Raw genomic sequence first — 56,397 nt, 5'->3', positions numbered from 1 at the left:
CCGAATCGGCCAGCACCGCCGCGACCGCCCTCAGCGCACTGATCGACTCGGTCTGCAAGCTGGCCTGCCCCAGGGCGAAGAGAATGCTGTCGTTGATTTCTATGGTCACGCCGCGACTGGTTTCGAGCACCCGAACCTTGCCTTGGGCAACCAGCGGCTGCAAGGCCTGCAGGATGTCCCCCGCGACGTTACGCATCTGTTCCCGTTGCACGCCTCTGACTTCATCGGCCTTGCTCGGCGCCTGCCGGTCCGGCTTGGTGACCGGCTTGGGCGGCATGATCGGCGCCCCCTGAATGATGGTCATGGGCTGACCGCCCACCTCTCCCGTCGTGTTCTTGAAGGCGTTGACCAGGGAATTGGACAGGACCTTGTACTTCCCTTCGTTCACCGAGGAAATCGCGTACATGACGACAAAAAAGGCGAACAGCAGGGTGATGAAATCGGCGTAGGAAACGAGCCAGCGTTCGTGGTTCTCGTGCTCTTCCTCGCGGCGACGACGACGGCCCATCAGCGCAGATAGCCCTTCAGGCGGCTTTCGATGATGCGCGGGTTATCACCGACAGCAATCCCGACCAGACCATCGATCATCATCTCGCGTGCCGCCACCATCCGCGAAATATAGTATTTCAGCTTGCCGGCGATCGGCAGGTAGATCAGGTTGGCCAGGCCGACGCCGTAGATCGTGGCGACGAAGGCCACCGCGATGCCGGGCCCGAGCTTGGTCGGATCGGAGAGGTTCTCCATGACATGGATCAGTCCCATCACCGCCCCCAGGATGCCTATGGTCGGCGAATAGCCGCCGGCCGACTCCCATACCTTCGCCGACTGGCGTAACTCTTCCTCGTAAGTATCGACTTCAACCTCAAGCAATTCGCGGATACGCTCGGGCTCGGCACCATCGACCAGCAGTTGCAAACCCTTGCGCGTGAAATCGTCCTTGATCCCCGGCAGGTAGTTTTCCAGAACCAGCAAACCCTCGCGCCGCGACAACTGACTCCATTGCAGGATCTGGTCTATGGTCCGTTTCTGCTCGATGACCGGCGGCACCCATACCCACTTGGCCATCTGCATGCCGCGTTTGAAAACGTGGAAAGGGCATTGCAGCAACACCGCCCCCATCGTCCCGCCGAGCACGATCAGCAAGGCCGTCGGCTGGACCAGCGAGCTGACATGCCCTCCCTCGAGTATCTGGCCGCCGATGATCGCGACCAGACCCAGCATCAATCCAGCAAAGCTCAGTTTATCCAAGCGCCTTCCCCTTGCGCTGCTTGCTGGCGACGGTCTTGACCTCGCCGACCAGCTGCCCGCGCAAACGCGCGATGGCCTGACTGTGCAACTGGCAGACCCGGGACTCGGTCACGCCCATGACTTCACCGATTTCCCGCAGGTTGAGATCCTGTTCGTAATACAGGGCCATCATCAGCTTCTCGCGCTCCGGCAAACGCCCAATGGCCTTTACCAGGTTTTCGCGCAGATCCTTGTCTTCCAGGATGCTGGCCGGGTTGCTGTCGTCGTCGGTGAAGTGCCGGTCGAGAAAGTCCGCATCGTCGTCACCGGCAAAATCCTCGTAATAAACGAGTTGGTGGCCGCGCGCATCCTGGAGCACCTTCTGGTATTCGGCCAGCGGCATCCCAAGCGCATCCGCCAGTTCCTGTTCGGACGGCGCCCGACCGTGAGCATGTTCGAGCTGATTGATGGTCTGTTCGATACGCCGGAGTTCCTTGCGCATGTTGCGCGGCAACCAGTCGTTGGCACGCAGGCCGTCGAGCATGGCCCCGCGCACCCGCTGCGTGGCATAAGTTTCGAACTGGGCGCCAAAGCCCTCCTGGAAACGATCAATGGCATCGAGCAAGCCGAGCATGCCGTTCTGCACCAGGTCTTCGAACTGCACGTTGGCCGGCAAACGGGCCAGCAGATGATAGGCGACACGCTTCACCAGCGGCACGAAGCGCTGAACCAACTCATTCCGGTCTGGCTGCCCCGCTGCGGTGTACATCAGGCTCTAAGGACGTTCGGTGTTATGCGTTGGCTCAAGTGTAACAGTTGCTGAAGGAAATGTTGGACCCCGCCCTGCTCGCCCTGCGCCTGTTGCCAGTACTGGATATCGGCGGCCAGGTCGCGGAAGGCGGTTGCCGACGGCGAATCAGGCGCCTGGAACAACACCGGCCGGCACAACTGGCTGGCCAGCTTCAGCGACTCGTCGAGCGGCACGGCGCCGGCGTAATCGAGCACTGCGACACCGCGCTGCGTCGCCACCTGGGCAATGTTCTCGTAAATCGAACGGGCGTCGGCCTGGCTGCGCACCTTGTTGACCAGGATGCGGAAATGACGACGCGAAAACGCCTGGCTGACCTTCTTGATCAAGGCGTAGGCTTCGGTGATCGATGCACTGCTACCCGACAGCACCACCACGGTTTCCTGGGAGACCAGACCGAACGGCGAGAAGCCCGACGGATGAGCCATGCTGGCGTCGACCAGAATGACGTCGATGGCGCGCTCCAGGCCCGACATCGCATCGACCAGCGTCTGCTGCTGATGCAGGGAGAGCCGTCCCAGCTTGCGCGCCGCCTTGGCGGCCGGCAGGATGGACAGGCCGTTCATCGGCCGCAACAGGACCTGGGTCAGCGGCAACTCGCGCTGGACGACATTGAGCAGGTCGTAGGTTGACTGCATGCCGAAGGAAGCGGCGATATCGTCGCCGGGGGCATGCTCGTCGATCAGCAAGACTTCCTTGCCCAGGCGTGCCAGCGCCACGCCCAGGTTGGCCACGGTCACGCTGCGGCCGACGCCTTCGCAACCGGCAACAAAAGTGATCACCTGCAGACCGCTGCCGCCGAGCATACGGCGCAAACCGGCTGCCTGATCGACGCGGAAATCAGCCACGACGGCCTCCCATGGCCTGCATGCCGGCATTGGCCATCATCAGGCCCGGTTCGACGCCGCTGTATTTGTGCGGCGAATTTTCCGGCACATCCTTGAAGGCACGATGCAACAGGTAACCACGATTGGGCAGGTGCAGGTCTTCCGGGACGCGCTGGCCGTTGGACACGTAATACAGCGGCAGGCCGTGCCGCATGATCACGTCGAGCGGCGTCGCCAGGCTGGCTGCCTCGTCGATCTTGGTCAGGATGCAGCCGGAGAGGCTGTCGCCGGCGTAAGCACGAACCACGTCGTCGAGCGTGTCACCCCGCGAGGTGGACGACAGCAGCAACAGTCGCTGCACGTCGCAACCGGCGAGCATGTCGGTCATTTCGGGAACCAGCTTGTCCTTCTGGCTCATCCCCATCGTATCGACCAGCACCATATGCTTGTGCTGCAGTTCGGCCAGGGTCTGACGCAGTTCCAGCGCATCCTTCACCAGATAGACCGCGACGCCGAGAATGCGTCCGTAGATGCGCAACTGTTCATGGGCGCCAATCCGGTAGCCGTCGGTGGTCACCAGCGCCACCTTGCTGGGGCCGTGGCGCAGGACACAGCGCGCAGCCAGCTTGGCGGTCGTGGTCGTCTTGCCGACGCCGGTCGGACCGACCAGGGCATAAACACCGCCGCGATCGACGATGTCGTTCTCACTGCCGACCGTCATCAACGAGCGGTCGGCGGCCCCCTTGACCCAGGCCATGGCCTGCACCGCATCCATTTCCGGCGGCAGGTCACCGATCAGATCACGCGACAGTTGCGGCGAGAAGCCCGCGTCGAGCATCTGCCGCAGCACTTCGGTCTTCACCGGCTCCGAACGTGCGGTCTCGCCCCAGGCAAATCCTGCCAGATGTTGTTCAACAATCTTGCGCAGCGAACGGATTTCATCCATCACGGCCTGCGGCACCACCTCAGCTTCGGCTCGGCGGGCTGCGCTGGCCTGGGTCTGCGCAGCGGCCGGCTTGGCGGCGGTGGCCTGCGGATTGGCAGCAGGGCGCGGCAGATCGGCATTACGCAAGGCGCCGGTCCGGGGAATGCCGGCATTGACCTGCATCGGCGCCTTCTGCACCGGCGCGGCGGCGCGCGGCGTCGGCTGCGGGGCGGCCGCCGGCTGGCGCGGCGGCACCATGCTGGCCGGTGAGGCGCCACTGATCCTCGCCCGCGCTGAACTCAGCAGGACACGATAGTCTTCATCGACCGGCACTTGCGGCGCCCGTTCGACCGGTGGCGGCGGTGCCATGTCACCGGCCGGAGTCGGCACGATCATCGCCATGTCCCGGGCGGCAACCGCCATGATCTCGACGCCACCAGGGACGCCGCGGTTGGACAGGATGATCGCATCATTGCCCAGGGTTTCCTTGACTTTGCGCAAGGCATCCCTGGCGTTGACGGCGATGAATTTTCTGACGTTCATGTTCTACCTCCGATGATCGAGGTCACCTTGATGATTCGATTTTCTGGAACTTCGTTGTGCGACAGCACCTTCAATTGCGGCACGGTGCGGCGCAGGAATCTGGATAGCAGCAAGCGTAGGCTGGCTGGCACCAGCAGCACGGCGGGCAGACCGAGGCCCTCCTGGCGCTGGCTGGCGGCGGCGGTTTCACGGACCAGGGTATCGGCCAGGCCCGGTTCGAAGCTGGTATTTTCCGAGCCGCCGGCGACGGCCTGGGACAACAGGCGCTCCAGCGTCGGATCGAGCGACATCACCTGCATTTCGCCGGTTCCCGGGAACATCTGCTGGACGATTGCGCGGCCCAGCGCGATGCGCACCTGAGTAACAAGTTCGTCGGCGTTCTGGGTGCGCGTTGCATGATCGGCGACCGTTTCGATGATGGTGCGCATGTCGCGGATATGCACCCCTTCTTCGAGCAGGTTCTGGAGTATCTTCTGCAGGATACCCAGCGGCAGGATCTTGGGCACCAGATCCTCGACCAGCTTGGGCATTTCCTTGGCCAGGTGGTCGAGCAGTTGCTGCACTTCCTGGCGGCCGAGCAACTCCCCGGCATGGGTCAGGATCAGGTGATTCAGATGGGTGGCGACGACGGTCGAAGCATCGACCACGGTGTAGCCGTAGGCCTGGGCCTGGTCGCGCTGGGTGATGTCGATCCACACGGCCGGCAGGCCGAAGGCCGGATCGGTGGTCACCGTGCCGTTCAGCGTTCCGGCAACGCGGCCCGGATTGATGGCCAGGAACTGGCCGGCGAAGGCTTCGCCAGCGCCGACTTCGACACCCTTCAACTGGATGCGGTAAGCGTTCGGCTTCAACTCCAGGTTGTCGCGGATGTGTACCGGCGACACCAGGAAACCGACTTCCTGAGCAAATTTCTTGCGGATACCGCGAATACGGCGCAGCAGTTCGCCGTCCTGCGTCTTGTCCACCAGGGGGATCAAACGATAGCCAACTTCCAGGCCGAGCACGTCGAGCGGCGCCACGTCGTTCCAGCTCGCATCGACGGCTTCCGGAATCGGCGGCGGCGCCACCTTGACCGGCGTTTCGACGATACGCCGCTGCTTGTTACTGAGTGTCCACGTGAACCAGGCCAGGGAGCCGGCAATCAGCAGGAAGACGAGGTTGGGCATCCCCGGGATCAGACCAATCAGGCCGACGATACCCGCCGTGATCGCCAGCACCTTGGTGCTGCTGAACACCTGGGTCACAAATTGCTGCCCCATGTCGCGGTCGTCGGAAACGCGGGTGACCACCAGACCGGCGGCAATCGAAATGACCAGCCCAGGAATCTGTGCCACCAGGCCGTCACCGATGGCCAGCAGGGTATAGATGCGGGCCGCGTCACCGAGCGCCAGATCGTGCTGCCCCATGCCAACGACCAGACCGCCAACAATGTTGAGCAGCATGATGATGATGCCGGCGATCGCATCACCGCGAACGAATTTCGAGGCACCGTCCATCGAGCCGTAGAACTCGGACTCACGGGCAATATCCGAACGACGCTGACGGGCCTCGTCCTCACCGATCAGGCCGGCATTGAGGTCGGCGTCGATGGCCATCTGCTTGCCCGGCATCGCATCCAGCGTGAACCGTGCGGAAACTTCCGCGACCCGCCCGGCACCCTTGGTGATGACCATGAAGTTGATCACCACGAGGATCATGAAGACGATGATGCCGACCGCGAAATTACCGCCAACCAGGAAATGACCGAACGCTTCGATTACCTTGCCCGCGGCATCCGGACCGTTGTGCCCCTCGAGCAGGACCACTCGGGTCGAGGCCACGTTCAGCGACAGGCGCATCAGCGTCGTCACCAGCAGCACGGTCGGGAACACCGAAAAATCCAGCGTTTTCTGGGTATTCACCGCAACCATCAGGATCAGGATGGCAATCGCGATATTGAAGGTGAAGAACAGGTCCAGCACGAACGGCGGCAGCGGCAGGACCATCATGGATAGAATCATGAGGATCAGGACCGGCGACGCAATCTGAATGACGTTCAGACGGCCGAACAGATTTTGCAGGCTCAACGAACCGGTGGCCATTTACGCTGCCTCCGGAACAAGTTCGGGCGGCACCGGCAGATCTCTCGGCGGGACCGGATAGGCTCCACCCGCCTGCCGCCACTGCGCCAGTTGATAGATATATGCAAGCACTTCGGCCACCGCGTTGTACAGGGTGGCCGGAATTTCCTTGTCGAGATCAGCGTGCTTGAACAGCGCCCGCGCCAACGGCGGCGCTTCCAAGGTTGGCACTGCATGTTCCGCCGCCACCTCCCGGATTTTCAGCGCTACCGCACCGGTGCCCTTGGCGACCACCTTCGGCGCCACCATCCCGGCCTTGTAGGCCAGCGCCACCGCGAAGTGGGTCGGGTTGGTGACGATCACGTCGGCCTGGGGCACTGCCTGCATCATCCGGCGACGTGCCGCCTGCATCTGCAGACTGCGAATCCGTCCCTTGACGTGCGGATCGCCCATCATTTCCTTCATTTCCTGCTTGACCTCATCCTTGGTCATCTTCAGCTTGTGGTAGTAATGCCACAGTTGGAAGGGCACATCGGCCGCGACGACGATCAGCAGCGTCAGCACCAGCATCAGGAAAGCAAAGAGGATCATCCGGCCGGCGTGCGCCAGACCCGTTTCCAGCGGCTCGGCCAGCAGGCCGAAGATTTCTTCAAGCTGCTGCGAGATCAACAGAAAGGCCACCACACCGACCAGCGACGCCTTGAGGATGGCCTTGGTCAGTTCCATCAGACTGTTCCAGGAGAACATCCGACCAAGACCGCTCAGGGGATTCATGCGCTTGAGATCGGGAACCAGCGCCTTCGGCGCGAACACCCAGGCATTCAGGAAAAACGGCGGCAGCAAAGCGGCAACGATCAACACGGCGAACAAGGGCGCGAAGACGATAAATGCGTCGGCGAACATCTCGGCCAGACGCGACACCATCATGGCCGGCTCTTGCATGTGCTTCAGATCGGGCATGAAGGCATCGCGAGTCAGGGCCAGCGTGCGGTCCATGAACCAGCCACTCATCATCCACAAGGTCATGGCAGCGACGATGAGCACGGTAAACGTACCAAGCTCCCGGGACTGGGGAATCTGCCCCTTTTCCCGGGCTTGCTCGATTCGCCTACCGGTAGGCTCTTCGGTTTTCTCCAGATCGCTCTCTTCAGCCATGGCCATTATCTAAACAGGTTGAGCCTATTATAGAAAAAAACCAAGAAAATTAAATAGGTAGCGTGCTTTTTTTATTCCGTTTCGAGGTAGACCGCTTAAGTCAATGACAGACAGGTAAACTCCAAAAAGAAAGAGGGGGCAAAGCCCCCTCGTTAACTCGTTGACCGGTAAGGATTTCGTGCGTCAGGAAAACTCGAAGTTACGGATAGCCATGCCAGCATCGCCATGCTGACTAAAATCAGCCAGCAACTCCTTCATGTCCAGAATCAGCACGATCTGACCGTTCGACAGCGTGGTGACGCCCGCCACCCCCTTCGGACGGAAGTCTTCCAGCGACTTGATGACCGCATCGTCGCGACCGGCGAAACTATCCACCCCAAGGATGAAACTTCGCTCGGCGGTCTGCATGAACACCCCGTATTCGGGCGAACGATCCGCCGGCCAGCCAAGCAGCTTGGCCAGGGAAATGACCGGCAGCACCTCGCCGCGAACCACCAGCGTCTCCTTGCCACCAACCTCCTGGACACGCTGCTGGTCGATCGGCAGGATCTCCCGAACCAGGGACAGAGGCAGTGCAAAAGGTTGATCGCCAAGCAAAACCAGCAAGACCGGCAGGATGGCCAGGGTCAGCGGCAGGGAAATCAGGAATACCGAGCCCTTGCCGGGTTCGGAACGGATTTCGACCGAGCCGTTGAGCTTCTGGATATTGGTTTTGACCACATCCATGCCGACGCCTCGACCGGAAACGTCGGAAATCTGCGTCTTGGTCGAGAACCCGGGCAGGAAAATCAGGTTCAGGCTCTGCCGCTCGTCGAGCGTATTGGCCTCCTCTTCGGAGATCAGCCCCTTGTCCACGGCCTTGGCGCGGATACGCTCGGCACTCATGCCCTTGCCGTCATCGGCAATGATCAGGACGATGTGATCGCCTTCCTGACGCGCCTCCAGACGCACCAGGCTCTTTGCCGGTTTGCCGGCCGCCGCGCGCTCGTCCGGCATTTCGACGCCATGATCGACAGCATTGCGGATCAGGTGGATCAGTGGATCGGCCAGATCCTCGATCATCGTCTTGTCAACTTCGGTTTCTTCCCCGGCCAGCACCAGTTCGACATCCTTGCCCAATTGACGAGCCAGGTCGCGGGCAATACGCGGATATTTCTGGAACAACCGACCGATGGGCTGCATCCGGGTCTTCATCACCGAATTCTGCAGATCGGAAACCAGCAGATCGAGCTGGCTGACCGCCTGGTCGAGCGCATGCAGCGTTTCCGAATCGCTCTTGCCGGCGAGAATGTCGGCGCGCAGGCTGGTCAAGCGGTTCTTGGTCAAGCCGATTTCGCCGGACAGATTGAGCACCTGGTCCAGACGCGAGGTGTCGACACGAATCGTGTTCTCACGCCCACGCTCTTCGGCACGACGCGAATTGCTGGCAGTGGACGCCGGCCGGTCGCTGGCACGACGCCCGAACGGCGACGGTGCCGCATCCTTGCCAGCGGCAACAACCGGTGCAGCAGCCGCAGACGGCTTGGCCGGCTCGGCTTCGGCCCGGGTAATCAATTCACCCTGAGCTGCCTTTACCGGCTCACCAGTGATCGCCTCTTGCAAACTGGCCCAATCCGGCTCACCTTCAGGCACGCTGCTTGATGGCGACATCTGTACCGCCGGAGGCTCGACAGCGGGCGGCGCCACACTGGCAGTCGGCAATTCACCGTTCAGCGCCCCCTGCAAAGCAGCGATAACGCGTGCATCGGCCGGCTGGGGCTGAACCCCCTGACCCAGTTCGCCAAACATCTCACGCACGCCCTTGGTGGCATCCATGATGACGTCCATCAATTCGGCAGTCAGTTCGAGCTCAGCGTTGCGCAGGCGGTCGAACAGGTTCTCGGTCAGGTGGCACAAAGTCACCAGTTCGGTGGCATTGAGAAACCCGGCCCCGCCCTTGACCGTGTGGAAACCACGGAAAATATCGTTGAGCAGCCCCTTGTCATCCGGTGTTTTTTCCAGATCAACCAGTTTGTTGTCCACATCGGACAAGAGGTCGTGGGCCTCCTGCAGGAAATCCTGCAGCAGATCCTCCATTCCCGAGAAATCACTCATTTTTCACCCTCCTCAGAAGCCGAGGCTTTCGAGCAGGTCATCGACCTGCTCCTGATTGACCACGACGTCGGTACGACCTTCAGCATTAACAACCGGCCCATTCATCAGGTTGGTCACTTCTTCGGTTTTCTTGGCTTCCGGCAAGACTTCGATCAACAAGCCCATCAAACCGTTCTCCAGTTCCTGGGCGAGCATGACGATCTTCTTGATCACCTGCCCGGTCAGATCCTGGAAATCCTGAGCCATCATGATTTCCGTCAATTGCGCATGGGTTGCCTTCGTTTGCCTAGGCAAGTCCTGCTTCAGGAACTGCCGGGTTTCCACAGCCAGTGCCCTGAACTCTTCCGGACTCATCTGATTGGCGAAGACCTTGTCCCAGGCAACCCCCAGATCGCGCGAACGACTTTCCATGCCATCAACCAGCGGACCGGCAATATCGGTGGCGTTGAGCACACGACAGGCCGCCTGTTCGGTCAGGTTGGCGACATAAGCCAGCCTGTCCTTGGCATCAGGCAAGGCGGAGACTGTTTTCTCGATCAGCTTGTCGTAACCCAGTTGCCCCAAGGTGTCGTGCAGAATTCGCGCCATCTGGCCTATGCGGTTGAACACGGCCTCCTGTTGCGGCCAGTTGTCCGGATGATCAGCCTGACTCTCCCCGGCAGCAGCGGGTGGTGGAGCGACATTTTCGGAGGCAACGCTGTCAAACAGCGCCTGCAGTTCGTCGTTGTCTCCCGTAGCAGCCGGCACAGGTGCGGGTTGCGGTGCGGGTTGCGGTGCGACTGGCTGATAGTCGGTTGCGATCGAATCGAACAGGGCTTCGAGATCGGCGGAATCGTTACTTGCAGACATACAACTCCCCTCAGGCCTGACCGTATTTTTCGAAAATCTTGTTCAGCTTTTCAGACAAGGTTCCCGCCGTGAAAGGCTTGACAATGTAACCGCTGGCACCGGCTTGGGCTGCCGCGATGATGTTTTCCTTCTTCGCTTCGGCGGTAATCATCAGCACCGGCAGATGCTTTAGCGTCGGCGTCGCCCGGATGGTCTGCAGCAAGGTCAGACCGTCCATGTTCGGCATGTTCCAGTCGGTGACGACAAACTCGAAGCCGCCTCCCTGCAGTTTCTGCAAAGCAATAGCTCCATCCTCAGCCTCGTCGACATTGGTGAAACCCAGCTCCTTCAGCAAGTTGCGGACGATACGACGCATGGTCGAAAAATCGTCCACGACCAGAAACCTCGTTTTGGGATCAGCAGCCATGCAACACTCCAATAGTCATTCTTGTTAACGCTCAATCAACGGGCGCAGGGTATCGGCCAGCGCCTCGGCATCAAACTTGGCAACGTAGGCATCAACGCCGACGGACTTGCCCATGGCCCGGTTGGCCTCCGACGAGAGGGACGAATGCATGACCACCGGCACGCCTTCGAAGCGCGGATCGGACTTGATGTTCTTGGTCAGCACGTAGCCATCCATCTCGGGCATTTCCGCGTCGACGAGGATCAAGCGGATTTCGTCGCGGATATTCGTCCCGACCTGATGCGCATGGGCCGCGATGGCCTGCAGACGGGTCCACGCCTCCATACCGTTGGTGGCATGCTTGTGGCGCACCCCGAGCTTGTCGAGCACTTCCGAAATCTTGCGCCGGGCGACAATGGAATCATCAACGAAGAAAACGCTGGTGTCCGGATCGACGCGCGCCGGCATGATGTCGATGATCATCGCTTCACCGAAGGCGTTGGCAAGAATCTGCTCGACGTCGAGAATGGAGACCAGACCACCGCCCTCCAGTTCGATCACGGCTGTAATCAGGCCATGATTGGCCGTCAGTACGCTCTCCGGGGCTTTCACCCGCTCCCAATCGACACGGATGATGCGATCGACTTCATGCACCAGGAAGCCCAGAGTCCGCTTCGAGTACTCGGCCACCATCATGGTCTTGCCCAACCCCGGCGGCACCCCCTCAAGCTGCATGAACGGCGCCAGCGACAGCACCGGAATGACGTTACCGCGCAGGGAAATCAGCCCCTCGACGCCACGCGGCATGTTGGGCGTCTTGGTAATGTGGGGCGTGCGCCCCACTTCGCGCACCTTGAACACGTTGATGCCGAAGATCTCGCGCGTCCCCAGCGAGAACAGCAAAATCTCCATCTTGTTCGACCCGGCCAGGCGGGTACGTGCATCAACGCTATCGAGCAGATTCTTGCTTTCGACCAGATTCATCTTTGCCTCCTGCCTCAGCCCTGAGTCATTTCATCGAAACCCAGCCGACGGGCCAGCGTTTCCGACAAACGCTGCGGCTCGAACTTGGGTACGTACTCGTCTACGCCGACCGACTGACCGAGCTTCTGGTTGGACATTCCAGACAACGATGAATGCATGATCACCGGAATATTGGCGAAGCGCGGATCGGACTTGAGCTTCTTGGTCAGGATGTAGCCATCCATCTCGGGCATCTCGATATCGGTCAGCAGCAGATTGATGATCGAGGAAACCGGTTTGCCGACGGACTTGGCGTACGACGCAACTTTTTCCATCTCGTCCCACATCTGTCGCCCATTGACTGCAGCCACTCCTTTGACACCCATTGCTTCAAGGGTACGTTCAATCTGCTTGCGTGCCACGCTGGAGTCATCACAGTAAAACACGGTGACATCGGGGCGATCCACATTGACCACGCTGCGGAACATGATCTCGTTATCGATGCTGGTGGTCTCGGCCAGGACTTTTTCCACGTCCATCATCATGACCAGACGATTGTCTTCCAGTTCGGTAACCGCGGTCACCAGACCGCCGGTCTGGGCGGTCAGCATCTCCGGCGGCACCCGCATCTTGCTCCAGTCAAGGCGCAGAATGGTGTCCACGCCCTCGACCAGGAAGCCCTGGGTATGGCCGTTGTATTCGGTAACAATCATGATTTCGCGCGGCGTTTCGGCGGAGATGCCGGAATACTTCGCCAGATCGATCACCGGCACCAGCGCGCCACGCAGGCTGACCATCCCTTCGACTGACGCCGGCATGTCCGGAGCTGCCGTGATCATCGGCGTGCGCATCACCTCGCGCACCTTGAACACGTTGATGCCATAGGTTTCGCGCCGACCGGTCCGTTGATCGACGCCGAGGAAGAAAAGCAGGATCTCAAGCTTGTTCGTTCCAGCCAGCTTGGTCCGTGCATCAATATTTTTAAGTAATTCCGACATTCCCATCCCCTCGCCTGATGCGCCAAACAGCGCTCATATCGGGCAAAACTACCACGCCACGGGCACTTAAGCCAGTGGCGTCACCGGCTCATGCGCCACAAGCGCTGACAAAATCTCAGCAACCGCTCAGACGATGCGGAACAGCTTGCTGAAATTGGCGATTTCCAGAACCTGACGCACGTTCCCCTGCACGCCACTGAGAACGACATCCTTGCCACAGCCACCCATTTTGTCGCGCAGCATCAACAGCATGCCGAGTGCAGAGCTGTCCAGATAATCCACACCCGAAAAATCCACGGTCACCGCCTGGCAGGCAACATCAGCAATCAGCGGCTCGTAAGCGGCGCGGAAGTCTCGATGCGTATTGAAATCAAAACGACCAACCAGCGCGATCGTGGCAATTCCTGCTTCCTGCTTGACACTAGTCTGCATTGTCATTCCTAAAAAAATACCAAATCGTGATCTAGTTTAATACTTTCGTTGATTCCAGCAAGCCCTGCCCGGAAATATTACCGTACCACCGCCATCACCCTGCGCGCCATGTCGTCGAGCGCGCATTGCTCCTCGACGGCACCGATCAGAAAGGCCTCTCTCGGCATGCCATAAACCACGCAACTGGCTTCATCCTGACCGAAGGTGCGGGCGCCGGCCTGGCGCATGCGCAACAAACCCTGGGCACCATCCTTGCCCATCCCGGTCAGGATGACGCCGACAGCTTGCCGACCAACCAGCTGGGCCGCCGAGTCGAACAGGACATCTACCGATGGACGATGCCGATTCACCGGGTCGGCGGCCGACAATTCCGTTTGGAAACCATTGCTGCCGCGGCGGATCATCATGTGCGAGTGCCCCGGCGCTATATAAACCGTCCCCGACTCCAGGCGCTCGTTGCCCCGGGCCTCGACCACCGTGGGTGCGCACAGCCCGTCTAGCCGCTTGGCAAAGGAGGCGGTGAACGTCTCGGGCATGTGCTGGACGATCATGATCGGCGGGCAATTCGCAGGAATACCTGTCAGAAACTCCTTGATCGCCTCGGTACCGCCGGTCGACGCTCCAAGAAAGATGATCTTGCCGCCCCCTGAGCCAGTCGATGGCGCGGGAGATGCGGCCGCTACGGACATTGAACGCCCTCCTTTCGTCGCAGCAGTGGTGGCGACGAGGTGACGCCCGCGCACACGCGCGTGCCTTGCCGCGCGAATCTTCTCGACCAGTTCTTCAGCATAGTTTCCCATTGAATGCGCGCTATCGGCACGCGGTTTGCCAATGAAGTCCACCGCCCCCAGTTCAAGTGCCTTGAGCGTGGTTTCCGAGGTTGCACCGGTGTAGGAGGAAACCATGACCACCGGCATCGGCCGCAGCCGCATCAGGCGTTCGAGGAACTCAATCCCGTCCATGCCCGGCATGTGCACGTCCAGTGTCAGCACATCCGGGTTCAGGGTCTTGATCAGATCCCGCGCTGTCTGGGCGTCCTGGGCAGCACCGACGACTTCGAGATCGGGCGCAGCATTGATCATCGTTGTCAGCAATCCGCGCATCAGGGCGGAATCATCAACAATCAGGACACGGGTCTTGGTCGCCATCAAATGAACAACTCCACATCGCCAGCCATCGGATCACCGGACAGCCTGGCCTTGTAATCACGTTCGCGACTGAACAGGGTTTCGTTATGAACGCGGTGCAACTTCTTGACCAGCACCCGGCCAGTCTGTGAGAAGAAATAGACTTTGCGCGGGTAGGAATCGAGCAGATCCTTGGCCACGATCGGAATCTTTTCCGTTTTCAGGTAATCGAGCACAAATTCGGCGTTACGCACGCCGACATTGCTGCTGGCCAGGCTGGCCATCACCGCACCACCACCGAACACCTTGGCCTCCAGACGGCTGCGGCGGGCCCCCATCTTGAGCAGGTGGTTGATCAGTACTTCCATCGCGTAGGAGCCATAGCGCGCCGAAGTGGCAACCGTTTCACGTCGCCCGCCATCGTCGGGCAGCATGAAATGGTTCATGCCGCCGATACCGGCATCGACATCGCGGACACAGGCGGCAACACAGGAGCCGAGGACGGTGACCAAGAGCATTCCTTGATCGGAAACGAAATACTCCCCCGGCAGTATCTTGGCGGCATCAGTTTCAAAATGCCGGTCAAAATAGCGGTTGGTTGCCAGATTTTCGTCGTAGGCGTGCTGCACGCGTTTCCTTTTCAGCGCGATCCGGCCAGGGCGTACACCGTCTTGCCCAGGGAACGGAACAGGTCGGCGGCATGCAGGAAGCTTTCCGAATGCCCGGCGAACATCAGGCCATCCGGTTGCATCATCGGGGCAAAACGGGACAGGATCTTGTACTGCGTCGGCTTGTCGAAATAAATCATCACATTGCGACAGAAAATGACATCCAGCGGCCCCTTGACGCTATAGCTGGCGTCGAGCAGGTTGACCCGGCGAAACTCGATCAATCGCTTCAACTCCGGCCGCACGGCAGCGAAGCCATCCTGGGCACCGGTGCCGCGCAGGAAAAAGCGGCGCAGTCGCTCCGGTGACATCTTTTCCAGACGATCCATGCCATACACGCCCTTCTGGGCCGTCGCCAGCACGTTGGTATCGAGGTCGGAAGCGACAATGCTGACATGCGACACTTCCGTACCGAAAGTTTCGGCAACCGTCATGGCGATCGAGTAGGGCTCTTCGCCGGTCGACGCCGCCGAACACCAGATGCGGACCGGCCGCCGGTTGCCCAACTTGCGCAGATGCTCGGCAAGAATGGGGAAATGGTGCGGCTCGCGGAAGAACGAGGTGAGATTGGTGGTCAGGGAATTGACGAAGCGCTCCCACTCATCACCGCCGTTACGCTCCAGGGCGTCGAGATATTCACCGAAGGTCGCCTTGTTCAGGGCGCGCAAACGACGCGCCAGACGCGAGTAGACCATGTCCTTCTTCACCGGCGACAGCGAAATCCCGGCGTGCTGATAGATCAACTTGCGCACCCGTTCGAAGTCGGTATCGGAGAAGGAGAATTCGCGGCTTGCCGACTCCCGGACCGGCAAGGTCTTGCCCAACTCGGTACGCAGGCTGGCCGGGGTGGCGAGGGGCCGTTTCGGATCAAGGGCCATATCAGAACTCCTCCCACTCATCGTCGAGACTGGCCGGCAGGCTGCGCATCTTCTCGCGCGGCTGCGACGACGCAGGCCGACGCTCGATGGCCGGCGCGGACGGCGGCGGCAGGCCGGGCTTCCGCGATTCGGCCAGTTTGAAAACCGCGACGGCCCGAGCCATGGACTCGGCCTGCTCTTCCAGGCTTTCGGCTGCGGCGGCAGCTTCCTCGACCAAAGCGGCATTCTGCTGCGTCACTTCGTCCATCTGGCTGACCGCCAGACTGACCTGCTCGATGCCGGCGCTCTGCTCGCGGCTGGCTTCGGCAATATCGGTGACGATCCGGGCCACGCGCTTGATGCTGCTCATGATTTCGGTCATCGTCGTACCGGCCTGGTTGACCAGCTTGCTGCCCACCTCGACGCGACCGACCGAGTCCGAGATCAAGCCCTTGATTTCCTTGGCCGCAGCCGCACTGCGCTGAGCCAGGTTGCGTACTTCGGTGGCCACCACGGCAAAGCCGCGGCCCTGCTCGCCCGCCCGGGCCGCTTCAACTGCCGCATTGAGCGCCAGGATGTTGGTCTGGAAGGCAATGCCGTCGATGACGCTGATGATGTCGGCGATCTTGGCGCTGGCCTGATGGATGGAGCCCATGGTTTCAACCACCTGGCCGACCACATCGCCCCCCTGCTCGGCCACGCGCTGCGCGCTACCGGCCAGTTCGTTGGCCTGGCGGGCGTTTTCGGCGTTCTGCTTGACCGTCGCCGTCAGCTCTTCCATGCTCGACGCGGTTTCCTCCAGGCTGCTGGCCTGCTCCTCGGTACGCGACGACAGGTCCTGGTTGCCGGAGGCGATTTCCTTGGCTGCCACATTGATCATTTCGGCCGACGACTGGATCCCGCCCACCAGTTCGCGCAGACGCAGCACCGTCTGGTTGGCATCGGTCTTCAAACGGCCGAAAGTGCCCTGGTAATCGGTTTCCACCGTGTGCACCAGATCGCCGGCAGCGATCCGCGACAGCAGGTCGGCAATCTCGCCGATCGCCGAAGCGGTGGTCTCCAGCAGGCTGTTGATCCCCTTGCCGAGTTCGCGGTAGAAACCTTCCAGCGATTCGGCATCGAGCCGGGCATCGAGGTCGCCGTTGGAGGCTTTCTTGATCAGGTCGGCAACCAGGCGCTGGGCGGTGATCTCGGCCGTCCGGTCCTGCCATTCACCGACCGTGCCGAGACGCTCGCCGCGCTCGTTGATGATCGGATTGGTGACCACGTTGAAGATGCGACCGCCGATTTCCATCTCGGTCAGGCGGGTGTCGCGCAATTCGCGCAAGGTTTTCAGGGCAGCCTGCGGGTCGGCGTAGAAACCACCGATATTGCTGCCGACGAAACGATCGACGGCAAACCCCGGAATCTGCTCGCGCAATGCCGGTTCTATCTTGCGCAGCGTCGATTGCAAGCCCTTGTTGGCGTACAGCACCAGACCGTCGTCGTCGGCAATGCGCAGATTGGAATTCACGCAATCCAGGGCGATACGGATGCGCAGGTTGTCGTTGGCAATGCGCTTGGCCTCGGCCACGTTGAAGCCCTGCTGGATCTGCATCGACTGCAGCCCCTGCAGGATCTTGCCCATCTCGTCGTTGCGCGAGACGTCGACATTGCGGGTGAAATCGCCATTGGCCAGCGAACGGAAGGTCGCGATGATTTCCTGGATCGGCCCGGTGATCGAGCGGGTGATGGCCATCGCGATCCACAGACCGATTGCCAACGCCAGCAACACGATGGCAGCCGCCCAAGTCAGTTGCGAGCGATAGAGTGCCTCACCTTCGCTGACCAGTTGCTGCGCCTCCTCGGCCTGAGCCCGGAACAGGGCTTCGGCCTTGGCCGCGGCGGCGGTGTAGGTCGGATTGATCTTCTTCAACAGAATCATGTTCGCATCGTCGAAACGACCTTCCAGCAGCGCCTGCTTGGCCGGCAACAAGCCCTCCTGCACATAGGACGTCCGCGCCACCTGGAACTCGTTGGCCAGTTGCTGCTGCTCTGGCGAATGCGGGTTCTGGTTGAACAAGGTCCATTGACGATCGACCTCGGCCAGATTGGCATCGATCTGCTTGGTATGGAAACTGAGGTCGTGATCGTGCAGCGCGGCGTAACGCCCTTCCGGATCGTGCTGCAGGGTCAGCAGCACCTGGCTGCGGTTCTCCGCCATCAGGCGACCGATCACCGCCAGCGCCTGCGTCGGCTTGATGCCATCATCGTTCAGCGCTACGGCATTGTCGCGCACCTTGCCGATACCCCAGATACCCAGTGCAGCGATGAGGACGCTGGCCAGCAGCAGGGTCGAGAATCCGGCGAACAGCTTCTGGCGTAAAGACCAGCCGGCGAACAATCCTGCCCCGCCGTTGACCACCGCCCCGTGACGGATGCGCAACCCGCCGGCCCGGTTTTCGCGGAACAGGCGATAGGCGGCCTCGGCGGCTTCGATCTGTTGCCGGGTCGGTTGCCGGCGTACCGACATGTAGCCGACGATCTGATCGTTTTCCCGGATCGGGGTGGCGGTCGCCAGCACCCAGTAGAAATCGCCGTTCTTGCAGCGATTCTTGACCAGACCAGTCCACGGCCGGCCTTCCTTGAGATCGCGCCAGAGATCGGCGTAGGCTTCGGTCGGCATGTCCGGATGGCGCACGATGTTGTGCGGCTGACCGATCAGCTCATCCTCGGTGAAACCGCTGATATCGAGAAAATCCTTGTTGACGTAGGTAATCAGGCCTTTGAGATCGGTCTTGGAGACGATCAGGCTGTCCGCCGTCAGGGGGATTTCGTTCTGGGTCACAGGCTGGTTGTTACGCATGAATCTGCCCTTTTCCTTCCAGGTTAAAACTCTGCCCAGCCGTCTTCACGGGCAGACATGACGGGAACACGCCCCATCGCTAGTGTTTGTGGTTTCTTTTCCGTCAGCAGCGGCGCCGCGACCTTGCCTGGCACCGGCCGGCGATCCGGCAAGGCAGCCGGCCGCCTGGCAGCAACGGGTGCGGGTATCTCGCCGGTCGGCGACAGGCTGAAGGCCGCCACCGCCTGCGCCAGGCGATGCGCCTGTTCCTGCAGGCTTTCGGCCGCTGCCGCGGCTTCTTCGACCAGGGCGGCATTTTGCTGGGTGACTTCGTCCATCTGGTTGATGGCGCGCCCGACCTGCTCGATGCCGGAACTCTGCTCGCGGCTGGCCGCCGAGATGTCGCTCATCAGGCGAGCGACATTCTGGATGCTGGAAACGACCTCGGCCATGGTCGTTCCCGCAGTTTCGACCAGGCGGTTCCCAACCGCTACCTTATCGACGGAGTCGCCGATCAGAGCCTTGATTTCCTTGGCCGCCGCCGCGCTGCGCTGCGCAAGGTTGCGCACCTCGGTAGCAACCACGGCAAACCCCCGCCCCTGCTCGCCGGCCCGGGCCGCTTCAACGGCCGCATTCAGGGCCAGGATGTTGGTCTGGAAGGCAATCCCGTCGATGACGCCGATGATGTCGGCGATACGGCGACTGGATTGCTGAATGGCACTCATCGTCGTCACTACCTGGCCGACAACGGCCCCGCCCTGCTCGGCAACCCGCTGCGCGGTATCGGCCAGTTCGTTGGCCCGGCGAGCATTTTCCGCATTCTGGTGCACGGTGCCGGTCAGCTGCTCCATGCTCGACGCCGTTTCCTCAAGGCTGGACGCCTGCTGCTCGGTCCGCCCGGACAAGTCCTGATTGCCCTGGGCAATTTCCTTGGCCGCGGTATTGATCGAATCGGTGGACTGCTTGATCGAGAGAACGATCTCGCGCAGGTTGTCGACTGTGCCATTGGCATCGTCTCTGACCTTGGCCAGCAGCCCCTGATAAGGCGTGTCGATCTTCTCGGTCAGATCGCCAGCGGCCAGGCGTGACAGCATCCGGCCAATCTCTTCCAGTGCCCGGCTGTTGGCGTCAAGCAGGCTATTGATGCCAGTGCTCAGCTTGAGGAAGAAACCCTGCTTGTCGGCGGGCAAGATGCGATGCGAGAAATCACCGGCAACGGCAGCGTCGATGATGTTACTGATTTCCTGTTCGATGGCCACCTCGCCGGTGCGATCGAGCCACTCGACGACGGTACCCAGGCGGCTGTTGGCTTCGCCGACCACCGGCGTGGCCACCAGGGCAAAAGTGCGCGAGGCCAGCTTGATCTGACTGCGCTGCGGCTCGCTCAAGGCAGCCAGGCGGTCCGACTGGAACGCCGGATTCAGTGCCTCGATACGGAACGTCCCACCATTCAGCGCGGCGGCCTGAAAGCCCGGCAATTGCTGACGGATATCGGCTTCGGCGCGCTGCATCATATCCAGCAGGGCATCGTTGCAGTAGATGACCCGGCCATCGGGGTCGGCCAGCATGACGCAATTGGAACCGACATCGAGCGCCACCTTGATACGCAAGGTTTCGGCGGCCACCTGACGCTCGCTGGCGGTACGCGCTTTGAGATCAGATTGCATGCGTGCCAAGGTCTGCAGCAGATGCGCCGGCTCGTCCCGCCCTTCGGCGTCGATCCGGTTGTCGAAATTGCCCCCGGCCACCGACTCGGCCACCGCCACCGCCGACGACAGGGGATTGGTGATCGCCCGCGTCACCCAGATACCAGAGGGAATCATCACCAGAACGGCGAATCCGATCAGTCCGAACAGGATGCGTTCGACCGTCGTGCGGATCTCCGCAACTTCCTCAAGCGCCAGGGCATTGGCCGCCTTCTGGCGCGTCACCAACTGGCCGATGGCATCCTGCCAGGCACGCATGGCGGGCGTCAGTTCATCAACGAAATGCGCTTCGATATCGGGTCGATTGCCCTCGCCGACGAGAACGAACAAACGTGCGAGACGAGTCTCCGCAGCTTGGCGCAAGGCCGACAATTCCCCCAGTTGCGTCCTGGCCTCGGAGGTCAGAACCATGTCGGCCAGTTGCCGTTCATTGGCCTGGTAACGCTGGATCGCCAGGTCGACGCCCTGCTGTTCCTCGCGCTGCCGGCTGATTTCTTCATAGAGCAGGGCATTGCGTGCGTGCAGGCCGATGTTGCCGAGATAGCCCTGCATTTCATGGGCCAGCTCCATGCCCTGATTGTTATCGACGGCGATGGTCTGCACCTTGTCACCGATCAGGCCAAGACTGACCAGCGCAATCACGACGAAAGCGATCATCAGCGCCAGTGCGCCAAGCGTGGTGGCGATCAGCCGGCTGCCTATCCTGAAATTGCGCACATTCAACATTTCGTTCTCCCGGAACGTCCGTTCACTCGGCAGCCGCCTCGATCAACTCCATGTCGGCGCTGGTCATCAGGCGTTCGATGTCGGTCACGATCAGCATCCGCGCTTCGATACTGGCCAGACCGACGATGTACTTGGTATCAAAACTGCCCGAGAAGTCTGGTGCCTGGCGGATTTGCGCAGGCGTCAGCGAGAGCACGTCGGAGACGCTATCGACGACGACACCGATGACCCGCCCGGCGATGTTGAGGATGATGACCACGGTAAACGGGGTGTACTCGACCTTGCCCAAGCGGAACTTGATGCGCAGATCGACGATGGGAACGATGATGCCGCGCAGGTTGATCACGCCCTTGATGAAGGACGGTGCGTTGGCAATCAGCGTCGGCGTCTCGTAACCACGGATTTCCTGAACCTTCAGGATATCAATGGCGTACTCCTCGCTGCCCAGCGTAAAGGTCAGGAACTCGCTGGCAACCAGCGCTTCATCGCCGGCAGCCGCCCCTGCGGAAATCATGGCTTCCATCATCAACTCCTCATCTGCCGGTCACCCGGCCTTCTGCATGCTTGTCCTGGCCATCGCAGCGATGGCCGATACATCGAGAATCAAAGCCACATGACCATCGCCCATGATGGTCGCGCCGGAGACACCCGGCACCTTGCGGTAATTGGCTTCCAGGCTCTTGATCACGACCTGGTGCTGGCCGAGCAAGGCGTCGACGAACAGGGCAACGCGCGCGCCGTCGGCATCGAGTACGACCATGATCCCCTGGGTGAAATCGGTCCACGCCGACTTGAGATTGAACATTTCGTGCAGCACGACCACCGGCAGGTATTCGCCGCGCACCTGGACCACCCGTGCCTGGTTGGAGAGTGTCTTGATGTCACCGGGCGACGGCTGCAGCGATTCCAGGACATACGACAGCGGCAGGATGTAAATCTGGTCGCCGACCGCCACCGACATACCGTCGAGAATGGCCAGGGTCAGCGGCAGACGGACCGTCATCCGGGTACCGATCCCGAGCATCGAGTCGATTTCCACACGGCCGCCCATGGACTGGATGTTGCGGCGGACAACGTCCATGCCGACCCCGCGCCCCGAGACATCGGTGACTTGATCGGCAGTCGAGAAGCCGGCTTCGAAGATCAGGTTGAACACCTCCTGATCGCTCATCTGATCGGAAACCGGCAAGCCGCGCTCGCGCGCCTTCTGCAGGATCTTGTCACGCGGCAGGCCGGCACCGTCGTCACCGACTTCGATGACGATGTTGCCGCCCTGATGATAGGCCTTCAGCGTAATCGTCCCGGTCGGGCTCTTGCCGGCGGCAATGCGTTTTTCCGGCGACTCGATGCCATGATCCAGACTGTTGCGGATCAAGTGGGTCAGCGGATCAGTGATGCGCTCGATCAGGCTCTTGTCCAGTTCCGTCGTCTCACCCAGCGTCTTCAGTTCGACCTGCTTGCCGAGCTTGGCCGACAGATCGCGAACCACCCGCGGGAAACGCGAGAAGACAAAGGAAATCGGCATCATCCGGATCGACATCACCGATTCCTGGAGGTCGCGGGTATTGCGTTCCAGTTGCGTGAGCCCGTTGAGCAGCCGCTCCGGTGCAGCATCCTGCATCTGGGCCGAGGTCTGCAGCAGCATCGCCTGGGTGATCACCAGTTCGCCGACCAGATTGATCAACTGATCGACCTTTTCGATGCTGACGCGGATCGAGGAGTCCGCCGACGCACTGACGGGTGCCTTGGCTTGCCGCTCGGCACGGGCCGGGACAGGCTTGGGCGCGACCACCTCGACCAGCGGCGCGACTGGTGCGGGCGGCGTCAGCGGCGCGAAGAAACCGAAGCCATCGCCCTCTTCGGCCATGGCCACAGGCGGTTCAGCCGGTGCCGGTGCAGCGACCGGCAGCGGTTCGAAAAAGCCGTAGCCGGCGTCGTCGTCCTTCTTCTCCGTGGCTACCGTCGGCAGCGGCTCGAAGAACCCGTAAGCTTCATCCTCGACCGTCGTGGTCGGCAAGGGCTCGAAGAAACCATAGGCCTCTTCTTCCTTGGCGGCATTCGCGTACAGGCCGTAGCCGCGCGCCTCGTCCGGCAGCCCCGGAGAATCGGGGAAAAAACCGAAAGCCGTCGAGCCATCGGCCGCCACCGCAGTATCTTCGGTGATGCGCCAGGCGCCGTTCTCGGCGATGAAATCGATCTGGTCGACAAAAGCCTCCTGCGGCTTGTCAGTCAGCAGGCGCAATTCCCAGTAAGCGGCGCTTTCATCGCCGGCTTCGCTGCGGCTGACAATGACCAACTCACCCAACGAGCGCAATTCGTCAAGCAGATTGTCCAGGCCAACGCCCTGGACAGCAATTTCGGTGGGTACGAACTGGATGTCGAACAGCCGTCGCCCGGTTTCCTCGGGAATCCTGACCGCAACTTCGTCATCGGCAGGCGCAACCGGCGCCACCTCCGGCGAGGATGCAGCGGCCGGCGCAGGCGCATCGGAGAGCTGGCGCAAACGGCCGCAAATCTGCGTTACCAGCTCGGGATCAACCGTGCCGCGCCCCTGATGGGCTTCGAGCATGCTGCGCAGCACATCGCCGGCTTCAAGAAAGGCATCGACCATCTCGGCGCGCAGCGGCAACTCCGCCTTGCGGATACGGTCCAGCAGGTTTTCCAGGATATGCGTGGTTTCGGCAAGATCGGTGAAGCCGAACGTGCCTGCGCTTCCCTTGATCGAATGGGCGGCCCGGAAGATGGCGTTCAGTTGCTCCAGATCCGGATTGTCGATATCCAGATCGAGCAACAGGGATTCCATCGCAGCCAGATGCTCCTCCGATTCCTCGAAGAAGACCTGGTAAAACTGACTCATGTCAATTGACATGCTTTCTCCTCAGACGACCGCGATCGAACCGGCGGCCGGAAACGGATGCATCCGGGCATGCTTCCCGGACGAGCCAGAACCTCTCAGCCAATCACCTTGCGCACGACTTCAATAAGCTTCTGCGGATCGAAAGGCTTGACCAGCCAGCCGGTGGCACCCGCCGCGCGTCCCTGCGACTTCATCGCATCGGATGACTCGGTGGTCAGCATCAGGATCGGCGTCGAAGCGTATTGCGGCAAGGCGCGAAGATTGCGGATCAGGGTCAGGCCATCCATGCGCGGCATGTTCTGATCGGTCAACACCAGGTTGACGCTGCGCGACTTGGCCTTGTCCAGGCCATCCTGCCCGTCGACGGCCTCGACCACTTCATAACCCGCACTTTTCAACGTGAATGAAACCATTTGGCGAATGGAGGCAGAATCATCAACAGCAAGAATGGTTTTGGCCATTTTTCCCTCATCTCTCTACAGAAATTCAAATTCATCCCGGACGGCGACAGGCCTTCCCGGGAACCGCGTATTCATACTTTGCGTCCGGACTTAACCCGCGCGCCCGCTGGGGGTCGTTGGCAACTGCAGCACCGGCGGTGCGATATCGTCACCGTCGGCATCATCCGGATTATTCTCTTCGTTCAGAATCGCCCGCTCGGTCCGCTGATTCAACACAACAATGCTGATCCGCCGGTTGACCGGATTCAAGGGGTCGTTCTTGTCGAACAACAGTGTCGAACCCAGACCGACGACGCGCAAGACCTTGTGATCGTCCATGCCGCCAGCAACCAGCTCGCGCCGCGAGGCATTGGCCCGGTTGGCCGACAATTCCCAGTTGGAGAAACCGCCAACACCCCCAACGAAGGGCGCCGCATCGGTATGGCCGGCCAGACTGATGCGGTTGGACACACCGTTCAGGGCCAGACCTATCTGCTGCAGCAACTGCCGCGTATAAGGCTTGACCGTATCGCCGCCGGAATCGAACATCGGCCGATTCTGTTCATCGACGATCTGGATACGCAAGCCTTCGGAAGTGATGTCCAGCAGGAGTTGTTTCTTGAACTGGGCGAGTTGCGGACTCTGCTCGATCATCTTCTCGATGTCTGCCTTCAGCAATTCCAGGCGCTCCTGCTCTTTACGCCGGAATTCGAGCTGAGCTTCCTTGGAGAAAGTCGTGCGCTTGGCTTCGACGTCGCCCTTCTTGACCTGGCCGGACTGGCGGGTCAGATCCTGGCCACCGCCCTTGAGAATGCTTGTTGCGTCACCCGAGCCCGCTCCGCCGGACATCGACACCTTCATCGGGTTCTGGAAATAATCGGCAATGCCCTGCAGATCGCCCTTGGACGTGGAGCCAAGCAGCCACATCAGCAGGAAGAAGGCCATCATTGCCGTCACGAAGTCGGCGTAGGCAATTTTCCAGGCGCCACCGTGCGCACCGCCGGCAACGACCTTCTTGCGTTTGATGATAATCGGGCGGGTGGAGTCGTCGCTCATCTATATTCGCTCTGTGTCGGCAGCATGTGCTGCTTACTTGCCCTTGCGGGCCTTGAGCTCTTCCTCGAGTTCGCGGAAACTCGGGCGCTCGTGCGCCCCCAGCGTCTTGCGCCCGAATTCGATGGCCACCTGCGGCGCATAGCCCGACATCGAAGCCAGCAGGACCATCTTGATGGTCTTGTAGATCACCCCGGATTCGTTGGCTTTCTGCTCAACCTGACCGGCAATCGGCGCGACGAAACCATAGGCCAGGTAGATACCCAGGAAGGTACCGACCAGCGCGCCCGCAATCATCTTGCCCAGCACGGCCGGCGGCTCGCCGACCGAGCCCATCACGTTGATCACCCCCATGACCGCGACCACGATACCGAAAGCAGGCACACCGTCGGCCACCTTCTGAATGACGTGCGCCGGTTCTGCCTGTTCATGGTGATGGGTCTCCAGTTCGACATCCATCAAGCTTTCGATTTCGACCGTGTTCAGGTTGCCACCAACCATCATGCGCAGATAGTCGGTCATGAAATCGAGCACATGGTGATCGGAAACGATATTCGGGTACTTGGAAAAAATCGGACTGGCCTCGGGATTCTCGACATCGTTTTCAATCGACATCAAGCCTTCCTTGCGCACCTTGGACAGGATTTCGAACAATAGTGCCAGCGCATCGACGTAGTAGGCCTTGTTGTAAGGCGAGCCTTTGAGCGCGCCCGGGATGGCCGCCACCGTGGCCTTGACCACCTTGATGTTGTTGCCGGCGACGAAACTACCGACGGTCAGGCCGAAGATGGCGATGTATTCCAGCGGGACCCAGAGCGCCAGCAAGCTGCCGTGCACGGCATAGGTGCCCAATGCCGAAGCCAGGATGATGACGTAGCCGACGATCAAAAACATGTGAAACCCCTTTAGCGCCCCCTGAGGCGTTACCGACAGGTCGTTCTATCTATATTGTGTTTCGCTATTGTAGCCACAGGCTTCCGGGAAGCGCAAAGGAAGTTGCCACCTGCTACAGCGAGGATCGGCAGTGATAGACTGCAAGTCCACCGTTTCCCAACACCTCCGGAATGTCGTACTGCACCCGCTGCGGCAGCGCTGCCTCCCTGACCATCCCTGCCGGCGACAATCTGGCGCGACAAGTATGCACGAGTTGTGGGCATATTCACTACGACAATCCGCGCATGATCGTCGGCTGCATTGCCGAATGGGAAAACAGGATACTGCTTTGCCGGCGCGCCATCGAACCCCGCCTGGGTTACTGGACGCTACCGGCCGGCTTCATGGAAAACGGCGAGACAACCAGCGAGGCCGCTCGCCGCGAGACACTCGAAGAGGCTGGCGCACAAGTCAGCGTCGACGCCGCCTTCGCGCTGGTCAGCATCGCCCACATCAATCAGGTGCACCTGTTTTACCGCGGCCGGATGACCTCATCGTCTTACAGCGCCGGCGAGGAAAGCCTGGAAGTTGCGCTATTTCACCCGGAAGAAATTCCCTGGGAGGAACTCTCCTTTCGCAGCGTACGCCTCTGCCTGGAGCACTACCTGGCCGACCGGCAACAGGGCGGTTTCGGCTTCCACGAGCACAGCCTGGAACCTTGAACCGGGTTCAGGCGCCGACAATCCGGGCTCGCAACTCCAGTTGATAGCGCCCGGATTGCCAGGCCGCAGGCAAGGGAGTCGTGGCAACTGCACCGCTCATTGCTGCCAGCAGGCGAGCGGCAATCACCGGGTCAAGCACCCCCGACAGGCGCAAGGATGGCGGCGCCAGCCCGGACTGATAGTCGATGTGGAAAATCAATTCACCCGGCGGCACGGCACTTCTCAACGCTTCGTCGAGCAAATTTCCGAAGGCCCTGCCCAGCGCCAGTCGGTATGCCGACAATTCTTCGCCAGCAGGTATTGCCTGAAGACCTCGTTCGATTTCTGCCGGGCCGCTTTGGGCATGCCCCCGCACATCCGGGCGCCCAGTTGGCAGCTTGTCCACGGGAACCGGAGCGCGACCGGGGACACGTGCCTGCGGCGCCGTATCTGCAGCATGCTGTGGCAAGCGCTTCGACTGATGGCCAAGCACTGCACTTAGCTTGCCGCTGCCTTCCGGCTGCTGCGACCGGGGAAAATCCAGCCCAAAATACACCAGCAGATGCAGGAACAGCGACAAAGCTAGCGCCTTCCCCACCCCAAAAAAACAATCCCCGCTACTCTCCTTGAAGCAGCGGGGATCGTTCATTACCGAATGCCGGGAATTACTTACCCTTGGCGCTCAGTTCCTCGTTCATCTTGCTCGAATAGAGCTTGCCCATGACGGCGCCAATTACCACCACGCCGACAATCACGCCCAGGCTCATCAAGCCGATATCACTCGTCAACAACAGTTCCCAAGCCATAAACACCTCCCACTAACAAAAAAATCAACCCGCTTTCGCATCCAGGCGCAGCGGCTCATCAAAGCCGGCCTGCCACTCCCCTTGAAGACGCCATTGGCCCGCAGGATCTTCAAGCGTGACATGCCAGCGACCGGCCACATCTTCAGCCAGTACCCCGCCGTAGAAACCCGCCCCTTCGGATTTCAACGCTACTTTCTGATCCCTGCCGTCGATCGTCGGATGCGTCAGACGCAAGACGATCTCTTCCGGCAAGGCGACCTTTTCCTTAGCCGTGATCAACAAGCGCACATTCAGGCCGGCACGCATCACATCGGCATGCAGACCCAGTTGCGAAGCCTGGTGATCGCGCTCCAGTCGCTGGTTCATCGCCAGCCCCTGCTTGTAATAATCGTCGGCTACCAAACCGTCGGCACTCACCACAGCGATCCAGATGGTGAAGATCGCGGCGATGATCACCAGCCCCGGGCCGGCCATCAGAATCCACGGCCACGGCTCCTTGTACCAGGGTTTGCTATCAGAAGTCATCGTTGCACTCATGGTTCTCTCAGGGCATCAGGAAAGAGGCTTTTTCACGAACCGAAATTTTCTCGTCCGCGTCCGCCTGGATATTGAAATAAATGGTGTTCGCGCCGCTCTTGCCCGATTCCGGCGGAACACGAACGACCACGGTGAACTCCAGATTTTCGGCACTACCGACTTCGACCGGGCGCTCTTCTGCCAGATGCACGCCGGCCAGGCCATCAACCGAGATTTTATAGCGTTGTGCCTGTTCGGTTGTGTTCATGAACTTCAGGTTATACACATTCTCGATCGAGCCATCGTCGGCCTCCCGCGACAAGGTCGATCGATCACGAATGACATCGACCATCAAGGGTACCCTGGTCGCCAGCGACCACGCCGTTGCAATGCAGATCAGGATGAGAATCCCGGTGTACAACAGGATACGCGGACGCAGAATGTGACCGACCACCTCCGAGGCGCCGAATTTCTTTTCCAGGGCATTCTCGGTGGTATAGCGGATCAGACCATGCGGCTTGCCGATCTTGTCCATGACCGGGTCACAGGCGTCGATACAGGCACCGCAGCCGATGCACTCGTACTGTATCCCCTTGCGGATGTCGATTCCTGTCGGGCAGACGGCAACGCACAGACCACAATCCACGCAGTCGCCCAACGCCGATGCATCGACGTCCTTCTTCCGTGCGCCCCGCGGCTCACCGCGTTCCGGATCATAGGTGATGACCAGGGTATCCGGATCGAACATCACGCCCTGGAAACGGGCATAGGGACACATGTACTTGCACACCTGCTCGCGCAGGAAACCCGCCTGCATGTAGCAGAAACCGGCGTAGAACAGCGTCCAGAACATCTCCCAGCCGGACAGGCCGAACGGCAGCGCGGCAAGCAACTCCTGCATGGGCGTGAAATAGGCGACCAAGGTGAAACCGGTCCACAGCGACAGGGCAATCCACAACAGGTGCTTGACCGCCTTCAGCCGGAACTTCCTGGCCGTCATCGGTCCCTTGTCCAGTTTCATCCGAGCCGAACGATCCCCTTCGATGCGACTCTCGATCCACATGAAGATTTCGCTATAGACCGTCTGCGGACAGGCATACCCACAAAACAGCCGCCCGGCGATGGCAGTAAACAGGAATAGCGCGTAAGCGGAAACAATCAGCAGGACGGCCAGATAAAACACGTCTTGCGGCCACAACACCAGGCCGAAGAGATAGAACTTGCGCTCGACCAGATGGAAAAGGACCGCTTGGCGATCATTCCAGACCAACCAGGGGGTCAGGTAGAAGATGGCTTGGGTCAGCCAGACGAACACCCAGCGCCACGTCGTCCACCAGCCCTGGACATCGCGGACATAAATCTTCTTGTGCTTTTCGTAAAAAGACACTTCTGCCGCAGGCTTTGCCTCCGGAGTATTTTCGTCGCCAAATTTCATCTTATCTCTTTATCAAAATTACGCTGCTGCAGGCAACGCAATTTTGATAAAACCGCTTCGACATCGCAAGAAAAGGGTGGCCAGTGGCCACCCTTTTTTGTCAAACGCGCTTACTTACCACCCAGGCTGGTCACGTAGGCAGCCAGCAGATGCACCTTGGCATCGCCCAGGAATTCCTTCCAGGCCGGCATCTTGTTCTGACGACCATTGGTGATCGTCTCGATGATGGTGGCTTCGGAAGAACCGTACAACCAGACCTTGTCGGTCAGGTTCGGCGCACCGAGGGCCTGCATGCCGGTACCGTCAGCACCGTGGCAACCGATACAGCCAGCTTCGGTGTAAGCCGTTTCACCCTTGCCGGCACGAACGGAGTCATGCGGCAGACCAGACAGGGAACGGACATAGTTGGCCAGATCCTTGATCGTCTCACCACCCAGGGCTTCGTGCGGGGGCATGACGCCCATGCGGCCATTGGCAATGGTTTCAACGATCTGTTCGGCCTCACCACCCCACTGCCAGTCGCCATCGGTCAGGTTCGGGAAGCCCTTGGCACCGCGGGCATCAGCACCGTGACACTGCATACAGTAGGTCAGGTACAGGCGCTTGCCCATTTCCATGGCCTGCTTGTCTGCGGCAACCGCCTTGAGGTCCATGGCCATGTACTTGTCGTACAGCGGCTTGACCTGAGCATCCACCTTGGCCACTTCTGCAGCGTGCTGACCACCGGAGGTCCACCCCAGCATGCCCTTGAAGTTGCCCAGACCCGGGTACAGCGCCAGATAGACCAGCGCAAACACCACGGTGATCACGAACATCCAGCTCCACCACTTGGGCATCGGGTTGTTGTATTCCTCAAGGGTTTCATCCCAGACGTGACCCATGGTCTTGCCCGGCGTGAAAGTCGCCTTGCCCTGGACGATCAGGAGAACCGCGCAGGCCAGAATACTGCCCAGCACGATCACGATGACGTACAAGTTCCAAAAATCGCTAACGAAATCGCTCATTTGCTTTCCTTTATTTCAGCGCGGGTGCGACGTACGGGACGCCGCACCATCATCATCACCTTCTGCGAACGGCAGGTTGGCAGCTTCTTCGAACCCCTTCTTGCTGCTCTTGCCGTATGCCCACCACACGATTGCCAGAAAACAGACCAAACCGGCAACCGTCAGAAGCGAACGCAGATCGTTGATGTCCATGGCCATCACTTCATGGCGCTCAATGCGGTACCCATGCCCTGGAGATAGGCGATGAGAACATCCATTTCCGTCATGTCGCCGATGTCAGCCTTGGCCGCCTTGATTTCCTCATCCGAGTACGTCGGGATGCCGCGCATATTGGCGTACATGCGCATCACGCCCATCTTGTCCTCGATCTGAGCTGCCACGCTGGTCTTGGCCTTGGTGCTGGCCAGGAATGCGTAGGCGGGCATGTTCGATTCCGGCACAACGTCACGCGGATTCATCAGGTGGGCACGCTGCCATTCGTCGGAATAGCGACCGCCGACACGATGCAGGTCCGGACCGGTACGCTTGGAACCCCACTGGAACGGGTGATCATAGACAAACTCACCCGCCACCGAGTAGTGGCCATAACGCTCGGTTTCGGCGCGGAACGGACGGATCATCTGCGAGTGGCAGTTGTAGCAGCCCTCACGCAGATAAACTTCACGACCGGCCAACTGGACTGCCGTGTAGGGCTTGACCCCTTCAACCGGCGTCGTCGTGGACTTCTGGAAGAAGAGCGGCACGATTTCCAGCAGCCCACCCCAGAGCACCACAAACAAGGTCAGAACGAAAAGCAGGCCTACGTTCTTCTCAATTTGCTCATGCTTCAACATTGTTTTCTCTCCCTAATCAGGCGTGATGAGCAGCCGGAGCGATCACCGGCGCATCCTTGGTGTTGCCACCAGCCATGGTCTTGAACATGTTGTAAGCCATGATCAACATACCGGACAGGAACAGCACGCCGCCGAGCCAACGAATTGCCCAGAACGGATAGGAACCCTTGACCGATTCGACGAAGCTGTAAGCCAGGGTACCGTCGGCATTGACTGCACGCCACATCAGGCCCTGCATCACACCGGCAATCCACATCGAAGCGATGTACAGAACGGTACCGATGGTGGCGATCCAGAAGTGAACCGTAACCAGGGCGGTGCTATACATTTCGGTCTTGCCGAACAGACGCGGCAGCAGGTAGTACATCGAACCGATCGACACCATGGCCACCCAGCCAAGCGCACCGGAGTGCACGTGACCAACGGTCCAGTCGGTGTAGTGCGACAGGGCATTGACGGTCTTGATCGACATCATCGGGCCTTCGAACGTGGACATACCGTAGAAGGACAGCGAGGTGATCAGGAACTTCAGGATGGGATCGTCGCGCAGTTTGTGCCAGGCACCCGACAGGGTCATGATGCCGTTGATCATGCCACCCCAGGACGGTGCCAGCAGGATCAGCGAGAACAGCATACCGACGGACTGGGTCCAGTCAGGCAGCGCGGTGTAGTGCAGATGGTGCGGACCCGCCCACATGTAGGTGAAGATCAGCGCCCAGAAGTGCACCACCGACAGACGGTAGGAATACACCGGACGGCCAGCCTGCTTCGGCACGAAGTAGTACATCATGCCCAGGAAGCCTGCGGTCAGGAAGAAGCCGACGGCGTTGTGGCCGTACCACCACTGGATCATTGCGTCCTGCACGCCAGAATAGACGGAGAACGAACGGGTCAGCGAAACCGGAACGGCGGCGCTGTTAACCAGATGCAGCAGGGCAACGGCGATGATCATCGAACCGAAGAACCAGTTGGCCACGTAGATATGGGAAACCGTGCGCTTGGCGATGGTGCCGAAGAAGACCAGACCATAGGAAACCCAGACCAGCGTGATCAGGATGTCGATCGGCCACTCGAGTTCGGCATATTCCTTGCCGGTCGTGAAGCCGAGCGGCAGCGAGAGCGCAGCCAGCAGGATGACGAGTTGCCAACCCCAGAAGGTGAAGGGGATCAGCGGGCCGCCCCAGAGGCGGGCGTGACTGGTACGCTGAACGCACCAGTAAGACGTTGCAAACAAAGCGCAGCCACCAAACGCAAAAATAACCGCGTTGGTATGCAGCGGACGCAGACGGCCATAAGCCAGCCACGGTCCATAGTTAAGCTCCGGCCAGACAAGCTGGGCGGCAATAATGACACCGACAAGCATGCCGACGATGCCCCAGATGACAGTCATGACGGCGAATTGCCGTACGACCTTATCGTTGTATGTGGTTTGTGTTCCAGACATGAACCCACCTCTCGTTAATGAAAAACGGAATGCCCACCTCCCTGAACCCAAGGGGGCACATAAAAGCGGATGGTATTCTAGTTGAGACGGGGTGTTTTGACCTAGATCAAGCTACTGACTATCTGGCTTGACCATGGGTGATTTTCCTACGCCCAGCAAGCTTTTTCCCGGACATCACCAGTCACGGAAGCGACAAAAAAACCAGCAATTTCAGATAATCGACTGGTATTGCCAAACATCGCAAATCAGCGACAAGTGAACAAAAAAAGGGTGCGTCGCAACGCACCCCAACCCCAACAGAGAAATTTCGCAAGCCGTTCGACTTGCATCGCCGAGGATATTGACAGTCGCGAGCCTCCCTGGTGTTGACGCAGGTCAAATTTCGTCTTTTTTGTCGTCCTTTTTCTTTTCCTGCTCGGCCACTTTCCCCTGCGCCGCCTCATCGTCGTCCATCAACACCTTGAACGCCGGCCCTTCGAGATCGTCGAACTGCCCACTCTTGACCGACCACCAGAAGGCCGCCGCGATACCAAAGACCAGCAGGACCGAGATCGGCACCAGCAAATAGACACTTTCCATCAATCGTTCTCCAGGCGCTGGATGCGCAGCGAGTTGACCACCACCAGCAAGGAACTCAGGGACATGCCGATGCCGGCCATCCACGGGGTCACGTAACCGGCAATGGCGGCCGGCAGCGCAACAATGTTGTAGGCAAACGACCACCACAGGTTCTGCCGGATGACGACCAGCGCGAAACCGGCTCGGCCAAGCCCCTTGTGCAGATGCCCGAGATTTTCCGAAAGCAGCACGAAATCGGACTGCGTCCGCGCCAGTTGCGCACCACTGCCCATGGCCACCGAGACCTGGGCCTGCGCCAGCACCGGCGCGTCGTTGACCCCGTCGCCAACCATGGCCACGATGGCCCCGGCCGACTGCAATTCCGTCACGGCGGCATGCTTGCCGGCCGGCGTCATGCCAGCACGCACGTCGTCGATCCCCAGTTCGGCCGCCACGCGAGCCGCAACCGCCGGCGCGTCGCCGGTGAGCAGGACGACCTGACGGCCGCCCCGACGCAGATCCCCGACCAGCTTGCGCGCCTCGGGGCGTAACTGGTCGCCGATGCGGAACAAGGCCAGCGGCCCTTGTGTATCGGCCAGCAGGACCACGGTATCGCCGCTTTCCAGCCAATCCGTTGCCACTGCTGGCAGGGCAGCATCGCTGATTGCCAGCGCATACGCCGGCCGACCGATACGATAACGCCGGCCGTCAATCACCGCTTCGATCCCCTGCCCCGGCTCACTGATCGAATCCGTCGCCTGCCAGCGCGCATCGCCGGGCGCAGCATGGCGCAAGGCCATGGCCAGGGGATGTTCGGAAGCCTGTTCCAGCGCAGCTGCCAGATTCAGACTATCCTCCCGGGACATTTCGCCGAGAACCAGAATGTCCTGCAGGTGCATCTGCCCGGTGGTCAGCGTTCCCGTCTTGTCGAAAACGAAATGTGTCGCCCGCGCCAGGGTTTCAATGGCGTGACCGCGCGTCACCAGCAGGCCGTCGCGGGCCAGTGAACCGGCGGCCACAGTCAGAGCGATCGGGGTCGCCAGTGCCAGCGCACAGGGACAGGTCACCACCAGCACAGAAACGGTGATCCACAGCGCACGCGAGGGCTCGACCAGGTACCAGCCAAACGCGGTCAGGATCGCCACCACCAGCAGCGCCGCCACGAAATAGGTGGCAATCCGGTCGGCGATTTCGACGATGCGCGGTTTTTCCAGCGAAGCCCGCTCCATCAGGTCGATGATTGCCGACAGCCGGGTTCCCTCGCCCACCTGATCGACGCGAACGACCAGCGGGCTTTCGGCATTGACCGACCCACCGGTCACCGGATCGCCGGGCTGTTTGGGCACCGGCAGGCTTTCCCCGGTAAGCAGCGCTTCGTTGGCGCAACTGATCCCTTCGACCACATGTCCGTCAGCCGGAACAATGTCTCCGGGACGGACCAGCACATGGTCGCCGACCCGTAGATCGGCCACGACCACTTGCGTCGCTTCGCGGTCGGCGGGGAAGTTCACAATCTTCTGGGCAAAGGCCGGCAGCAGCTTGGTCAGCGCCTCGGTCACGCTCAAGGCCTTCTGGCGGGCAGTCATTTCGAGGTAACGACCGCCGAGCAGGAAGAAGACGAACATCGTCACCGAGTCGAAATAGACTTCGCCTCCCTGAATGAAGGTGGCCCAGCAACTGGCGGCAAACGCCAGCCCGACGCCCAGGGCCACCGGCACGTCCATGCCGACGCGCTTGAGCTTGAGGTCGCGCCAGGCGTTGCGGAAGAATGGCGCCGACGAGTAGAAAACGACCGGGATGGTCAGGATCAGGCTGGCCCAGCGCATCAGGCTCTCGATGTCGGCGCTCATGTCGCCGTCGGCGATATACACCGGGTAGGCGTACATCATCACCTGCATCATGCCGAAACCGGCGACCCACAGACGCCACATCGCGCCACGCCGCTCGTTGCGGGAAATTTCCTCGTTCTTCGCCGCGTCGTAGGGATAGGCGCGATAGCCGATGGCGGCGACCGCCCGCAGGATGTCGGACAGCTTGATGCGCGACTCGTCCCAGCGGACCCGCGCCCGCCGCGAGGCGTAATTGATGTCCACGGCGATCACGCCGGGCAATTTACCGATGTGCTGTTCGTTGAGCCAGATGCAGGCGGCGCAAGTGATGCCTTCAAGCAGTAGCGAGGCTTCCCTGTCGTTCTCGCCAAGCGCCTTGACGAAACTCTTCTGGAATTCGGCGTGATCGTAGAGCGCCATCTGCTCCAGGATCGCCGGCATGGCTTCTCGCGGCGACTCGGGCAACGCGTCGCGACTCCGGTAATAATCGGCCAGGCCGTTGTCCACGATTGACTGGGCCACCGCCTGGCAACCGTAACAACACATCGCCTTCGTTTCGCCGTTGATGACAACCGGTAGATCGACATCATCCGGAATGGGCAGACCGCAGTGATAACAGGAGGCTTGTGACATGCAACAAAAAAGGCACCGGAGTGCCTTTGCGGGTCAGGATGGACGCCAAGTATAGATTATTTGGTCCCCATCCGGATTGCGCCGTCCAGACGAATGACTTCGCCGTTCAGGTAGGCGTTTTCCGCGATATGCCGGACCAGCGCCGCGTATTCGGCCGGTTTGCCCATGCGCGTGGGGAACGGCACCATCTTGTTCAGCGACTCCTGGACTTCGGGCGGCATGCCGAGCAGCATCGGTGTTTCCATGATCCCCGGCGCGATGGTCAGGCAACGGATACCGCTGCGCGCGAGCTCGCGGGCCACCGGCAGGGTCAGTGCCACGATCCCGCCCTTGGAAGCGGAATAGGCGGCCTGCCCGAGTTGCCCCTCGAAAGCGGCCACCGAAGCCGTGTTGACGATCACCCCGCGCTCACCGCCGGCATCCGGCTCGTTCTTCATCATGGCCTCGGCCGCGAGGCGAAGCATGTTGAAGGTGCCGACCAGGTTGATGTTGATGACCCGGGCAAAGCTGTCCAGACGATGCGGGCCTTCCTTGCCCAGCACCTTCTCAGCCGGGGCCACACCGGCGCAATTGACCAGGCCGTGAACGGCACCGAAACGCGACAGGGCGGCAGCAATGGCATTCTGTGCCGAAGCTTCGCTGGTGACATCGGTCTCGACAAAGATCGCGTTCTCACCCAACTCGCTGGCCAAGGCCTCGCCGGCGTCACGATTGACATCAACCAGGACCACCCGCGCCTCCGCTTCGAGCAGACCGCGCGCCGTCGCTGCACCCAGACCTGAGCCACCACCGGTAACCACAAACACCTTATTTTTCAGTTGCATATGCTTTCTCCTGTAATTATTCGACAGCCCAAACCAAACGGTAGCGTATGGACTGAAGCAGCATATTAACCCTCCCGGCAACGCCAGCCAAATCCGCAAGTGCGATGCAGATGCTATGATTTGCCCACATCATTTTTCGCCCGGACGCGATGCCTGCCGGAAAGTACCAACTACTCGTCGTCGATAGTTCCAGTGCCAATCGCCAGCTGATCGGCGAATGCCTGTCCCAGCTCGACGACGCCAGCGTCTCTCTCGCTGCTGACGGCCAATCTGCAGTGGAACTCATCGCCAGCATCCGACCGGACCTGATCCTGATCGACATGAACCTGCGCGACACCGACGGCATCAGCCTGGTCCGCAGAATACGCAACCGCGAACAACTGAGCACGGAAAGCGACCTGAACCTGTGGACGCCGGTCATCTTCCTGTCCTCGGTCATGGATGAAGACATGCTCGCCCAGGGCATCATTGCCGGCGGCGACGACTTCCTGCACAAACCGGTCTCCGAGATCATCCTGCTGGCCAAGGTCCGGGCCATGCTGCGCATCGTCGGCATGCAGCGCGACATTCACGCCGCCCACCGCCGACTCAAGCAGATTGCCACCCTTGACGGCCTCACCTGCATTCCCAACCGGCGTTACTTCGACGACACGCTGACCACCGAATGGAAGCGCTGCCAGCGCGCCGGCGCACCGCTCAGCCTGCTGCTGATCGACATCGATTATTTCAAGCAATTCAACGACGCCTACGGCCACCAGGCCGGTGACCAATGCCTCAAGGCCGTCGCCTCGGCGCTCAACGAATCGCTGTTCCGGGTCGAGGACAGCGTCGCCCGCTACGGCGGCGAGGAGTTTGCCGCCATCCTGCCCGGCACCGCCGCCGCCGGTGCGCTCGCGGTTGCCGAACGCATGCGCGCGTCAACCAGCGAACTGCGGATTCCCCACAAACACGGCGTGGACAGCTTCGTTTCCTGCAGTATCGGCGTCGCCAGCACCCATCCAGTCGCCGAGCAGACAGCAGAACAATTGCTGCAAGCCGCCGACCACAGTCTGTACGAAGCCAAACACGCGGGCCGCAACCGTATCGTTCTGCATCCGGAATGCCGGGGTTGAGGCCGGAAGCGCGGAGAAAGCCACAGGAGGCAGCGTGCGCAAACTGATCTACCTGGTCGCGCTTGCTGCAACCGGCACCCTGGCCTGGCACTACCCTTTCCTGTTCGAATTGCCCCTGATCGTTGCCATCGGCGGTGCCTGGTGGGCTTTTTTCGCGCCGAACGGAGCACAGGAAAAGTAAAAAAGGGGTACGGACTGACCGTAACCCCTTGAATTCTTTGGTGCCGTTGAAGTGAATCGAACACTCGACCTACTGATTACGAATCAGTTGCTCTACCAACTGAGCTACAACGGCACAGGCCACCCAACGAGCAGCACAGCGTAGAATTATAGCTTTTCCCCCTGGCTTCAGGCAACAAGGCTGCGACAAATGAATTTGCTGCGCGCGCTGGCGACGGTCAGCGGCATGACCCTGCTCTCCCGTATCCTCGGTTTTGTCCGGGATTTCGTCATCGCCCGGACCTTTGGCGCCGGCGCGGAAACCGATGCCTTTTTCGTGGCCTTCAAGTTGCCCAACCTGTTGCGCCGGATGTTTGCCGAAGGCGCATTCTCCCAGGCCTTCGTGCCCATCCTCGGCGAATACAAGAATCAGCGTTCGCCGGAAGACACGCGTACACTGGTCGATCATGTCGCCAGCCTGCTGTCGATGGCCCTGTTCGTCATCACCGCCATCGGCGTAGCCGCAGCACCGCTGCTGGTCTGGCTGTCGGCGCCGGGCTTCGCCGACGACGTCGGGAAATTCGAACTGACGGTAGCGCTGACCCGGGTGACTTTCCCCTACATCCTGTTCATGTCGCTGGTCGCGCTCGCCGGCGGCATCCTGAACACCTGGAGCCGTTTTGCCCTGCCGGCATTCACCCCGGTGCTGCTCAACCTCTCCTTCATCGGCATGGCACTGTTTGCTGCGCCCTACTTCGAACCGCCGGTGATGGCGCTGGCCTGGGCGGTGTTCTTCGGCGGCTTCCTGCAACTGCTGATTCAGATTCCGGCCTTGCGCCGCATTTCCATGCTGCCGCGGCCGTCGATCAACTGGCGGGCCGCCTGGGCCGATCCCGGCGTCAGACGGATCAGCACCTTGATGCTGCCGGCCCTGCTCGGGGTCTCGGTGTCGCAGATCAGTCTGCTGATCAACACCATCTTCGCCTCCTTCCTGCAAACCGGCAGCGTGTCCTGGCTGTATTACGCCGACCGGCTGATGGAATTTCCTTCCGGCCTGCTCGGCGCCGCCCTCGGCACCATTCTCCTGCCATCGCTGTCGCGCTGCCATGCCCGGCAGGATTTCGTCGAATACTCGCGCCTGCTCGACTGGGGACTGCGCCTGACCTTCCTGCTCGCCGCGCCGGCCGCGCTGGCGCTGGCGATCCTGGCCGTGCCGCTGATCTCGACCCTGTTCTTCCACGGCGCCTTCACCGCCAACGACGTCTGGCAGACCCGCCAGGCGCTGATAGCCTATTCGGTCGGCCTGACCGGGCTGATCCTGGTCAAGGTGCTGGCACCGGGTTTCTACGCTCGGCAGAACATCCGCACCCCGGTCCAGATTGCCCTGATTTCGCTGGCCGCCACCCAGGCCATGAACCTGGCCTTCGTCGGCTGGATCGCGCACGCCGGACTGGCACTGTCGATCGGTCTGGCCGCCTGCCTGAATGCCGGCCTGCTCTATCGAGGCCTGCGGCGGGCCAGCATTTACGCACCGGAAGCCGGCTGGCTGTTATTCTTCATGAAATTGTCCTGCGCCATGGCTGTCATGGGCGTCGCCCTGTGGTTTGCCAGCGGATCGGCAGATAGCTGGTTCGCCAGTTCGGTCGGCGAGCGTATCCTGCGTTTGTGCTGGCTGGTTCTGCTTGGCGCCAGCGCATATTTCGCTACACTATGGCTTCTCGGTTTCCGCCTGCGCGATTTCAAACGGCAGGCAGCACAATAATCAGGAGACTCACCATGCAACTGAGCAGCAACAGCTTTGCCGATGGCCAGCGCATTCCGGGCGATTATTCCTTCTGCACACCGGACCCCGCCCGGCATGTCTGCCTGGGCAGCAACCGTAATCCGCAACTGGCCTGGTCGGGCGCTCCGGAAGGCGCCAAGTCCTTCGTCGTCATCTGTCACGACCCCGACGTGCCGAGCAAGGGCGACGACGTCAATCAGGAAGGGCGAACCGTTCCAGCGTCGCTGCCGCGCGTCGATTTCTTCCACTGGGTACTGGTCGATCTGCCGGCCAGCCTCAGCAGCATCGCTGAAGGCGAGTTCAGCAGCGAGGTCACGCCCCGGGGCAAATCCGGCCCCGCGGCCGCCCACGGCGCCCGCCAGGGAATCAACGACTACACCGCGTGGTTTGCCGGCGACCACGACATGAGCGGCGATTACTACGGCTACGATGGCCCCTGCCCGCCGTGGAACGACGAAATCGTCCATCACTACGTGTTTACCGTCTATGCACTCGATATCGAGCGCCTGCCGCTGGATGGCCGTTTTGGTGGCGCCGAAGTCCGCGCCGCGATGGCCGGACACATTCTCGCCCAGGCCAGCCTGACCGGGACTTACACGCTCAACCCGGCACTGACGGAATAAGCCGGAAGGCATCATGTCCAGCGCACGTCCCGGCCTGATCACCCTGCTGCTGCTCGCATGGATCGGGCTGGGATCAGCGTTCGGACTGGATTTCGAACGTCTCAGGGACACGCTGCTCGCCCGCCACGGCCAGGAGCCGCTGGCGCTGTTCGAGGACTGGCGCCGCATGCTCGGCAGTGCCCGCGGCGGCAGCGAGCAGGAACAGGTCCGGCGGGTCAACGACTTCATCAACCAGCGCATCGCCTTCGACGACGATTTCTCGTTGTGGGGCCAGACCGATTACTGGGCCACGCCACTCGAAACCATGGCCCAACGCCGTGGCGACTGTGAGGATTTCTCCATCGCCAAGTATTTCTCGCTGCTCGAACTCGGCATCCCGGTCAGCAAGCTGCGCCTGGTGTACGTCCGTGCCACCCAGGCCATGCCCGGCGGCGGCAGCATCCAGCAGGCGCACATGGTCCTCGCCTATTATCCGCGCCCCAACGCCGATCCGCTGGTTCTCGACAACCTGAACAAGCAGATCCTGCCGGCATCGCAACGGCACGATCTTTCCCCGGTTTTCAGTTTCAACAGTGCAGGCCTCTGGCAAGGCACCGGCAACCAGACCAGCAGGAGCAACCTCTCCCGCTGGCAGGATCTGCTCGCCCGTGCCCGCGCCGAAGGCTTTCAGTGAGGTAAATGTCCATGTCCCTGTTCCGACAACTCTGGCTCGCCGTCATCGCCAGCACCATCATCGCCTTTGCCGGCAGCTTCATCGTCAGCATGGTGACCGCCCGCGATTATCTTGAGCAGCAGCTGGCAATCAAGAACAACGACAACGCCGCTTCGCTGGCTCTCTCCATGTCGCAACTGGACAAGGACCCGATCACCGTCGAGCTGCAGGTCGCCGCCGTCTTCGACAGCGGCCAGTATGCCCAAGTCAGGGTGATCGACCCCGACGGCAAGCCGATGATAGAAAAGACCAGCCCGCCGTCCGCCGGTGGCGTGCCGGCCTGGTTCATCAGCCTGTTCCCGATCGAATCGCACCCCGGCTCGGCGCAGGTCACCAACGGCTGGACCCAGTTCGGCACGGTCGAGCTGGTCAGCCACAACCAGTTCGCCTACGGCGAACTTTGGAACGGCGCCTTCCGGCTGCTCATCTGGTTTGGCGGCGGCGGTATGCTGATGGGGCTGATCGGCATGCAGATCCTGCTGCGCATCAAGCGTCCGCTAGACGCGGTGGTTGGCCAGGCACAGGCGATCAGCGAACGTCGCTTCATCCGCATCGACGAACCCACCACCCCGGAACTGAAAAGCCTGGCCAGCGCAATGAATGCCATGGTCTCGCGGGTCAAGGCCATGTTCGAGGAAGAAGCCGCGCGCCTCGAACAGGTCCGCCGCGAAGCCACCCTCGACAGCCTGACCGGGCTGGCCAACCGTTCCTATTTCATGAACCAACTGGCGTCGGCACTCAATGACGACGACGCACCGCCCAACGGCAGCCTGGTCATGCTGCGTCTGGCCGACCTGGCTGGCGTCAATCGCCGCCTCGGCCGCGACAGCGCCGACGAACTGCTGCGCCGGATCGGCGCCCATCTGTCCAGCCATGCCAGCGCCCAGCCCGGCGCAGCTGCTGCCCGTCTCAACGGTGCCGACTTCGCCCTGCTGCTGCCCGGCAACGACAACCCGGCACCGATCGCCGACCAGTTGCTGGCCCTGCTGCGCGACCTGGTCGCCGCCGGCCTGATCGACGGCGAGGGCGTCGGCCATATCGGCAGCGGCGTCTATCGCCACGGCGAAAGCCTGGCCAGCCTGCTCTCCCGCGTCGATGCCGCGATTGCCTCGGCCGAGGGCGAAGGCAATCTGGGCTGGCGTTGCGCCAACAGCGACGACGCCCAGTGCGCGAACAACAACGCCGACTGGCGGAAGGTGCTCGAATGCGCCATCGAGACGCAGCGCCTGCGCCTGATCGAATTCCCCGTCGCCAACAGCAGCGGCACCCTGCTCCACCTGGAATGCCCGCTGCGCCTGCAAGCCGCCGAGGATGGCGAATGGCTGGCCGCCGGCAGCTTCATGCCGGTCGCCTCCCGCCTGGCGATGACCAGCGAGCTCGACCTGGCCGCCGTCAACCTTGCGCTCGAACGCCTGGCCCTCGGCCTCCCGGCCGTGGCCGTGAACCTCTCCGGCGAATCGATCTACGACGCCGACTTCCGCCAGCGCCTGCACGCCATGCTCGGCCATCGCCGCGAACTGGCCGCCCGGCTCTGGCTGGAAGTTGCCGAAATTGGCGCCTTCCAGCACTTTGACGAATTCGTCGCCTTCACCGGCTTGATTCGCCCGCTCGGCTGCCGCCTCGGCATCGAGCACTTCGGCCGCCAGTTCAGCCAGATCGGTCGCCTGCACGATATCGGCCTGGATTACCTCAAGGTCGACGGCAGCTTCATCCGCGCCATCGACAGCCAGCCGGGCAACCAGGCCTTCCTCAAGGGGCTGTGCGGCATCGCCCACAACATCGGCCTGACCGTGATCGCCGAAGGCGTGCAAACCCAGGACGAACTCGACATGCTGCCCGAACTGGGCTTCGACGGCGCCACCGGCCCGGCCGTGCCGAGGGTGTGAACGCATGGCGACTGAAATCGAACTCAAGCTGCGCCTCGACCCGAAAACCGTCCGCAAGCTGCTCGCCCATCCCCTGCTGACCAGCACGCCGAGCAGCAAGCAGCATCTGCTGAACACCTATTACGACACGCCGGAACTCGATCTGCGCGCCCGCCGCGTCGCCATGCGCTTTCGCAAGAAAGGCTGGGAATGGCTGCTCACGGTCAAATCCGCCGAGCCCGCCAGCGGCGGACTGGCGGTGCGCAACGAATGGGAGACGGCGGCTGTTCCCGGCGTCTTCGACTTCGCCCATGTGGACGCCGCTGAACTGCGACATTTCCTCGAACAACACCGCGACCGACTGGAACCGGCATTCACCACCGATTTCCGGCGCCAGGCATGGCTGCTGCCGTGCGGTGAATCGCTCATCGAAATGGCGCTCGATCGCGGCCATATCGCGGCTCGGGGTCGTCGAGAAGCGATCTGCGAAGTCGAACTGGAACTGGTCTCCGGCCGCATCGAAGACATCTTTGCCCTGACCCGGCAACTACAAGCGCAGATCAACCTGCACCCGGCCGTCGCCAGCAAGGCCGAACGCGGCTACCGGCTCTATCTCGACGAACCGCGCCAGGCATTTCGCGCCAAGCCCCTGCCGATCAACGCCCGGCAAACGCCAGTGGCCGCCTTCCGCACCATCGCCCTCGGGTGTCTCGAGCACTTCCAGCGCAACGAGGAAGGTCTGCTGGCCGGCGGCGAAGCCGAGTTCATCCACCAGGCCCGCGTCGCCCTGCGGCGCCTGCGCTCAGCCATCAAGTTGTTCGCCCCAGCCCTGCCGGAAGACTTTGTCGCCGCCTACGGCCGTAGCTGGCAAACCCTGGCCGGCGCCCTGGGCGACGCCCGCAACTGGGACGTCTTCCTCGAAGAGACCCTGCCCCCGATCCACGCCGCCTTCCCGCACAACCACGACCTGCGCCGCCTGCGCAACGAAGCCAGACGCCGCGTCAAATCCGACCGCCACGCCATCAAGCACCTGCTGGCGCTCAAGGAATACCCGCGCCTGATGGTCGAATTCACCGCCGCCGTGCATGCACTTACCGACACCATCGACATCCCGCTGAAGCGCTTCGCCGACGAGCGCATCGCCGCCCACACCCGCAGCGTGCGCAAGATGGCCGAACAGTACGACACGCTCGACCCAGAACAACGCCACATCATGCGCCTGCGCTTCAAGAAACTGCGCTACGCCATGGAATTCATGACCCCGCTGCTACCGACCCGCGGCATGAAAACCTACCTCAACACCCTGGCCAAGCTGCAAGAAGCCCTGGGCCTGATCAACGACCAGGTCACCGCCGAACTGCTGATCAACGAAGCCCTCGGCCAGAAATCCGCGACAGCAGCGCATGGCTGGGTTGCCGGGCGGCATGAGCTGCTGATTGGGCAGGTGCCAGATTTGTTGGCAGCGTGGCTGAAGGCTGCCCCGAATCGGCACTAACGGTTGCGTTCACGGAAAATAAAAAAGCCCGGGGGCCGCTAAGCCACCGAGCTTCTGGGAGGGGAAAGGGCACTAGAAAACTTGGCCTACCCCCTACTTATCCTATTTGCTAGGTTTTACTGACAACGTCCAACACCAAAGTTGCAGGCGATCGTGCCCGTTCCTGGAGCTTGCGGGGTTACGGTAACGACGGTATTGTTGGTAACCGCTGCGGTGATAGTCGCAAGCGTTGTAGGCCAATCGGCCGGGACTGCACAACGGCTCCAAGCCGCAGCCGTCAACATTGCGGCATCTTGGGTAGAAGCGGCTGCAACAGCCGCATTCATCATGCCCTTGGCTTCAATCATGCAAGAATTGTTGGCAGTGCGAATCGTGTAATCGCGATACTGCGGCACAGCAATAGCAGCCAGAATGCCGATGATCGCCACGACGATCATCAGTTCGATCAGGGTAAAACCTTGTTGAGCTTTTTGCATTTGAATCTCCTTTATTGGGATAGGCGGGAAACCGCTGAGAAAAGTAAAACAGTTTTCGTGCCAGAGCCAGCACATAAAATTATTCTTAAAAATCAACAAAAATTCAACACATGCATCAAACCAAACCAAACATGTGACAATTTTTGTCAGAACCGACGCACAAAGTGCGTCACCATAAAACTACTGACAGCGCCCCGTACCGAAATTGCATACAACCACAGCATTGCCAGGGTTCAGCGGTGTCACATTAACAACGCTATTGGCGCTGACTGCTGCAGTTATTGCAGCCAAAGTAGCAGGCCAGGCAGCAGGCACATCACAGCGCCCCCATGTTGCGACTGCCAGGAGTCCTGTATCCTGAGCCGCCGCAGCAGCAAGCGCACTGTTTAGCTGCCCCTTAGCCTCAATCAAGCAGGAATTATTTGCCGAACGGATCATGTAAGCGCGGTATTGCGTTACAGCAATCGCTGCAAGAATTCCGATAATTGCCACAACAACCATCAGTTCGATCAGTGAAAAGCCCCTTTGCATTCTCCCCATCCCCCCCCCCCTAAATACCTACTAATTAATCAATTTTCGGGCCAAGAGACCAACAGCATTCAACAATCCACCTGCCCCCGATCCAAAAAAGTCTCCCCATAACGGCGATGCACCCCTTGCCGCAGGAAGGCGTCAAACAGGTCCGGGTCGATGTGACCGTTACTGCGGAAGTTTTCCATGATCTTCATGGCTTCGGAGAGCTTCATCGGTTGCTTGTAGGGGCGGTCCTTGGCGGTCAGGGCTTCGAAGATGTCGGCGATGCCCATCATCCGGGCTGGCAGGCTCATTTCTTCGCGCTTCAGGCCTTTCGGATAGCCCTTTCCATCCATGCGTTCGTGGTGGCCGCCGGCGTATTCGGGCACTTTCTGCAGGTGCTTGGGCCAGGGGAGCTGCTCCAGCATGCGGATGGTGGCGACGATGTGGTGATTGATGATTTCCCGTTCCGCCGCCGTCAGGGTACCGGCACGGATGCTGAGATTGTCGAGTTCGTCGGCATCGAGTAGCGGCACTTCCTCGCCGGCCGGGTTGCGCCAGTGATAGTCGCTAGCGATCTGCTGGATGCGTGCTAGGTCCTCGTCGCGCATCCGTTCGGCCCCCTTGTTGGCCTGGCGCAGGAATTCCCGATCAGCATCGAGCTGGGCGCAAAAAGCCTGGTATTCGGCTTCGGCCTGGGCATTATCAGCTCCAGTCACGATTGACTTCAGCTTACGAATCTCGGCGTCGCGGCGCAGGACTTCGAAGCGCGTATCGACCAGCGCAATACGGTCGAAGATGGTCTGCAGCTTGGTGGCTTTTTCAACGACATGCACCGGGGTCGTGACCTTGCCGCAGTCGTGCATCAGCGCAGCGATGCGCAGTTCGTAGCGATCCTTGTCACTGAGCTTGAAATCGGCGAGCGGGCCGTCGTCGATGGCGTCGACGGCATCGGCCAGCATCATCGTCAGTTCCGGCACGCGCTGGCAGTGTCCGCCGGTGTGCGGTGATTTTTCGTCGATGGCCAAGTTGATGACCTGGATGAAGGATTCGAACAGGGTTTCCAGTTGTTCGACCAGTTGCCGGTTGGTCAGCGCGATGGCAGCTTGTGAAGCCAGCGACTCGGCCAGTTGCTGATCGGCTTGCGTGAATATATCGACTTTACCGGTGGCCGGATCGATGGCATTGATCAGTTGCAGGACGCCGATGATTTCTCCGGCATGATCCTTCATCGGCACGGTCAGGAAGGAGCGCGAGCGGTAACCGGTGTGGGCGTCGAAACGGCGCGTCCCGGAGAAATCGAAGCCTTCGGCTTCATAGGCGTCGGCAATGTTGATGGTCCGTCCCGACAAGGCGGCATGGGCGGCAACCATGCTGTCGTTCGGTCTGCCATCCGGATGATGCAGCGGCAGATCGGAAAAATTGTCGGTCAGCGGTTTGCCGGTGGCGCCGCCGAACGCCAGGCCGAGTGAGTCGGTACGGACGATCTTGAATTGCAGGTGTTGTCCGTCGGGAGACAGACGGTACAAGGTGCCGCCATCGGCACGGGTGATTTCCTTGGCGGCGAGCAGGATTTTTTCCAGCAGGGTCTGGATGTCGCGTTCGGCAGAAAGTGAAACGCCGATATCGTTGAGCTGCTCGAGACGATGAAACAGGTCACTCAAGGTTTGCATTCCGCTTCTCCTGCGTCGCTCAAAACGTCAATACCAGTCCGTTGCTCAGCCGGCGGGGCGCCAGATGACCCAGACAGGATTCGACTTCGGCCAGGGTGGCTTCGGCCTGCCCCGGTTTCAGGTGGGTGATGTAAAGATCGCACGCTCGTTCAAGTTTTGCCAGCCCATCGGCCAGCATGGACGGGCAAAAATGTTTTGAAAGAACGGCCAGATCACGTTCGCGATCCGGGAAAGCACATTCGATGATCAGGATGCGCAGGTTGTCGATAGCGTTGACCGCCTGCCAGAAGGCATCGCAAGGCCCTGTATCGCCGGAGAAGACAAGGCTGGCCTGCCCGGAATCGATCCGATAGGCCACGGCAGGTACCGAGTGGTCGACCGGCAAGGGCAAAATGCTTCGATCACCCAAGCGCAAGACCTGCCCGGGTGAGAGTTCGTGATAGCGCATGAACGGCGCATCGGCCGTTGGCAGACGGGAAAAATCTGGCCAGATCGTACCGTTGAAGACATGCCGCTGCAGCGCTTCGATGACATCCGCCGGCGCGTGCACCGTCAACGGTGTCTGCCGCATGCCGGCCACGGTATCGACCAGCAGCGGCAGGAAAGCGATGTGATCGAGGTGGGCGTGGGTCAGGCAGACGTGATCAATCCGGCACAGGGCATCCATCGACAGATCGCCGACGCCGCTGCCCGCATCGATCAGGATGTCGCGATCGAGCAGCAAGGCGGTGGTTCGCTGCGCTGCCCCGCCGATTCCCCCACTGCAGCCGAGCACGCGCAGTTCCATGTCAGGCTTTCAGGAAAAATTCCATCTTGATGCCGGCAATTTCGATCACATCGTGATCGCCCAGCGGATGCGCCTGCGCATCGAGCTGCTCGCCATTGACCACCGGGAAAGTCTCGCCTTCCACATGGGTGATGAAGTAACCATGCGGGCGCCGAGCGATCACCGCGACCTGTGTACCGGGCTTGCCGATGGTGGTCAGAGTCTTCTGCAGGGCGAGTTCCTTGCCGGCATTCGGACCGTTCAGCAACTGGATTGCCGCCGGCGGCACTGCCGTCGGCCGGGAGCTCACGCCGACGCTGGAACGCACGCCCTGCTCGCTCGGTGCGAGCTGCAATTCCCCTGGCGCTCTGGCCGCCGGCGCTCGTTTGACAGGCACGTCCGCTTCCACCGGTTGGGCCGCAGCAGCGTCGGTCATGTACTTGAGTTTGTACTTGCCCAGTTCGATGACATCGTTGGCGCGCAGGAAATGCTTCTTGATCGGCTGGCCATTGACCAGCGTACCGTTGGTGCTGTTCAGGTCCTCGAGGAAGGAATCGGCCAGGATGGTAACCACCACGGCGTGTTCGCCGGAAATGGCCAGATTGTCGATCTGAATGTCGTTATGCGGTTTGCGCCCGATCGTCAGACGCTCCTTGTCCAGCACGATTTCCTTGAGCACCAGACCATCCATGGAAAGGATCAGCTTCGCCATCTTTCATTCCCCATTACTTCAGTTTGGCCAGCAACTTGTGCCACCAGCCGCAATGTACTGCACAATCACCCGTCACCCTGACCAGAATCACCGAGACGTTGTCCCGGCCACCGTGGTCATTGGCCCGCTCGACCAGTTGCTCGGCCGCCTGCGCCAGGTTCTCCCCATGAACCGCGATGACTTCGGCGATCTGCTCATCATCGAGCATGTCGTTGAGACCGTCGGAACAAAGCAGCAGGATATCGCCCTCGGAAACATCATGTACACCGATATCGACCTCGACCTCGGATTCGATGCCCAGCGCCCGGGTAACCAGGTTGCGGTTGTGAGAAAAACGCGCCTCATCGAGGCTGATCATGCCGCTGTCGATCTGTTCCTGAAGCAGTGAATGATCACGCGTCAGACAACTCAGATTGTCGTCACGCCAGCGGTAGGCACGCGAATCGCCAACGTGGGCGATATAGACGCGATTATCGAGGAACCAGGCAAAGACCAGCGTGGTTCCCATGCCGGCGTATTTTTCCTGGGTTTGCGAGGCATGGAAGATCGCGGCATTGGTGCCGCAAATTTCATCGTTAACCAGTTGCTCCGGGTAACTCAGTAACTCTGCCTCGTTGCGCGCATCGCGCAACAAGCGCGAAAACGCCGTCGACAACAGGCTGGTCGCCATGCCACTGGCCACCTCGCCGGCGTTGTAGCCCCCCATTCCATCGGCCAGTATGGCGATGCCGAGATCGGCATCGGCGAACACCGCATCCTCGTTGTGCGAACGGACCACACCCGGGTCACTGCACAACGCGATGTCGAGCACTTCATGAAGACTCATTCGCCCCCCTCATACACGCTCCAGCCTCTCCCTTAGCAAGACAGCATATTGTCGACGGTACGGCGCAAGCGGTCAAACCTTCGTTGCATGCGACTCATTGCATCGGGATTTCCCGGCCCAGCCCCTGCTCGCTCGCCGCCGCCAGCACGCGCACGGCAACAGCCAGATCCTGAATGGCCATGCCCTGCGATTCGAACAGGCTGATCTGCTCGGCATCGCTGCGCCCAGGATGGCGACCGACGATGATTTCGCCCAGCTCGACCAACTGGCGCGCCTGCAGACGGCCTTTTTCCAGCAACGGCAGCAAGTCGCCGGCTTCGGCCAGCGCTGTCGGCACGGCATCAACCGTGATCAGCCCGCAACGGCGTATGGCGGCCTCGGAAAGCTCCTGGCGGATCAGCGCGTTCGAGCCGGCGGCGTTGATGTGCGTTCCCGGCTGCAGCCAGTCGCCGTCGAACAACGGCTTCGCCGCCGTGGTCACCGTGCCGAGCAGGTCGGCTTCGCGCACGGCATCCTCGGCGTCGGCGGCTGGCACTACGCGACGCCCGGTCTGCTCGCTCAGGCGCGCGCAGAAGTCACGCAGTTTGTCGGCATCGCGCGCCCAGACCTTGACCAACTCCAGCGGCAACGCGGCGCAGATCGCCCGCACATGCCCTTCGGCCTGCCAGCCGCTGCCAAAAACGCCGGCCACCGTCGCATCCGGGCGCGCCAGCCAGCGAGCGGCGACGCCGCTGGCGGCGCCGGTGCGCATCATGCCGAGGTAATCGGCCTCGATCACGGCTTTCAGCTCACCGCTGCCGGCATCGAACAGATGGACCAGAAAACGGTTGCCGGAACGATTGCTGGTGTAGGCCTTGTAGCCGATCACGCCCTGTGCCGGCAGGGCGCCCTGGAGGATGTGCAACACCGTCTGCGGCAGACGGCTGCGCTGGCGCGGTGTATCCAGCGCCTGGCCGAGTGCCAGGTCGCGATGCGCCGATTCGACGCCGGCCATCGCCATGTCCACGGTCAACACCTGCTTGACGTCGTTTTCGCTCAGGAATATCGCCATGATTCGTTCTCCGGAAGATGGACGTAAAAAAGGCGGGCACGCGGCCCGCCTTCTTCGTCGAGCAAGGCTCGAAGTTTACAGCATGGCCTTGAGCAGCTTGGCCATTTCCGACGGGTTCTTGGTAACCTTGAAGCCGCACTCTTCCATGATGGCGAGCTTGGCATCAGCGGTATCAGCACCTCCGGAAATCAGGGCGCCAGCGTGGCCCATGCGCTTGCCGGCCGGCGCGGTAACACCGGCGATGAAGCCGACGATCGGCTTCTTCATGTTGGCCTTGCACCACTGGGCCGCTTCGGCTTCGTCCGGACCGCCGATTTCGCCGATCATGATGACGGCGTCGGTATCCGGATCGTCGTTGAACATCTTCATGACGTCGATGTGCTTCAGACCGTTGATCGGGTCACCACCGATACCGACGGCGGAAGACTGGCCGAGGCCCAGTTCGGTCAGCTGACCGACGGCTTCGTAGGTCAGGGTGCCGGAACGGGAAACGACGCCGATGCGACCCTTGCGGTGGATGTGACCCGGCATGATGCCGATCTTCACTTCGTCCGGGGTGATCAGGCCAGGGCAGTTCGGGCCGAGCAGCAGGGTCTTCTTGCCGCCCTTGGCTTCCTTTTCCTTCATCTTGTTGCGCACCATCAGCATGTCGCGGACGGGGATGCCTTCGGTGATGCAGATGGCCAGATCGAGGTCGGCTTCGACAGCTTCCCAGATCGCGGCAGCGGCACCGGCGGGCGGCACGTAGATGACGGACACGGTGGCGCCGGTTTCAGCGGCGGCTTCCTTGACCGAAGCGTAGATGGGGATGTTGAAGATCGACTCGCCGGCCTTCTTCGGGTTCACGCCGGCAACGAAGCATTCCTTGCCGTTTGCATACTCCTGGCACTTTTCCGTATGGAACTGACCGGTCTTGCCGGTGATGCCCTGGGTGATGATCTTGGTGTTCTTGTTGATCAGGATAGACATTCGCTAGCTCCTTACTTGACCGCGGCAACGATCTGGGTGGCGGCCTCGGCCATGGAATCGGCAGAGATGATGGGCAGGCCGGAATCCTTGAGGATCTTCTTGCCCAGGTCTTCGTTGGTGCCCTTCATGCGGACGACCAGCGGCACCGACAGATTGACTTCCTTGGCCGCAGCGACGACGCCGGTGGCGATGGTGTCGCACTTCATGATGCCGCCGAAGATGTTGACCAGGATGCCCTTGACCTTGGTGTTCTTGAGCATGATCTTGAAGGCTTCGGTGACCTTCTCGGTCGTGGCGCCGCCGCCGACGTCGAGGAAGTTGGCCGGCTCGGCGCCGAACAGCTTGATCGTGTCCATGGTGGCCATGGCCAGACCGGCACCGTTCACCAGGCAGCCGATGTTGCCGTCGAGCGAGATGTAGGCCAGGTCGAACTTGGAAGCTTCGATTTCGTCGGCGTCTTCTTCGTCCAGGTCGCGCATGGCGACGATCTCTTCCTGACGGTAGAGGGCGTTGGAGTCGAAGTTGAACTTGGCGTCGAGCGCCTTGACGGTACCGTCGGCTTCGTGGATCAGCGGGTTGATTTCAGCCAGCGAAGCGTCGGTTTCCATGTAGCAGGTGTACAGCTTCTTCAGCGTATCGACACACTGCGGGATCGAGGCTTCGTTCATGCCCATGCCCTTGGCCAGGGTCAGCGCCTGCTCGTCGGTCAAGCCGACCAGCGGGTTGACGAAGACCTTGACGATCTTTTCCGGGGTCTTGTGGGCGACTTCTTCGATGTCCATGCCGCCTTCGTACGAGGCCATGATGGCCACCGATTGCGTGGCGCGGTCGGTCAGCGCGGCAACATAGTATTCGTGCTGGATGTCTGCGCCTTCTTCGATCAGCAGGTGACGGACCTTCTGGCCTTCCGGGCCGGTCTGGTGCGTGATCAGTTGCATGCCGAGGATCTGGCTGGCGTACTCGCGCACTTTTTCCAGAGAGGTTGCGACCTTGACGCCGCCGCCCTTGCCACGGCCGCCTGCGTGGATCTGTGCCTTGACGACCCAGACCTTGCCGCCCAGGGTTTCAGCTGCCTTGACTGCGTCTTCGACGGTCGTGCAGTGAATCCCGCGCGGAACCGTAACGCCGAATTTCTTCAGGATTTGCTTGCCCTGATATTCGTGAATTTTCATGCGCTTTCCTTGCGTTGAGTTGAGTTGCGAGCTTTGAGCGGCACCAAACATCCCCCTGGCCCCGCCCGGTTATACTTCTTCGAGCCGAAAATCTTACCACAGCCGCAACAAATTATTGCAGGCCAAAATTCATAATTACGAAGCGCTTTCGCTCAGGCGGATGACCTTGACCATCAACGGCAAAAGCAACGCCGCAGCCGCCACCAGCGCAATCACCGACGCCAGCCAGAAACCGGCAACCCCCAGCGCCGGCTGCCAGCGGTAACACAACCAGGCGCCGCCGCCCAGGGCGATCCCCCAGAAGCAGAAAGTCTGGATCAGCATCGGCACGAAGGTCACCCGGCAGGCTCGCAAGACATGACCGGCGATGGTCTGCAGGGCATCGAAAAATTGGTAGATCGCCACATAGGCAATCAGTCCCAACGCCACTCCGCACACCGCCGGATCGTCGGTATAGGCCGCCACCAGCGGTTCGGCGGCCAGCCACAGGAGCAAGCCGACCAGCACCGACAGCAAGGCCGACAGATACAAGGCGGCGCGCACCGTCACCCGCAGCCGAGCCCAGTCGCGCGCGCCGAGCAACTGGCCGACCGCCGCCAGCGTGGCAATTGCCAGCGACAGCGGCAGCATGTAGGCGAGTGCCGACAGGTTGGCGATGATGCGATGCCCGGCGACCTCGGTTGCACCGAGCGAAGCGACGAACAGGGCGACCAGCGTGAATGCCGTGATCTCGACCAGATTGGAAAAGCCCATCGGCACGCCCAGGCGCAACAGCTGGCGCCAGACCGGCCAGCGCGGCGCCTGCCAGCCGGCAAACGGTCGATAACGGCGACCGAGCGAACCGAAATTCAGCCACAGCGCCCCGGTCGTGCAGGCCAACCAGCCGATCACGATGTTCGACAAGGCGCAACCGACCACCCCCAGGGGCTCGCCCAGCCAGCCCTGCAAGGCCAGCCCCCAGGCAAGCACCGCGTGAATGGCCAGCCCCGCCAGCCCGATGCCCATCAACACCCGCGGTCGCCCGAGGGCATTGCAGAAGGCATAGAAGGTACGATAGAGCAGCGCGGCAGGCAGGCTCCAGGCGAGCAGACCGAGGTATTCGCGGACTTTGGCATCGACCGCCGCATCCATGGCGAAGGGGTCGAGCACGAAACCGGGATGACGCAGGAAGAGCATGCCGGGCAGACTGAGCAGCAGCGCCAGCCAGAAGCCCTGCTGCAGGATGCCGGCCACTTCGTCGTCGCGGCGGGCGCCGTGCAGATGCGCAACCAGCGGCGCCACCGCCTGGACCACGCCGACCAGCGCGAACACCAGCGAAATATGGATGCCGCCGCCGATGGCAACGGCCGCAAGATCGGCCGGGCTGACGTGGCCGAGCACCGCCGTGTCGACGACCATCATGCCGATCGACGCAAGCTGGGCAACGAGAATGGGGAAAGCGTGGCCGATCAGGCCACGCATTGCCTGCAACACGAAGCGACGATCAGACGATGCGGGCGCGCAATCCGGGCAGGCCGTCGACACCGCCTTCGAGCAGGTCGCCGCGCTGCAGCGGCCCGACCCCGGCCGGCGTGCCGGTGTAGATCAGATCACCGGCTTCCAGGCGCACCAGCGTCGACAGGTTGGCGATGATGTCCTCGACCTTCCAGCCCATCTGGTCGAGATCGCCCTGCTGGCGCAACTCACCGTTGACCTTGAGCCAGATCGCGCCAGCGCGCGGATGACCGGCGGTGGCCAGCGGCGCCAGGGGCCCGCAGACCGCCGACTGGTCGAAACCCTTGCCCATGTCCCAGGGATGGCCCTTTTCCTTGGCCCTGGCCTGGATGTCGCGCCGCGTCAGGTCGAGCCCGACCGCGTAGCCGAACACCAGGCCGGCCGCCACCTCGACCGGCACATCGGCACCGCCGGCGCCGAGCGCGACGACCATCTCGACCTCGTGGTGCAGATTGGCGGTCGCCGGCGGATAACTCACGGCCAGTTCGTCGCCGCCACAAACCAGCGCATCGGCTGGCTTGGTGAAGAAAAATGGCGGTTCCAGGCCGTCGGCCTGGGCCGTCGCGCCCATTTCTCTCGCGTGCTCGGCATAGTTGCGGCCAACGCAGAAAATCCGGCGAACCGGAAAAAAGGCATCGCTGTCAAAAACCGGTACCACCACCGGCGAACGGGGAGAAATAGCGTAATGCATGAAATGACCCTGGCATGTTGCAGCAAATGTGCAATACTTCGCGCATTGCACCCCGCCATGTTATCCCGATTCGTTCAGTGAAGCCCAGCCTGCCGCGCCTCATCTGCCTGTTGATGGTATCTCCCTCCGCGCTTGCTGCGGGCCTGGGAGAACTCACGGTGCACTCGCGGATCGGCGAACCGCTGCAGGCGGAAGTCGCCATCATCGCCCGGGCGGATGAAAAACTGGAGGCTGTCTGCTTCAGCCTGTCCCGGATCAAGGATGCCGATTTGCCGGTGATCACCAATGCCCGCCTGCAACTCGAACAAGGCAGCCAGGGCATGCGCCTGCGCATCACGGCACCCGAGCCCCTGCACGAACCCCTGGCCACGCTGCGCTTGCGGGCCGGTTGCGGCGTCGAACTGCAACGTGACTACTTCGTCATGCCCTCGCCACCGGACACCCGGCAAACCGAATCCCGGATCGCCAGCGCGCCAGTCCGGACGTCCGCATCGGCAGTTGCCAGCGAGCCCCCGCGGCCACGCAGCGCGCCCCCCGCAGCGAAGCCCCGCCCGGCGCCCGAGGCACGCGGCGACCGTCTGGTTCTCGGCAACTCCCCGATGCAACTCGACTACAACCTGCCGTCGACGATCAGCGAAGAAACCGAAGCACGCCTGCTGCGCATGGAAACCAGCCTGAGCCGGCTCAACGAAAGCCTGCAGAAACTTGAGGCGGCGATGGTCATCGGCAGCGAAATCAAGGCCGCCGAGCAGGAACTGCAACTGGCCATCGCGCTCCGGCAACCGCCAGCGGCCGGCCCGCTGCCCGAGGAAAAGCCCCCCGCCAACACGGCCTGGAAGCAGTGGCTGGAACTGCTCGGCGGTGCCTTGTTCGGCGGCGTGCTCAGCGCCCTGGCGTTGCAGTATCTGAGTCGCCTCAGACCGGGTTATCGAGATCGATGAAACTGCACTCTAGGGCAAAACGCGCCTGCAGATGGGCCGCCACAGCCTTGACCCCGTAGCGCTCGGTGGCGTGATGGCCGGCGGCGACATAGGCAACGCCGCTTTCCTCGGCCAGATGCACGGTCTGTTCGGAAATTTCGCCAGACAGGTAAAGATCGACGCCGAGGGCTATGGCCTGCTCGAAATAGCCCTGCGCGCCGCCGGAACACCAGGCCACACGCCGGATCGGCCGCGCCGGATCGCCGATCACCAGAGCTTGCCGCCCCAGCGCCCCATTGATTCCGGCACTGACCTCGGCCAGGGTGGCCGGCGCTGGCAGGCGACCGAACCAGCCAATATCCTGCTCGCCGAAGCGCCCTTCCGGCAGCCAGCCGAACAAAGCGG

Annotated in this window: 55 protein-coding genes and 1 tRNA gene (2 of these 56 only partly in view); 9 read left to right on the top strand and 47 right to left on the bottom strand. The window is 61.2% G+C overall.

Translation table 11 applies throughout. The features are described 5' to 3' along the window. The 23 genes from motD to motA all read right to left on the bottom strand — a co-directional run. Positions 1-508 carry the 5' portion of a flagellar motor protein MotD gene (gene motD / locus G471_RS16800; protein ID WP_043420920.1) on the bottom strand. It extends 290 nt beyond the left edge of the window, so 508 of the gene's 798 nt are visible here — the first part of the coding sequence; its start codon is at positions 506-508; its stop codon lies beyond the left edge, outside the window. After that, entirely contained in the window at positions 508-1,248 is a 741-nt protein-coding gene (locus tag G471_RS0105715; RefSeq protein ID WP_028994496.1) for a flagellar motor protein, read from the bottom strand. Before G471_RS0105715 ends, motD begins: the two co-directional genes overlap by 1 nt. Then, positions 1,241-1,996: an RNA polymerase sigma factor FliA gene (locus G471_RS0105710; RefSeq protein WP_028994495.1), complete on the bottom strand. Its 756-nt coding sequence runs from the start codon at positions 1,994-1,996 to the stop codon at positions 1,241-1,243. The genes G471_RS0105715 and G471_RS0105710 overlap by 8 nt, the downstream gene beginning before the upstream one ends. Further along, a complete protein-coding gene (locus tag G471_RS0105705; RefSeq protein ID WP_028994494.1) occupies positions 1,996-2,883 on the bottom strand; it encodes a MinD/ParA family ATP-binding protein in 888 nt (295 codons plus the stop codon). The genes G471_RS0105710 and G471_RS0105705 overlap by 1 nt, the downstream gene beginning before the upstream one ends. After that, complete coding sequence (flhF, locus tag G471_RS0105700) at positions 2,876-4,330, bottom strand: flagellar biosynthesis GTPase FlhF (protein WP_028994493.1); 1,455 nt, start codon at positions 4,328-4,330, stop codon at positions 2,876-2,878. The genes G471_RS0105705 and flhF overlap by 8 nt, the downstream gene beginning before the upstream one ends. Beyond that, positions 4,327-6,411, bottom strand: a complete 2,085-nt coding sequence (flhA, locus tag G471_RS0105695; RefSeq protein WP_028994492.1) for a flagellar biosynthesis protein FlhA — start codon at positions 6,409-6,411, stop codon at positions 4,327-4,329. The genes flhF and flhA overlap by 4 nt, the downstream gene beginning before the upstream one ends. Next, positions 6,412-7,545 (bottom strand): flagellar biosynthesis protein FlhB, encoded by a 1,134-nt coding sequence (gene flhB / locus G471_RS0105690; protein WP_028994491.1) that lies wholly within the window; start codon positions 7,543-7,545, stop codon positions 6,412-6,414. It abuts the gene before it with no gap. A 183-nt stretch (positions 7,546-7,728) separates the two neighbouring features. Further along, entirely contained in the window at positions 7,729-9,639 is a 1,911-nt protein-coding gene (locus tag G471_RS0105685) for a chemotaxis protein CheA (RefSeq protein ID WP_028994490.1), read from the bottom strand. A 12-nt stretch (positions 9,640-9,651) separates the two neighbouring features. Continuing rightward, positions 9,652-10,488 (bottom strand): protein phosphatase CheZ, encoded by an 837-nt coding sequence (gene cheZ / locus G471_RS0105680; RefSeq protein WP_028994489.1) that lies wholly within the window; start codon positions 10,486-10,488, stop codon positions 9,652-9,654. 10 nt (positions 10,489-10,498) lie between these two features. Then, on the bottom strand, positions 10,499-10,894 hold the full coding sequence (gene cheY / locus G471_RS0105675) for a chemotaxis response regulator CheY (RefSeq protein ID WP_028994488.1): 396 nt from the start codon (positions 10,892-10,894) through the stop codon (positions 10,499-10,501). Between the two features lie 24 nt (positions 10,895-10,918). Further along, a complete protein-coding gene (locus tag G471_RS0105670; protein WP_028994487.1) occupies positions 10,919-11,857 on the bottom strand; it encodes a chemotaxis protein in 939 nt (312 codons plus the stop codon). Positions 11,858-11,871: 14 nt separating this feature from the next. Next, positions 11,872-12,834 carry a chemotaxis protein gene (locus G471_RS0105665; protein WP_028994486.1) on the bottom strand — a complete coding sequence of 321 codons (963 nt, stop codon included), beginning with the start codon at positions 12,832-12,834 and terminating at the stop codon, positions 11,872-11,874. Between the two features lie 126 nt (positions 12,835-12,960). Continuing rightward, entirely contained in the window at positions 12,961-13,266 is a 306-nt protein-coding gene (locus tag G471_RS0105660) for an STAS domain-containing protein (protein ID WP_028994485.1), read from the bottom strand. 77 nt (positions 13,267-13,343) lie between these two features. Then, positions 13,344-14,414 carry a protein-glutamate methylesterase/protein-glutamine glutaminase gene (locus tag G471_RS0105655; RefSeq protein ID WP_028994484.1) on the bottom strand — a complete coding sequence of 357 codons (1,071 nt, stop codon included), beginning with the start codon at positions 14,412-14,414 and terminating at the stop codon, positions 13,344-13,346. Then, positions 14,414-15,022: a chemoreceptor glutamine deamidase CheD gene (gene cheD / locus G471_RS0105650; RefSeq protein WP_028994483.1), complete on the bottom strand. Its 609-nt coding sequence runs from the start codon at positions 15,020-15,022 to the stop codon at positions 14,414-14,416. Before cheD ends, G471_RS0105655 begins: the two co-directional genes overlap by 1 nt. 11 nt (positions 15,023-15,033) lie before the next feature. Further along, a complete protein-coding gene (locus G471_RS0105645) occupies positions 15,034-15,939 on the bottom strand; it encodes a CheR family methyltransferase (RefSeq protein WP_081700117.1) in 906 nt (301 codons plus the stop codon). Position 15,940: 1 nt separating this feature from the next. Continuing rightward, positions 15,941-18,763 (bottom strand): methyl-accepting chemotaxis protein, encoded by a 2,823-nt coding sequence (locus G471_RS19565; RefSeq protein WP_028994481.1) that lies wholly within the window; start codon positions 18,761-18,763, stop codon positions 15,941-15,943. 23 nt (positions 18,764-18,786) lie between these two features. Beyond that, positions 18,787-21,174 carry a methyl-accepting chemotaxis protein gene (locus tag G471_RS19595; protein ID WP_051295301.1) on the bottom strand — a complete coding sequence of 796 codons (2,388 nt, stop codon included), beginning with the start codon at positions 21,172-21,174 and terminating at the stop codon, positions 18,787-18,789. Positions 21,175-21,196: 22 nt separating this feature from the next. Further along, positions 21,197-21,700, bottom strand: coding sequence for a chemotaxis protein CheW (locus tag G471_RS0105630; protein ID WP_425387147.1), 504 nt, complete (start codon positions 21,698-21,700; stop codon positions 21,197-21,199). Between the two features lie 18 nt (positions 21,701-21,718). Next, positions 21,719-24,043, bottom strand: coding sequence for a chemotaxis protein CheA (gene cheA / locus G471_RS0105625; RefSeq protein WP_028994479.1), 2,325 nt, complete (start codon positions 24,041-24,043; stop codon positions 21,719-21,721). Between the two features lie 83 nt (positions 24,044-24,126). Continuing rightward, the gene (locus G471_RS0105620) at positions 24,127-24,492 is read right to left on the bottom strand and encodes a response regulator (protein WP_028994478.1); all 366 of its coding nucleotides are present in this window, start codon (positions 24,490-24,492) and stop codon (positions 24,127-24,129) included. A gap of 90 nt (positions 24,493-24,582) precedes the next feature. Beyond that, the gene (gene motB, locus G471_RS16790; RefSeq protein WP_043420917.1) at positions 24,583-25,527 is read right to left on the bottom strand and encodes a flagellar motor protein MotB; all 945 of its coding nucleotides are present in this window, start codon (positions 25,525-25,527) and stop codon (positions 24,583-24,585) included. Between the two features lie 33 nt (positions 25,528-25,560). Continuing rightward, a complete protein-coding gene (gene motA / locus G471_RS0105610; protein WP_028994477.1) occupies positions 25,561-26,418 on the bottom strand; it encodes a flagellar motor stator protein MotA in 858 nt (285 codons plus the stop codon). A 170-nt stretch (positions 26,419-26,588) separates the two neighbouring features. Here motA and G471_RS0105605 point away from each other — a divergent pair, with 170 nt between their 5' ends. Next, positions 26,589-27,119 carry an NUDIX hydrolase gene (locus G471_RS0105605; protein WP_028994476.1) on the top strand — a complete coding sequence of 177 codons (531 nt, stop codon included), beginning with the start codon at positions 26,589-26,591 and terminating at the stop codon, positions 27,117-27,119. 7 nt (positions 27,120-27,126) lie between these two features. Here the strand turns inward: G471_RS0105605 and G471_RS0105600 are convergent, their stop codons facing one another. The 11 genes from G471_RS0105600 to G471_RS0105550 form a co-directional block, all read right to left on the bottom strand. Continuing rightward, a complete protein-coding gene (locus tag G471_RS0105600; protein WP_028994475.1) occupies positions 27,127-27,747 on the bottom strand; it encodes a hypothetical protein in 621 nt (206 codons plus the stop codon). 16 nt (positions 27,748-27,763) lie between these two features. Further along, positions 27,764-27,886, bottom strand: coding sequence for a DUF3149 domain-containing protein (locus G471_RS18645; protein WP_245580507.1), 123 nt, complete (start codon positions 27,884-27,886; stop codon positions 27,764-27,766). Between the two features lie 42 nt (positions 27,887-27,928). Continuing rightward, the gene (locus tag G471_RS0105590) at positions 27,929-28,441 is read right to left on the bottom strand and encodes a FixH family protein (RefSeq protein ID WP_051295300.1); all 513 of its coding nucleotides are present in this window, start codon (positions 28,439-28,441) and stop codon (positions 27,929-27,931) included. A gap of 7 nt (positions 28,442-28,448) precedes the next feature. Then, positions 28,449-29,855, bottom strand: coding sequence for a cytochrome c oxidase accessory protein CcoG (ccoG, locus tag G471_RS0105585; protein ID WP_028994473.1), 1,407 nt, complete (start codon positions 29,853-29,855; stop codon positions 28,449-28,451). 110 nt (positions 29,856-29,965) lie between these two features. Beyond that, positions 29,966-30,859: a cytochrome-c oxidase, cbb3-type subunit III gene (gene ccoP, locus G471_RS0105580; RefSeq protein ID WP_028994472.1), complete on the bottom strand. Its 894-nt coding sequence runs from the start codon at positions 30,857-30,859 to the stop codon at positions 29,966-29,968. A gap of 15 nt (positions 30,860-30,874) precedes the next feature. Beyond that, the gene (locus G471_RS0105575; protein ID WP_028994471.1) at positions 30,875-31,051 is read right to left on the bottom strand and encodes a CcoQ/FixQ family Cbb3-type cytochrome c oxidase assembly chaperone; all 177 of its coding nucleotides are present in this window, start codon (positions 31,049-31,051) and stop codon (positions 30,875-30,877) included. Positions 31,052-31,056: 5 nt separating this feature from the next. After that, positions 31,057-31,692 carry a cytochrome-c oxidase, cbb3-type subunit II gene (ccoO, locus tag G471_RS0105570; protein WP_028994470.1) on the bottom strand — a complete coding sequence of 212 codons (636 nt, stop codon included), beginning with the start codon at positions 31,690-31,692 and terminating at the stop codon, positions 31,057-31,059. 16 nt (positions 31,693-31,708) lie between these two features. Further along, on the bottom strand, positions 31,709-33,136 hold the full coding sequence (ccoN, locus tag G471_RS0105565; RefSeq protein ID WP_028994469.1) for a cytochrome-c oxidase, cbb3-type subunit I: 1,428 nt from the start codon (positions 33,134-33,136) through the stop codon (positions 31,709-31,711). A 375-nt stretch (positions 33,137-33,511) separates the two neighbouring features. Next, on the bottom strand, positions 33,512-33,715 hold the full coding sequence (gene ccoS / locus G471_RS0105560; protein ID WP_028994468.1) for a cbb3-type cytochrome oxidase assembly protein CcoS: 204 nt from the start codon (positions 33,713-33,715) through the stop codon (positions 33,512-33,514). Further along, complete coding sequence (locus tag G471_RS0105555; RefSeq protein WP_028994467.1) at positions 33,715-36,156, bottom strand: heavy metal translocating P-type ATPase; 2,442 nt, start codon at positions 36,154-36,156, stop codon at positions 33,715-33,717. The genes ccoS and G471_RS0105555 overlap by 1 nt, the downstream gene beginning before the upstream one ends. A 56-nt stretch (positions 36,157-36,212) precedes the next feature. Next, on the bottom strand, positions 36,213-36,980 hold the full coding sequence (locus tag G471_RS0105550; protein WP_028994466.1) for a 3-hydroxyacyl-CoA dehydrogenase: 768 nt from the start codon (positions 36,978-36,980) through the stop codon (positions 36,213-36,215). 149 nt (positions 36,981-37,129) lie between these two features. Here G471_RS0105550 and G471_RS0105545 point away from each other — a divergent pair, with 149 nt between their 5' ends. Then, positions 37,130-38,092, top strand: a complete 963-nt coding sequence (locus tag G471_RS0105545) for a diguanylate cyclase (protein ID WP_028994465.1) — start codon at positions 37,130-37,132, stop codon at positions 38,090-38,092. 34 nt (positions 38,093-38,126) lie between these two features. Beyond that, the gene (locus G471_RS19030; protein WP_157272450.1) at positions 38,127-38,273 is read left to right on the top strand and encodes a hypothetical protein; all 147 of its coding nucleotides are present in this window, start codon (positions 38,127-38,129) and stop codon (positions 38,271-38,273) included. A gap of 38 nt (positions 38,274-38,311) precedes the next feature. Here the strand turns inward: G471_RS19030 and G471_RS0105535 are convergent. After that, positions 38,312-38,387 (bottom strand) — tRNA-Thr (locus G471_RS0105535). Between the two features lie 75 nt (positions 38,388-38,462). On the opposite strand from G471_RS0105535, the gene murJ reads away from it, so the two are divergent. The 5 genes from murJ to G471_RS16785 are packed head-to-tail and all read left to right on the top strand — an operon-like array spanning position 38,463 to position 44,729. Then, positions 38,463-40,013, top strand: coding sequence for a murein biosynthesis integral membrane protein MurJ (murJ, locus tag G471_RS0105530; RefSeq protein WP_028994464.1), 1,551 nt, complete (start codon positions 38,463-38,465; stop codon positions 40,011-40,013). A gap of 14 nt (positions 40,014-40,027) precedes the next feature. Beyond that, the gene (locus G471_RS0105525; protein WP_028994463.1) at positions 40,028-40,657 is read left to right on the top strand and encodes a YbhB/YbcL family Raf kinase inhibitor-like protein; all 630 of its coding nucleotides are present in this window, start codon (positions 40,028-40,030) and stop codon (positions 40,655-40,657) included. Between the two features lie 13 nt (positions 40,658-40,670). Next, entirely contained in the window at positions 40,671-41,330 is a 660-nt protein-coding gene (locus G471_RS0105520; protein ID WP_028994462.1) for a transglutaminase-like cysteine peptidase, read from the top strand. Positions 41,331-41,341: 11 nt separating this feature from the next. Next, the gene (locus G471_RS0105515; protein WP_028994461.1) at positions 41,342-43,255 is read left to right on the top strand and encodes a bifunctional diguanylate cyclase/phosphodiesterase; all 1,914 of its coding nucleotides are present in this window, start codon (positions 41,342-41,344) and stop codon (positions 43,253-43,255) included. Positions 43,256-43,259: 4 nt separating this feature from the next. Next, a complete protein-coding gene (locus G471_RS16785; RefSeq protein ID WP_051295299.1) occupies positions 43,260-44,729 on the top strand; it encodes a CYTH and CHAD domain-containing protein in 1,470 nt (489 codons plus the stop codon). A 116-nt stretch (positions 44,730-44,845) separates the two neighbouring features. Here G471_RS16785 and G471_RS19560 read toward each other — a convergent pair whose 3' ends face one another. The 11 genes from G471_RS19560 to G471_RS0105455 form a co-directional block, all read right to left on the bottom strand. Next, positions 44,846-45,205, bottom strand: coding sequence for a prepilin-type N-terminal cleavage/methylation domain-containing protein (locus G471_RS19560; protein WP_081700145.1), 360 nt, complete (start codon positions 45,203-45,205; stop codon positions 44,846-44,848). 180 nt (positions 45,206-45,385) lie between these two features. Continuing rightward, positions 45,386-45,736 (bottom strand): prepilin-type N-terminal cleavage/methylation domain-containing protein, encoded by a 351-nt coding sequence (locus tag G471_RS19555; protein ID WP_281170382.1) that lies wholly within the window; start codon positions 45,734-45,736, stop codon positions 45,386-45,388. Positions 45,737-45,804: 68 nt separating this feature from the next. Further along, positions 45,805-47,391, bottom strand: a complete 1,587-nt coding sequence (locus tag G471_RS0105495; RefSeq protein WP_028994459.1) for an HD family phosphohydrolase — start codon at positions 47,389-47,391, stop codon at positions 45,805-45,807. 19 nt (positions 47,392-47,410) lie between these two features. Further along, complete coding sequence (locus G471_RS0105490; protein WP_028994458.1) at positions 47,411-48,178, bottom strand: 3',5'-cyclic-nucleotide phosphodiesterase; 768 nt, start codon at positions 48,176-48,178, stop codon at positions 47,411-47,413. A gap of 1 nt (position 48,179) precedes the next feature. Further along, on the bottom strand, positions 48,180-48,869 hold the full coding sequence (locus tag G471_RS0105485; RefSeq protein WP_028994457.1) for an FHA domain-containing protein: 690 nt from the start codon (positions 48,867-48,869) through the stop codon (positions 48,180-48,182). 13 nt (positions 48,870-48,882) lie between these two features. Then, the gene (locus G471_RS0105480) at positions 48,883-49,695 is read right to left on the bottom strand and encodes a Stp1/IreP family PP2C-type Ser/Thr phosphatase (RefSeq protein ID WP_051295298.1); all 813 of its coding nucleotides are present in this window, start codon (positions 49,693-49,695) and stop codon (positions 48,883-48,885) included. Between the two features lie 94 nt (positions 49,696-49,789). Beyond that, positions 49,790-50,746: an ornithine cyclodeaminase family protein gene (locus tag G471_RS0105475; protein WP_028994455.1), complete on the bottom strand. Its 957-nt coding sequence runs from the start codon at positions 50,744-50,746 to the stop codon at positions 49,790-49,792. 75 nt (positions 50,747-50,821) lie between these two features. Beyond that, positions 50,822-51,715, bottom strand: a complete 894-nt coding sequence (gene sucD, locus G471_RS0105470; protein ID WP_028994454.1) for a succinate--CoA ligase subunit alpha — start codon at positions 51,713-51,715, stop codon at positions 50,822-50,824. Between the two features lie 11 nt (positions 51,716-51,726). Next, positions 51,727-52,887, bottom strand: coding sequence for an ADP-forming succinate--CoA ligase subunit beta (gene sucC, locus G471_RS0105465; protein WP_028994453.1), 1,161 nt, complete (start codon positions 52,885-52,887; stop codon positions 51,727-51,729). 135 nt (positions 52,888-53,022) lie between these two features. After that, entirely contained in the window at positions 53,023-54,348 is a 1,326-nt protein-coding gene (locus G471_RS0105460) for an MATE family efflux transporter (protein ID WP_051295297.1), read from the bottom strand. A 22-nt stretch (positions 54,349-54,370) separates the two neighbouring features. Continuing rightward, the gene (locus G471_RS0105455; RefSeq protein WP_028994451.1) at positions 54,371-55,072 is read right to left on the bottom strand and encodes a fumarylacetoacetate hydrolase family protein; all 702 of its coding nucleotides are present in this window, start codon (positions 55,070-55,072) and stop codon (positions 54,371-54,373) included. Between the two features lie 77 nt (positions 55,073-55,149). On the opposite strand from G471_RS0105455, the gene G471_RS0105450 reads away from it, so the two are divergent. Further along, entirely contained in the window at positions 55,150-56,013 is an 864-nt protein-coding gene (locus tag G471_RS0105450) for a type IV pilus assembly protein FimV (protein WP_028994450.1), read from the top strand. Here the strand turns inward: G471_RS0105450 and G471_RS0105445 are convergent. Continuing rightward, positions 55,988-56,397 carry the 3' portion of a Nif3-like dinuclear metal center hexameric protein gene (locus G471_RS0105445; protein ID WP_028994449.1) on the bottom strand. It continues 337 nt past the right edge of the window, so 410 of the gene's 747 nt are visible here — the last part of the coding sequence; its start codon lies beyond the right edge, outside the window; the stop codon is at positions 55,988-55,990. The genes G471_RS0105450 and G471_RS0105445 overlap by 26 nt on opposite strands.

Source organism: Azonexus hydrophilus DSM 23864 (assembly GCF_000429605.1).
Classification (GTDB): Bacteria; Pseudomonadota; Gammaproteobacteria; order Burkholderiales; family Rhodocyclaceae; genus Azonexus; species Azonexus hydrophilus.
This window is presented reverse-complemented; position numbering and strand designations above follow the sequence as displayed.

What these genes read in the sequence shown, in the direction of transcription:
- G471_RS0105460 (WP_051295297.1), bottom strand. Translation starts at nt 54,348, where the DNA reads ATGCGTGGCCTGATCGGCCACGCTTTCCCCATTCTCGTTGCCCAGCTT.
- G471_RS19555 (WP_281170382.1), bottom strand. Translation starts at nt 45,736, where the DNA reads ATGCAAAGGGGCTTTTCACTGATCGAACTGATGGTTGTTGTGGCAATT.
- G471_RS19595 (WP_051295301.1), bottom strand. Translation starts at nt 21,174, where the DNA reads ATGTTGAATGTGCGCAATTTCAGGATAGGCAGCCGGCTGATCGCCACC.
- motA (WP_028994477.1), bottom strand. Translation starts at nt 26,418, where the DNA reads ATGTTTTTGATCGTCGGCTACGTCATCATCCTGGCTTCGGCATTGGGC.
- G471_RS0105685 (WP_028994490.1), bottom strand. Translation starts at nt 9,639, where the DNA reads ATGAGTGATTTCTCGGGAATGGAGGATCTGCTGCAGGATTTCCTGCAG.
- G471_RS0105605 (WP_028994476.1), top strand. Translation starts at nt 26,589, where the DNA reads ATGTCGTACTGCACCCGCTGCGGCAGCGCTGCCTCCCTGACCATCCCT.
- G471_RS0105550 (WP_028994466.1), bottom strand. Translation starts at nt 36,980, where the DNA reads ATGCAACTGAAAAATAAGGTGTTTGTGGTTACCGGTGGTGGCTCAGGT.
- G471_RS0105545 (WP_028994465.1), top strand. Translation starts at nt 37,130, where the DNA reads ATGCCTGCCGGAAAGTACCAACTACTCGTCGTCGATAGTTCCAGTGCC.
- flhB (WP_028994491.1), bottom strand. Translation starts at nt 7,545, where the DNA reads ATGGCTGAAGAGAGCGATCTGGAGAAAACCGAAGAGCCTACCGGTAGG.
- G471_RS0105495 (WP_028994459.1), bottom strand. Translation starts at nt 47,391, where the DNA reads ATGCAAACCTTGAGTGACCTGTTTCATCGTCTCGAGCAGCTCAACGAT.
- G471_RS0105590 (WP_051295300.1), bottom strand. Translation starts at nt 28,441, where the DNA reads ATGAGTGCAACGATGACTTCTGATAGCAAACCCTGGTACAAGGAGCCG.
- cheZ (WP_028994489.1), bottom strand. Translation starts at nt 10,488, where the DNA reads ATGTCTGCAAGTAACGATTCCGCCGATCTCGAAGCCCTGTTCGATTCG.
- G471_RS0105600 (WP_028994475.1), bottom strand. Translation starts at nt 27,747, where the DNA reads ATGAACGATCCCCGCTGCTTCAAGGAGAGTAGCGGGGATTGTTTTTTT.
- cheA (WP_028994479.1), bottom strand. Translation starts at nt 24,043, where the DNA reads ATGTCAATTGACATGAGTCAGTTTTACCAGGTCTTCTTCGAGGAATCG.
- flhA (WP_028994492.1), bottom strand. Translation starts at nt 6,411, where the DNA reads ATGGCCACCGGTTCGTTGAGCCTGCAAAATCTGTTCGGCCGTCTGAAC.
- flhF (WP_028994493.1), bottom strand. Translation starts at nt 4,330, where the DNA reads ATGAACGTCAGAAAATTCATCGCCGTCAACGCCAGGGATGCCTTGCGC.
- murJ (WP_028994464.1), top strand. Translation starts at nt 38,463, where the DNA reads ATGAATTTGCTGCGCGCGCTGGCGACGGTCAGCGGCATGACCCTGCTC.
- G471_RS0105525 (WP_028994463.1), top strand. Translation starts at nt 40,028, where the DNA reads ATGCAACTGAGCAGCAACAGCTTTGCCGATGGCCAGCGCATTCCGGGC.
- G471_RS0105515 (WP_028994461.1), top strand. Translation starts at nt 41,342, where the DNA reads ATGTCCCTGTTCCGACAACTCTGGCTCGCCGTCATCGCCAGCACCATC.
- cheY (WP_028994488.1), bottom strand. Translation starts at nt 10,894, where the DNA reads ATGGCTGCTGATCCCAAAACGAGGTTTCTGGTCGTGGACGATTTTTCG.
- G471_RS0105630 (WP_425387147.1), bottom strand. Translation starts at nt 21,700, where the DNA reads ATGATGGAAGCCATGATTTCCGCAGGGGCGGCTGCCGGCGATGAAGCG.
- sucC (WP_028994453.1), bottom strand. Translation starts at nt 52,887, where the DNA reads ATGAAAATTCACGAATATCAGGGCAAGCAAATCCTGAAGAAATTCGGC.
- G471_RS0105575 (WP_028994471.1), bottom strand. Translation starts at nt 31,051, where the DNA reads ATGGACATCAACGATCTGCGTTCGCTTCTGACGGTTGCCGGTTTGGTC.
- G471_RS0105455 (WP_028994451.1), bottom strand. Translation starts at nt 55,072, where the DNA reads ATGCATTACGCTATTTCTCCCCGTTCGCCGGTGGTGGTACCGGTTTTT.
- ccoP (WP_028994472.1), bottom strand. Translation starts at nt 30,859, where the DNA reads ATGAGCGATTTCGTTAGCGATTTTTGGAACTTGTACGTCATCGTGATC.
- motB (WP_043420917.1), bottom strand. Translation starts at nt 25,527, where the DNA reads ATGAGCGACGACTCCACCCGCCCGATTATCATCAAACGCAAGAAGGTC.
- G471_RS0105555 (WP_028994467.1), bottom strand. Translation starts at nt 36,156, where the DNA reads ATGTCACAAGCCTCCTGTTATCACTGCGGTCTGCCCATTCCGGATGAT.
- G471_RS19560 (WP_081700145.1), bottom strand. Translation starts at nt 45,205, where the DNA reads ATGCAAAAAGCTCAACAAGGTTTTACCCTGATCGAACTGATGATCGTC.
- G471_RS0105665 (WP_028994486.1), bottom strand. Translation starts at nt 12,834, where the DNA reads ATGTCGGAATTACTTAAAAATATTGATGCACGGACCAAGCTGGCTGGA.
- ccoG (WP_028994473.1), bottom strand. Translation starts at nt 29,855, where the DNA reads ATGAAATTTGGCGACGAAAATACTCCGGAGGCAAAGCCTGCGGCAGAA.
- sucD (WP_028994454.1), bottom strand. Translation starts at nt 51,715, where the DNA reads ATGTCTATCCTGATCAACAAGAACACCAAGATCATCACCCAGGGCATC.
- G471_RS0105490 (WP_028994458.1), bottom strand. Translation starts at nt 48,178, where the DNA reads ATGGAACTGCGCGTGCTCGGCTGCAGTGGGGGAATCGGCGGGGCAGCG.
- G471_RS0105655 (WP_028994484.1), bottom strand. Translation starts at nt 14,414, where the DNA reads ATGGCGACCAAGACCCGTGTCCTGATTGTTGATGATTCCGCCCTGATG.
- ccoS (WP_028994468.1), bottom strand. Translation starts at nt 33,715, where the DNA reads ATGGAAAGTGTCTATTTGCTGGTGCCGATCTCGGTCCTGCTGGTCTTT.
- G471_RS0105480 (WP_051295298.1), bottom strand. Translation starts at nt 49,695, where the DNA reads ATGAGTCTTCATGAAGTGCTCGACATCGCGTTGTGCAGTGACCCGGGT.
- G471_RS0105520 (WP_028994462.1), top strand. Translation starts at nt 40,671, where the DNA reads ATGTCCAGCGCACGTCCCGGCCTGATCACCCTGCTGCTGCTCGCATGG.
- G471_RS0105670 (WP_028994487.1), bottom strand. Translation starts at nt 11,857, where the DNA reads ATGAATCTGGTCGAAAGCAAGAATCTGCTCGATAGCGTTGATGCACGT.
- ccoN (WP_028994469.1), bottom strand. Translation starts at nt 33,136, where the DNA reads ATGTCTGGAACACAAACCACATACAACGATAAGGTCGTACGGCAATTC.
- G471_RS0105645 (WP_081700117.1), bottom strand. Translation starts at nt 15,939, where the DNA reads ATGGCCCTTGATCCGAAACGGCCCCTCGCCACCCCGGCCAGCCTGCGT.
- ccoO (WP_028994470.1), bottom strand. Translation starts at nt 31,692, where the DNA reads ATGTTGAAGCATGAGCAAATTGAGAAGAACGTAGGCCTGCTTTTCGTT.
- G471_RS0105485 (WP_028994457.1), bottom strand. Translation starts at nt 48,869, where the DNA reads ATGGCGAAGCTGATCCTTTCCATGGATGGTCTGGTGCTCAAGGAAATC.
- G471_RS19565 (WP_028994481.1), bottom strand. Translation starts at nt 18,763, where the DNA reads ATGCGTAACAACCAGCCTGTGACCCAGAACGAAATCCCCCTGACGGCG.
- G471_RS0105660 (WP_028994485.1), bottom strand. Translation starts at nt 13,266, where the DNA reads ATGCAGACTAGTGTCAAGCAGGAAGCAGGAATTGCCACGATCGCGCTG.
- G471_RS0105475 (WP_028994455.1), bottom strand. Translation starts at nt 50,746, where the DNA reads ATGGCGATATTCCTGAGCGAAAACGACGTCAAGCAGGTGTTGACCGTG.
- G471_RS16785 (WP_051295299.1), top strand. Translation starts at nt 43,260, where the DNA reads ATGGCGACTGAAATCGAACTCAAGCTGCGCCTCGACCCGAAAACCGTC.
- G471_RS0105710 (WP_028994495.1), bottom strand. Translation starts at nt 1,996, where the DNA reads ATGTACACCGCAGCGGGGCAGCCAGACCGGAATGAGTTGGTTCAGCGC.
- G471_RS0105620 (WP_028994478.1), bottom strand. Translation starts at nt 24,492, where the DNA reads ATGGCCAAAACCATTCTTGCTGTTGATGATTCTGCCTCCATTCGCCAA.